Source organism: uncultured Coprobacter sp., assembly GCF_947855755.1.
Taxonomy (GTDB): Bacteria; Bacteroidota; Bacteroidia; order Bacteroidales; family Coprobacteraceae; genus Coprobacter.
This window is the reverse complement of the sequence record NZ_CANUAR010000009.1, coordinates 57672-110087: the sequence shown is the minus strand read 5'-3', so window position 1 is coordinate 110087 and position 52416 is coordinate 57672. Positions and strand designations below refer to the sequence as shown.

The following is a 52416-nucleotide window of genomic DNA, read 5'->3' as shown; positions in this document are numbered from 1 at the left end:
AGGAGGTACAAAAAATGGCGTAAAAAGGCTTAGCAACGATTATCAACGATACTTGTGCAACAAAAAAGGCGCCCGTAAAGAGCGCCATATTAATCGATTATAATCAATTTAACTATTTGATAATCATATATTTACTTGCCGATGCAAAATTTACTAAAAACATTTCCGAGTATTTCATCTGTAGAAATTTGTCCAGTTATTTCCCCAAGATAATGCATACACTCCCGTATGTCTTGTGCCAAGAAATCTCCGGAAATACCTGAATGTAACCCATCTAATACGCGAGATATAGCTTCCTGAGCATGCAGTAATGCTTCATAATGTCGAACATTGGTAACTATTACATCGTCTGTCCCCGTTTCCGGCAATGAAGCTGCTGATACCAACCGGCTTTCCAAATCGGCTATTCCTTGATTTGTTTTGGCTGAAATGAATAGAATCGAATGGTTGAACGGTATTAACGATTCTACTAATTCTTTTTTTTCTTCACATTCTTGTATGGTTAGCTTATCCACTTTGTTCAACAAAACAAATAGTGTTTTTCCTTCACAATGTTGTATAATGCGCCCGGCAGACCGTATAATATTTTCATTCATCCCAGTAGCATCAATCATCCACAATATTATAGCGGCCTGATCAAGTTTTCGGAAAGTACGTTCTATTCCCATACTTTCTATCTTATCCTGAGTGTCCCGTATTCCGGCAGTATCGATAAAACGGAACGTGATACCCTGTAAAACTGTCGTATCTTCAATCACATCCCGTGTCGTTCCATGTACATCCGACACCAATGCCCGGTCTTCATGCAGCAAACAATTAAGCAAGGTAGATTTCCCGGCATTCGTTTCTCCGATGATGGCTGCAGGTATCCCATTCTTTATGGCGTTACCGACCTTAAAAGAATCTGCTAATTTACGGATTACGGTTTCTATATGCAATGCAAGTTCTATCAATCTCGAACGATCAGCAAATTCGACCTCTTCTTCGCTAAAATCAAGTTCCAATTCTATTAATGAAACAAAATCAAGTAACCGGGTACGAAGTTTTGCCAATTCATTGCTAAATCCTCCCCGCATCTGGTTCAATGCCAAACGATGTGCAGATTCTGATGTCGAAGCTATAAGATCTGCTACCGCTTCAGCTTGAGAAAGATCCATTTTTCCATTGGCAAATGCCCGTTGTGTAAACTCTCCGGGAAGAGCGGAACGACATCCGTTCTGAATCAGTAATGTAATAATTTGTTGTTGAATATAGAGTGAGCCATGGCAAGATATTTCGATCGTATCTTCTCCCGTAAAAGAATATGGAGCTACAAATCGAGCTACAATAACCTCATCTACAATCATACCTTTTTCGTCGATAATTTTACCGTAACTCAATGTATAAGGTTCTTGGGCCGTTAACGGATGTTCTTTCCTCGCGGGTTTATATATATGTTCAGTTATCATAACCGCATCTTTCCCGCTTACACGGATTACTGCGATCCCTCCTACTCCGGGTGCAGTAGATACCGCACATATTGTATCATTTGTCATCATAAATCTTTTTATTTTATAATTCCCAATCGGAGATATTGTTTTGCGATTCCAAACGGTTTTCAAGTTCATCCGGAAGTTCCGAAAAAAAGTCCATTCCTGTAAGTACTTCTACACTATCTATCGACACGGCATATACGGATAGAGGGGCATCTTCCTTTTCATTTTTAAATACAAATCCGATTCCTCTCGGTGTAGAGACATAAGGTGAGACAATAACCTTAAAAAAAGCATGAGGAACTTTTACTTCATTTCGTCCGATCGTTGTATTCCGTTCATCGACCAACGGTCCGCAAACTATTGCTATCGCGCTATCTCTCCTCGCCCATTTACGAATATGTTCTTCCAAGTCTTTCCAAGCTCCTCGATTTAATCCTGGATGCTGCGGACACATATTCGAAAAGTAAAAAGATTCTTTCATCGCCATTTCACTCCATGTCATGTCCGCTGCAGGAGCCATGTGCCCCCGATCAAACCCACTTTTACGATAGTCCGTATTCGTCGCACTGACACCGTTTACATACGGATCTACTACGAATTTATCCGTCCTGGTAGCCGTTCCCCGCAATTCGTCACGAGTCAATTCATAAGCAACCCAATTAGGCAAACGCCAATTTTTATTGTACGATACAGTGTAACCTTCATGTTCAATAATTTGTTCTGCCCGATCTTCTAACGGAAGCGGCAATTCCAAACTTTTATATCTAATGCCCGGTCTCCGACTCGCTTCACCTAATCGCTCGATCTTAGTAGAAAAAGCAGATAATGCCGACTTTATTTCTAAACGGAAATAATAAGCAAACAGAAGTAAAATCGTAATCCAAAAAAATATCCAAAGAAACCTACCTGACCAATTTATATTTTTTTTCTTCTTACGTTTTTTTCTAGCCATTCAAAAAATACATATTTAAAAGTTAGCGGACACAAATGTACAAAAATTTGTTTTAGAGCCTGTTTAAATTTTCCGATAAAGAAATCCCACGCAAAATTGAAACAGTTTTTTTAGCCTACAATTATAAAAACATACCTTTTTACAAAGGTAAAATTACCTCGTACACTAATATAATTCATAAAAAACAGCGCATACGGTATAAAAAATAGCCATATACGCTGTACAATCAAAACTATAATTATTGCTATTAATTAATCATTTATTTTTAATTTCTGTTCCATACGAATAGCTTGCGGAAAAACGATATTATTTTCCAAATGTATATGTCGATGCAAAGCTTCATCAAATGTTTTCAAATTTTCATATAAGAGCCGATAACTGCTACATGTATCTTCCGGAGTCGTATAATTATTTGTCAGTTTCTCAATTTTCCTATAACGCTCACCTTCCGCTTCATGCTCACTCATCATAACCGAGATCGGAGTTTCTATACTCCCACAATGAAAATCCGGCAAACGTTTATGCTCCTCTTCCACTTTAACCATTTCATAGATATAGGGGAAAAGAACTATTTCTTCTTTGTCGAGATGGGAATAGAGTTCGTCGAGCGAAATATTAAACAATTCATGTATCTCATACAACTCAGGATGGCGTTCTCCATGAACTCGAGTTACTTTAACTAATAATTTTTGAATTTCAGGTCCATGCAAACGGATATTTCGATGATATATTTTAAGAATATAATCTACCGATAAATCAATAGGCCAATTTTTAAAATCAATATTTTCCATAACCGGAGAATCTATACTTCGAAGGGCATTCAACACCTCGTTATAGTTAGCCCCTGCATTTCTCACAGCTTCGGGAAAAAGTGTAAATCCGTGACAACAATAATCAATTCCATATTTATCGAACACTTTTGCCGTATCAAAATTTTCGGTAACAATTTGACCGACTGTCATCTTCTCATAAGTTTTCATACATCTCTTATTTTTAGTTTTTATCCGATAATTTCATTTCTCAGATAGAATAATATTTACAAAAATATTCTTGAAAAGATTTCTCAAAATAATCTTGAGCAGAATTTAAACGAGCTCTTATATTTACAACCCAATTACCAAGCAGTTTGTTTTAAAAATTTCTATCTTTGCGACATAAAAGTATAAACGTCTCAAAGACGACAAACTTAATTAAGAATTTTATGAATTTAGTCGACCGTTTTCTGCACTATGTAAGTTTCGATACACAATCGGACGAACTGACACACATGACCCCCAGTACTCCGGGACAAATGATTTTTGCACAAGAACTTGAGAAAGAATTAAAAAAAATAGGTATGACCGAAGTATCGCTCGACGAGAACGGATACTTGATGGCGACCCTTCCTTCTAATACGTCTAAAAATATCCCTGTCATCGGATTTATCGCCCATCTCGATACAAGTCCCGATCTTTCTGGGCGGCATGTTACCCCTCGTATCATAAAAAACTATGACGGCAATGACATTCCATTATGCCCTGAGGAAGATATCATTTTACGTACCGAAGATTTTCCGGAAGTAAAAAAATATATAGGACAAGATCTTATCGTCACAAATGGCAAAACGTTATTAGGTGCTGATGATAAGGCCGGAATTGCCGAGATTATTTCTGCTATGGAACATCTGATACAACATCCGGAAATTAAACATGGGAAAATACGTGTAGCATTTACTCCTGACGAAGAGATCGGGCAAGGTCCTCACAAATTTGATGTTAAAAAATTCGGAGCTGAATGGGCTTATACTCTCGACGGAGGAGAAATAGGTGAATTGGAGTATGAAAACTTTAATGCTGCCGTCGCTAAAATTCTGTTCAAAGGACGCAACGTTCATCCGGGATATGCCAAGCATAAAATGATCAATTCATTACGCATCGCCAACCAATATGCTATCATGCTACCTCGCTGGGAAACTCCAGAACATACCGAAGGATATGAAGGTTTTTATCATCTAATTTCTTGTGAAGGGACTGTCGAGCAAACCACATTGACTTATATTATCCGTGATCACGACCGCGACCGTTTCGAACGCCGCAAAAAAGAATTCGAACATCTGGTGCGTAAAATCAATAAAGAATTCCCCAATTGTGCAAGCCTCGAAATTAAAGATCAGTACTACAACATGCGTGAAATGGTAGAGCCGGTTATGCACATTGTTGATTTAGCTTCTCAAGCAATGAAAGAGGTCGGAATCGTACCCATCGTAAAACCGGTGCGAGGAGGAACAGATGGAGCTCAGCTTTCATTTATGGGATTACCGTGCCCCAATATATTTGCAGGTGGACATAATTTTCACGGACGATATGAATTCATACCCATACAATCCATGGAAAAAGCCCGCGATGTCGTTATACAAATCGCTCGATTGGCTGCAGAAAAATAATTGAGTCTTATAGAGCTGTCTAAAATTTTTCAATAAAAAATAATCATCAGGTTATCTTTGTGCTTTCTTCCGGTCTTTTTTCCCGTTTTCCCTCGTCAGATAGTCCACTATCATCCTCGTGAAAACAACAAAACATCCTCGAAAGAAACTCTCAAACCTGACCCAAGTAAAATTTAGACAAGCTCTTAGGGCCTTTAAACAAACTATAAAGTTGTATCAGTATGTAGCAAACGACATTCTCGATACAACTTTTTTATATCTGTGTAATTATTATATGTCTGAAAAAACTTTAATTGTTTTGTTAGGTCCTACCGGAGTCGGGAAAACAGAACTCAGTCTTCGTATCGCCGAACAGCTTCATTGTCCGATATTATCATGTGACAGTCGACAATTGTATAAAGGGCTGGAGATCGGAACAGCAGCTCCCACCGAAGAACAGTTGCAACGGATCAAACATTATTTTGTCGGGACTCTGGAACTGCAAGACTATTATAGTGCCGCATGCTATGAAGAAGATGCTATAAAACTTCTAAACCGTCTTTTCTCCAATCTCGATGTCGTTTTAATGACCGGAGGATCTATGATGTATATCGATGCTGTTTGCAACGGTATAGACGAATTGCCTACTGTATCAGATGAAGTGCGGGAGCTTATGATCGAACGTTATAAGAATGAAGGATTGGAGAGCTTATGCAATGAACTAAAACGCCTCGATCCTGTCCATTATGAACAAGTAGATTTGAAAAACCACAAACGGGTTATCCATGCACTCGAAATTTGTTATATGACCGGAAAACCGTATTCCGAATTGCGTACGCATCCGAATAAGCAACGCCCGTTCCGCATCTTAAAAATAGGATTGACCAGAGATCGGGAAGAATTATACGAACGTATTAACCGAAGAGTAGAACAAATGATTTCAGACGGACTCGAATCCGAAGCCCGGACAGTTTATGCTCACCGAGAGTTCAATTCATTAAATACAGTTGGTTATAAAGAAATGTTCGCATATATTTCCGGTGAATGGAGTCTTGAAAAAGCCATAGAAAAAATTAAACGAAATACAAGAGTTTATTCTCGGAAACAGATGACTTGGTTCAAGCGAGACCCTCAAATTACATGGTTTTCTCCTGAACAGGAAAACGAGATCATGTCTTTCATCAAGAATCAGACTTTCTGATCGGATAAATAAAAAGGCGCTTATAGCGCCTTCCTCATAAATTTATTTTCTACATTATCTTATGCGATCGGCCGAACGCACTAACTGCTCGTCTTGACTGATCTTCCGATACGCCATATATTCTAAAATAATTGCGACTAAAGGGATAACTAATGCCGCAGCTAACGATGATGTTGCAGCCAATGATTTACCGTTCACCCACAAATACAAGAAAAATATAGGATAAAAGGCAACCAGCATTAAACCGTTAAACAAACAGAATTTCATTTGCAATATACGATTCTTATATAAAAATATAGATATACAAGCCAATAGTCCCATCAAAGCAATCAAGATAGCAATAGGCCAAGCCGGCAACACCATTTGTGCTGGATCTGCCATTGTATAAACTCCCATTGCCAAAAATTGCCAATTTCCATCAGCATTAGAATAACCGGCCAACGGCATAAACAACATGGATAGCACCAATGCTGCGACTAAAAAAAGATAAAAAGATTGAATACGTTGTATCATAATTAAAAATATTGGTTTTATCACGGAGCTTCTGCCACTCCCTCACGCCATATAAAATATTTTACTATTACAAAATACGATACCTTAACAGTCCGCACTTTATTTAGTTCAAGATGAAATTTAATATTGTCAACACATAATATTTAATTTCTGCAAAACGACCCGTATTTTTTCATACGTGGTAATACGGGTAGGAACAAGGGGTAACCGCAAACGATTTTGAATATATCCCATAGAGCTTAAAATACTCTTTACTCCGGCCGGATTTCCATCGACAAAAAGAAGTTCGAACAATTCGGTAAATTTATGATGTATCAACAAAGCGTTCGTATAATCTCCTTGCAATGCCAAACGCACCATACGACTGAATTCTCTCGGAAATGCATTTCCTATCACCGATATTACCCCAACAGCACCTAATGTTATTAAAGGGAAAGTAATGCCATCATCTCCGGATATTACCATGAAATCTTTTGGCTTGTTTTTAATTATATCATCCATCTGGGTTATATTCCCTGACGCTTCCTTGATCGCTACGATATTATCAAATTCACGAGCCAAACGCAAGGTTGTTTCCGCCGTCATATTCACACCGGTGCGACCGGGCACATTATAAAGAATAACAGGGAGTTTAGTCGCCGAAGCAATCGCTTTATAATGCTGGTAAATCCCCTCTTGAGAAGGTTTATTATAATAAGGTACGACAGACAATATCGCATCTACGCCATGAAAAGTTTCAGTCTTCAAACGATCTACTATTCCTCTTGTATTGTTTCCGCCTAACCCTAAAACTATAGGTATTCGTCCTTTTACTCTCTCGACAACGAAAGAGAGCACTTCATTTTTTTCTTGTTCGGTCAAAGTAGGTGTTTCGGCCGTAGTACCCAATACTACCAAATAATCTATACCGTTTTGTATCTGATATTCTATTAATTTGGAAAGGGCATCAAAATCGATCGATTCGTCATTCTTGAATGGCGTGATCAAAGCTACCCCCATTCCTTTTAAATTTATTTGTGCCATATATATTCTTGTTCAAAAAATATCATTTTGAGGGCTCAAAGTTATAAATTATTATCTTTTATATCAATATTACGCCAATAAAAGAGTATTTTTTCCAACAAATCCCGAGCTGCTATATCTTCGGCCGAACGAATCATAAAATCATACGGGTTTAACGAAACTTTTTGTAATCCGACCTTCATACGAGCCATTGATATACTCATCAAATATAAAAACGGCAACCGCTCGACAAGACTCAAATCGCATAACACTTCGGTATTAAACCCGATAAATTTTTTAACAGCGTTTTTATCGGGCAGACGTTTACCAAATTTCAAATTTTCCGGAGTCAATTCCAATATATCTATTTCAGGATAAGCAGATATATCAAGGGCATTACCATCTCCCAGTACAACTAAAGAAAGCCTTATCGGTTCTTTCGACAAATCCTTAACAACAGAAAGAATCGAATCGATACTCTCCCGTTCTATCAATAGCGTCAAGATTTCGGTCTTCCGATAATCGACAAATCGCTTTTTCCTTTTTTCTTGAGAACGAGCGAGCTGTCGGGCAATCTCCTTTTTTATCCAGTATGTCCACATATCATCCGATTTTAAATTACTACCCGGGTTATCGTATCATCTGCAAAAAATCTTCTTCAGAAACAATTTTTACTCCCAATTTCCGAGCCTTCTCAAGTTTAGCCGGTCCCATATTTTCTCCGGCCAAAAGATATGTCGTTTTAGCAGAAACCGAACCGGTATTTTTCCCACCGTGCCGTTCTATCATCTGCTTATACTCATCCCGAGAATGATGTGTAAATGTTCCGCTGATTACAATCGTAGCTCCATCGAGTTTATCTGTAAAACCAGAAAGACGATCTTCAGAAATTTTCATTTGAACCCCAGCTTCTTTCAACTGTCTTATCAAATCCCGGTTTTGCTCATTCTCAAAATAAGCCCGGACGCTCTGCGCTATACGAGGACCTATTTCATCGACACCGACCAAGTCTTCTAATGTTGCAGCCTCCAAAGCTTCTATCGAAACAAAAGAATTCGCCAACTTCTTTGCGACTGTTTCTCCTACAAAACGAATCCCTAACGCAAACAAAACCCGTTCAAAAGGTACTTGTAAAGATCTTTCTACAGCATCCATAATATTGCGTGCAGATTTTTCTCCCAGTCTTTCCAAAGAAGCAATTTCCGACTCATTCAAACCATACAAATCCGCAACCGTTTGCACCATCCCCAACCGGTAAAACAAATCTATCGTTTCAGGCCCCAAGCCGTCTATATCCATAGCACGACGACTGATATAATGTTCTATTCGTCCCTTTATCTGAGGGGGACATCCCATCTCATTCGGACAATAATGTGCAGCTTCACCCTCATAACGAACCAAAGGTGTTCCACATTCAGGACACTGTTTTATAAAAGTTACCTTCTCTCCTATCAATAACCCTCTCGCATCAAAATCCACTCCTGTAATTTTCGGAATAATTTCTCCTCCTTTTTCCACAAATACCATGTCTCCGATATGCAAATCAAGAGATTGTATAATATCGTCATTATGCAACGAAGCCCGTTTTACGACAGTTCCCGACAACTGAACCGGATCAAGATTAGCAACCGGAGTAACCGTTCCGGTACGTCCTACTTGATAAGAGACAGAATTTAACCGGGTAAGCGCCTGTTCCGCTTGAAATTTATATGCCATCGCCCAACGAGGAGATTTAGCGGTATATCCTAAATTCTTTTGCTGCCTTAAAGATGCGACTTTAAAAACGATACCATCAGTTGCGACAGGCAGATTCTTTCTGTTTATATCCCAATAGTCAATAAATGCTTTCATTTCTTCTAAAGAATGACACACCCGCATGGCATCTGAGATTTTAAATCCCCAAGAACGTGCTATCTGCAAGTTTTCATAATGGTCATCAGACGGCAAATTATCTCCTAAAAGATAATATAAATAAGCATCTAAATTACGGGATGCTACAATTGCGGAGTTTTGCAATTTCAATGTACCGGATGCGGCATTACGAGGATTGGCAAAAAGAGTTTCCTCTTCTCTTTCCCTCTCTGCATTTAATTGTTCAAAAACCGTCCAAGGCATCAAGATCTCGCCTCGTATCTCAAATTCATCCGGATATCCAGTTCCTCTCAATTGCAAAGGAATACTACGAATCGTTTTCACATTCTCCGTGACATCATCACCTTGCACACCGTCACCTCGCGTTACAGCCCTAAATAATTTCCCATGTTTATATGTAAGCGATATAGACGTGCCGTCATATTTCAATTCTCCTACAATACGAAAATCTTCATTAAGCCCCGAACGCACACGATCATAAAACGACGCCACTTCATCGATCGTGTAAGTGTTTCCTAAAGAAAGCATAGGATATTTATGCTTCACCTGAGTAAAAGCCTTATTAATATCATTGCCTACCCGTTGAGTCGGAGAATTAGGATCGTTATATTGAGGATATTCTTTCTCTAATTGTTGCAGATCTTCCATCATCCGGTCAAATTCCCGGTCAGATATTACAGGAGCATTCAATACATAATAATTATAATTATGTTCATTCAGTTCCTGCCGCAAACGCTCTATTTTTTCTTTTATTTCATTCATCGATTATGCCTGTTACGGTATGCAAATATAGGAAATTTTAAAATGATTCATACGGGCAATTAAGCGAACTTTACAGCTTATATGCAAAAAATAAACAAAATAAAAGGGTTGCATAATCATCCGTAAAGTCCTATTTTTGCAGCCAAATCAGGAAACTATGCACATCGACATTATCACCGTTTTACCGGAATTACTGGAAGGACCGTTAAATCACTCCATACTAAAACGTGCTCAAGACAAGAAACTGGCAGAAATCGTAGTACATAACCTTCGAGATTACTCTACCAACAAACATCGACGCGTTGATGATTATCCTTTCGGTGGTTCAGCCGGAATGGTGATGCAGGTCGAACCGATAGATCGAATTATTTCTAAACTGAAATCGGAAAGAAATTATGACGAAATCATCTATACTTCTCCCGATGGAGAAACATTCGATCAACCGATGGCAAATTCCTTATCATTGTGCCAGAACCTGATTATCCTATGCGGACACTATAAAGGTATCGACTACCGTATTCGAGAGCATTTGATCACCAAAGAAATATCGATAGGAGATTATGTCCTCACCGGCGGAGAATTAGCGGCAGCCATAATATCGGATGCCATAATACGGCTTATACCCGGAGCAATCGGAGACGAACAATCGGCTTTATCGGATTCTTTCCAAGACAATTTATTAGCACCGCCCGTATATACACGACCGGCTGAATATAAAGGATGGAAAGTCCCCGAGATACTCCTATCGGGGCATCAGAAAAAAATCGAAGAATGGCAACATGAACAATCTATTGAACGAACTCGCCGCCTTCGTCCGGATTTACTCGATGATTAAAACTATCCTTTTTCTATATCGGTAAAGACCGATGCCGATACCGCCCGATACATAATGCACGCTGCCGGGAAACTCTCAGTAATCGTACGGGCTTCCAGCAATCGCCCAAAGACAGCTTTTTTATTTTCCCCTATTACCGGAACAAGTAACGGTGTATTATTCAATATTACCGGACCGGTCAACGTTATACGCAACTGTTTCGATTCCGGATGTACTGCCACAGCATACGATCTCGTATCATTCAATAAAAAATTACAAGATGAAAATATTGAAGCAGTATGTCCATCAAGACCGATTCCCAATATAATTGCATCAAAATAAGGAAGCCCATCTTTCTTAGGGAGTTGTTGATTTATAAGTTCCGAATAACGATTAGCTTCCATAGACGGGTCATTTTCTCCGCAAATACGGTAAATATGCGTTCGGGGTATTCCTAACGGCCTGAATAATTGTTGATCGGCATATTTAAAATTACTTTCATCATTTTCAGGAGGTACACACCTCTCATCCACCCAATAAAAACGGATTCGATGCCAATCTATTTGTTGTTTATATTCCTCTTGCCAAAGAGCAAAAATCTGTTGTGCGGTACTTCCCCCTGACAGTGCCAGATTAAAAGGAACAAGACCTTGCTTCGATTGCATGATCTTTATCAGTTTATCCGTCATTTTCCTCAAAGCATCTTCGGGAGATTTAGCATAATAAATTTCCATATATCATTTATTTTATAATATCATTGCAACGATTACATCTTTTATTATGAGGCATTAAACGATCTACTTCTTCAGGAGTACTTCCAGAAGCATAAAAAGCGAGACCATTCTTTCCTCTTTTAACCCAACTTTTTATGATCGGATCTATAAAATCCCAACTCGCTTCTTGTGCATCTGCCCGGGAATAAAGCGTAGAATCTCCCAACATAACGTCCAATAATAAGCGTTCGTAAGCATCCGGCAGCTTTTTATCGGACAACGAACTATATAAGAAGTCCATACTCACCTGACGAACTTCGAATCCCGAACCGGGAATTTTAAGTCCGAAACGCAAAGCAATACTCTCATCAGGCTGTACACGAATAATCAACTGATTGCAAGAACTTCCAGAACACTGTCCTACAAATAACTGCTGCGGAGTCGATTTGAAATGAATAATAATTTCTGTTTTTTTCTCAGACAGTCGCTTTCCCGTATAAATATAAAACGGAGTTCCTGCCCAACGCCAGTTATCCAATTCGATTTTCATAGCCACATACGTTTCTCTAACCGAATCATCACTTACGTTTTTTTCATCTCTATAACCCAATACATTTTCCCCGTCTGTCACTCCTGCCGTATATTGCCCACGTATAATTTGCTTTCGCATTTCCGCAGGAGTATAATGATGCAAAGACTTGAATACTTTAGCGATCTCGTCTCTTATAGATTCCGGATCGAATGCCACAGGAGGTTCCATTGCAATAAAAGCCATTAACTGCAATAGATGATTCTGTACCATATCTCGCAAAGCTCCCGATGATTCATAATAACCGCCTCTATTCCCTATACCCAATGTTTCGGAAGAAACAATCTCTACATGATCTATGTAATTCCTGTTCCACAAAGGTTCGAATATACCGTTCGAAAACCGAAGTACAAGAATATTCTGAACAGTCTCTTTTCCTAAATAATGATCGATCCGGTAAATATCATGCTCATCGAATATCGATTCTAATAATCGAGTGAGATGCTTAGCAGACTTTATATCCGTTCCGAACGGTTTTTCAACGACAATCCGACGGAATCCTCCAGATGTATAAGCCAAACCGCATTTTTGCAATCCGAGAGGTATTACTTCATACATTTCAGGAGGTGTTGCCATATAAAAAACGATATTATCGGGCAAAGAACAAAGTTTTTGCAACTCCTCTACCCGATTTTTCAATATTACATATTTATCCGTATTTTGCGTATCAAAATCTATATAATAAATACATTTCAGAAACAAATTTAAGCGAGCATCTTTAACTGAAAGCTCTTTTTGTGAAGCCAATATACCGTCACGCTGTTTTTTTCGAAACTCATCATCTGTCAGTGCCGTGCGTGCCGTACCTAAAACGACAAAATCTTCAGGCAGTAAATTACGAATATACAGTTCATACAGTGCCGGTATCAGTTTCCGAGTAGTCAAATCACCCGAAGCTCCAAAAATTACCAACATCTGAGCATTTACTCTTTCCATATTTCTAAACCCTTATTCCTAATTATCAAAAATTTTCCCAATCGGTATGAAAAAAGATCCCAGAATCCGCATCCGCTCGCTCATAGGTATGCGCTCCGAAAAAGTCTCTCTGTGCTTGTATCAAATTAGCTGTCGAATTTTCAGTACGCAAACCATCAAAATAAGTAAGTCCAGCTGTCATACAAGGTAAAGGAATCTCCGAAAGCAATCCCCGTGATATCAGAGTTCTCCACCCGTTTTGCAAAGAAATAACCGTATTTCTGAAATAATCATCAAACAAAAGATTGCCGAGAAACGGATCTTTCTTATACGCAGAAACAATCTTTCCTAAAAATGCAGATCGGATTATGCAACCGTTTTGCCAAATATATGCAATAGATGCACAATCTAAATGCCACCCATAATGGGACGAAGCCCGCTGTAATAACGAAAAGCCTTGTGCATAGGAAATCATTTTGGAAACATATAACGCATCCCGTGCCATATTAACGGCGAAGTCCGTATCATGCCATTTTTCTGTTACTCTGTCCGGATAGCAGAATGCCGCTTCTTGTCGAATTTCAGGTAAAGCAGAAAGCATCCGTGCATATACAGCTTCCGTAATCAGTGTCAAAGGTTCTCCTTCGTTCAACGCCACTTCGACACACCAGCGCCCCGTACCTTTTTGCTGGGCAACATCTCTTATTTTGTCAATCAAATACTCTCCGGATTTTTCTTTATAACGCAATATCGATGCTGTTATCTCGATCAGATAACTATTCAAATTTCCATGATTCCATAATTCAAACAAGCGAGATATTTCATCGTTGCCTAAACCCAACGCCCGTTTCAATATCGCATACGTTTCGGCGATGAGTTGCATATCCCCGTACTCGATTCCATTGTGAACCATTTTAACAAAATGTCCTGAGCCACCCGGACCTATCCACCGGCAACAAGGAGATCCGTCTTCCAGTTTCGCTGCAATAGATTGCAACATATCTTTTATAAAAGGCCAAGCTTCTACCGATCCACCCGGCATTATAGAAGGACCGTTTAAAGCTCCTTCAGCCCCTCCGGAAATACCGCATCCGACAAACCAGACACCCCGACTTTCCATAAAACGAACTCTTCTGTCCGTATCCCTGAAATCGGAATTTCCCCCGTCTATTACAATATCACCCAAAGACAAATGCGGCAAAAGCTGATCTATCAGTTCATCTACCGGATCACCGGCAGTTACCATCAACACGATTTTCCGAGGACGAGATACTCTATCTACCAACTCTCCTATCGTATCGGTCGGTATGAAGTTTTTATTTTCCCCATTCTCTTCTATAAAACGAGATACGATATCTTTCCCCTCACCTTCCTTTCGATTATATACAGCCACAATATAGCCGTTACGTTCAAAATTAAGAGCCAAATTCGCCCCCATTACACCCAAACCGATTAGTCCCAAGTCTCCAACTTTCATAATTTATTTTTTTTGATATGTATGTCAATCACCAATTAACCTTCTATAAATAACCCCAAATACTTACAGTTTGTTCATAGAGAAAAATCCGAATAAAATATTTTCCCCCGTATTATTTTTTTTAAAGAATTATACTTATATTTGAAGAAATAAACATATATAAGAATTATTCATCTTTTATTCATTCTAAAGCATATAAAGATGATAATCAACTTTTGATATTATTTGTTATAACTCAATATATTCATTCGGGAGAATTATGATTTTAGACACAGGAAACATTCTTTTAATAGGATCTATTTTACTATTTATCAGTGTTATCGCCGGCAAAGCCGGTTACAAATTCGGAGTTCCGGCATTGCTTCTGTTTTTAGGAGTTGGAATGATTTTCGGCAGCGACGGGTTAGGAATACAATTTCATAATCCGCATGAAGCCCAATTTATCGGAGTAATAGCATTAAGTATCATACTTTTTTCAGGAGGTATGGATACCAAATTCACAGAAATCAAACCGATAGCAGGTCCGGGTGTAATCTTAGCGACAATAGGTGTATTGATCACCACAATCATTACAGGAGGTTTTATTTATTACATCTCCGGATATATACCGAATTGTCCTAATCTGACACTAATGGAATCAATGCTGCTTGCTGCCGTTATGTCTTCTACAGACTCAGCTTCAGTCTTTTCTATTCTACGCTCCAAAGGATTAGGACTCAAACAAAGATTACGACCGGTATTAGAATTAGAGAGCGGAAGTAATGATCCTATGGCATACATGCTCACAATTCTTTTAATACAAATCATACAAATCGGTGAATTCAATACATGGCAATCGATCGGGATGTTACTCATTCAACTAAGTGTAGGAGCATTGTCCGGATATATTCTGGGACAAGTAACAGTCTGGGTTATGAACCGTATAAATATAGACAACCAATCTTTATATCCAGTATTACTATTAGCTTTCTCATTCTTTATATTCTCTTTTACAGACCTGCTGAAAGGAAACGGTTATCTTGCCGTATATATTGCCGGACTGGTCGTAGGGAACAAAAAAATGGTACACAAACGGAGCACAGCGACTTTTTTCGACGGCTTTTCATGGTTATTTCAAATCGTCATGTTCCTTACATTAGGGCTATTGGTCAATCCTTCCGAATTATTACCCGTTATCGGTATCGGTCTATTGATCGGTATTTTCATGATCATATTCGCTCGTCCCATCACTGTTTTTCTGTGCCTGTTACCATTCAAGAATTTTACCACTAAAGCTCGTGTATATATATCATGGGTGGGGCTCAGAGGGGCTGTGCCTATAATTTTTGCTACTTATCCGTTAATCGCAGGGATCGAAAATTCAAAATTCATATTCAATATCGTCTTTTTCATTACGATCATTTCCTTATTGGTACAAGGGACTACTGTCAGCGCCATGGCCAGATGGTTAAAATTGGACTCTGAAGACGAAACGAAAAAAGAGTTCGACGTATCATTGCCGGATGAAATAAAATCGTCTATGTCGGAAATACAGATTACAGAAACCGCTCTTGCAAACGGTAATAAATTAATGAATCTGACACTGCCAGACAACACTCTCGCCGTAATGGTGAAACGGAACAACAAATATTTTGTTCCTAAAGGACACACGACGATTAATCCGGGAGACAAACTCCTCGTAATCAGCGATAACGAAGAAGAATTGAAAAAGGCTTATGAAAGTTTAGGTATCGAACGATATTCTATGGAAAAAAATTAAAGGAAATTATTAGAACCGGTCTAAATTTTCCGATAAGAAAATTCAGGCTTTTAGAAACATATCCCGAGAGATACGAAAATACTCGGGATATATTTTAATAAAAAAGTTCGATAAAAACAAACGGTCGATTCCTTCTTACAAATCATTCCTCGATAAAGCAAGACAACGGCCGACGCAAAGAGTGTGCCGCAGGTAAAGCATAACCGACTCTCAATAATATTACCGGATACCCTGAAAGAGATAAATCTTGTCTCAATTTGACCGATAATTCTGCTATTTCACAAGGCTGATTCATAAAAGCGCATGCAATACCGTATTGTGTAGCTTTTAACAAAAATCGTTGTAAAACACGTCCCAACATAATCCAGTCGACAATATCATTTTCAGACACAGTAAATAAAGCAAAATGAGATGACGATTTTATTTTCTTTCGGTCACTCTCATTTTGTACTCGCGGATTCAAACAAATTTCCATAACCAGTTCCGAAATAAAACGAGGCAAATCAGGTGCTCCAAAAACTGAATAACTCAAACCATCTTTAGTTTCCATAGCATGTTTATAATTATATCTCATCCACTTTTTCAACTCATTTTTAAACACCTTATCCCGTAATTGTATAGTATTCCCGTTTACAATATAGTTTTTCAGCAAATCAAACGAATCCGACCGATTCGGGAACAAATGTACTTTTACACAATCTGTCCAAGATACCGACTCCAACACCCCAATTATATCTGACGAAATTTTTTCTCCTGAATATATTTTTCGATTGGTCTGCCGTACAGAAATCTGATCAAACATCTCTAAAACTGAATCATTTTTTTCTTTTGCATATGTCAGAATTGCAAAAACTTCCCCATCTTTCCGAATATCAAATGTCACATTATATCTCCGCTTTTGAGCAGCCCAAAAAAAATTCTCAACAGCACAACCTAACGATACAAAAAGCTCCCGATTATCAGGATCAACTATCGGTAAACATTTGCTCATATCCGGATATATATGTATACAATTCTCATCAATTCCGAATAACCAAGGCTGAGTATTATGCCCCGAAGGCGCTTTTACAGTTTGTTCTATTATAAACAAGGCATCTTCTTTATTCATAACTCTAAATTTTAATTTCATAATTTTGAAATCCAAAGGGAGATAAGCTCATCTATCCCTTCCTGTAATTGTTCCCATCCCTCGTCTGTCTGAAGAGAAATACCATTATAGAAGTCACAATTTTCCTCAAGTAAAGCAAGATAACTGATCGACGCACTCAACAATGTCGCAATAACGGCAACTTCTCTACAAGGATGACTGGATAACCGAGACACAGCCTCTACGAGCCATACCCCTTTGTTTTCTCTCTGCCTCCTCAAATCTTTGACAAATTTATTACCAGACATCAACTCCCACCGATATAACCGTCGTAATGTATAATTCCCCCTAAGAACAGCGATCTGACAATGAAACATCTCTTTTATAAAATTCTCCAATCCCCTTCTATCCGGCAAATCCGATTCAAAATTTATCCAAAAATCATACTGTTCAATATAAGCCGCCACAAGTCCGTCTAATGATCCGAAATATCTGTATATAAGCATCTTCGATACTCCGGCTTTAGATGCAACAGCATTTATACCTAATTTCTCGAAACCAGATTCTTCAATCAATTCTTGTATAGCTGACAATAAACGTTGTTCTGTCGCTTTTCTGTTTCTTAAAGGTTCTCTCTCCATATAGTTCAAATATAACATTCAGAAACAAATATATGTTACCTATCGGTAACATACAAATGAATATATAAACAAATCCGGATCGAGAAAATTTTATCCTCTTCAAAAATATATAATATAAATATATTAAATTACACATATATTATAATTATTATAGATATATCACTTCTCATAAAAGCCCCATATTATTAACAATATCAAAGATGAATTTAACATAACAAGTCTTTGAGCAAAAAGAAAAAATAAGATTCCACAAAGCTATACGATGAAAATTTTATGTACATTTAGGTGCTTAATCTTACGTACGGATGCACAAACATGCACGAAGAAGATCTTTGGAATCCTCGTCGTGTGTATGTTTGTGCACCGTTAATTAAGATTAAGCAATTGATTAACCGGCGAGGATTCCTTTTTGTTCACGATAAATTCAAAATAAATGGGAACCTTTAATTTCGAATACGATCATCAGTATTTGTTATATCACATAAATATTTGATTACTTCTTTTTCAAATTCAATTAAATGCTCTCATACATCACTTAGTAAACAGAATGAGTAACAAAAAAATTGAGATAAAAAGGTATTGATTACCAATATAAGCAATTTTGATATACTTCAATACTTAGTATTCTATATAAATAGAAAATAAATTCATCCCCTATTTTGACCCCTAAAAACAAAAAGCGTTTATAATTTATTGATTATAAACGCTTTGTAAAAAAATTAAAGTGGAGCATACAGGACTCGAACCTGCCACCTTTTGACTGCCAGTCAAACGCTCTAGCCAGATGAGCTAATGCCCCCTTTTCTTGGTGCAAAGATAGAATCATTTTCGAATAATCACAATATATCACGAAGTTTTTCTATTTTTGCAATATATAAAAACAGAAAATTCAGAGCTGTTCAAATTTTAGGAAAATCCCTTTTGACAGCTCATTCATAGTTAATAAGTTGCATTTCAAATTCTAAAAAATCGAATTTATTTTACCTCGATCGAAACTAATTATACATAAAAACAATGATCATAATCAATACAACATACCACGCATCCGACAATATAAAAGAAATATTCATCAACTGGATAAAGGAAATATATATTCCGACAGCTTTACAACGTGAAGAATTAAGCGAACCTCAGCTTTGTCGTATAATAACGGAAAACGAAAATGAAGGAGAAAATTTATCACTCCAATTTCACGTAAAAGATATGGCTTCTTTGTCTCGCTGGTATCACGAGACCGGAGATGATCTGGCACATGCTTTGACCGAAAAATTCAAAGATCAAGTCGTAGGGTTTACTACTCTTCTCGAAATTATCGAATAATATGCCGAAAGAAAGAATCATTATCGGTATCGATCCCGGAACTACAGTCATGGGATACGGAGTTCTGAAAATAAGCGGTAATAAGCCGGAACTTATTACTTTGGGCATTTTGCAGCTTAATAAATTCGATAATCATTATATGAAATTACGTAGAATATTCGAAAGGGTATTGGGACTGATAGATCAATATCATCCGGATGAGATGGCTATCGAATCGCCTTTTTTCGGGAAAAACGTCCAATCTATGTTAAAGCTCGGAAGAGCACAAGGTGTAGCGATGTCAGCGGCATTATATCGAGATATTCCTATTACAGAATATGCACCTCTGAAAATAAAAATGTCTATTACCGGAAACGGTAATGCCTCTAAAGAACAGGTTGCAGATATGCTAAAACGAATGCTACATATTCCGGAAGAAAACATGCTGCCTCAATTAGATGCCACAGACGGGTTAGCTGCCGCTTTATGCCACTTCTTCCAGACAAATCGCCCGCAAATGGAAAAAGCTTATACAAGCTGGAAAGATTATATTGCAAAAAACCCTTCAAAAATTAAGAAATAAATATTTCCCCGGCTCTTTCCTATTTTTTTATAACTTTGTCTTCACTTAAAAGAATAAAACGTCAGAGAGCAAAAGATCACAAATTCAAAAAATATGACGATACAAGATGCGCTGAAGCAACGAATATTGATTCTCGATGGTGCAATGGGTACTATGATTCAACGTTATAACCTGTCTGAAAGCGACTATCGAGGAGAACTTTTTACTAACCATCCCGAAGAGCTTAAAGGCAATAATGATATTTTATGTCTCACTCAACCCCAAATCATCAGCGAAATACACGAAGCTTATCTACAAGCCGGATCGGATATCATCGAAACAAATACATTTAATGCAACATCCGTGTCGATGAGCGATTACGGTATGCAGAATCATATACGAGAGATAAATATAAAAGCGGCACAATTAGCACGCAAAGCGGCCGATAAATACACGACAGAAGAGAAACCCCGCTTCGTTGCCGGATCTATCGGTCCGACAAACAAAACTACATCGATGTCTCCGGACGTAAACAATCCTGCATTCAGATCCTTAAACTACGATGATCTGGTATTTTCTTATCTGGAACAGATAAAAGCTTTGCTCTCCGGCGGTGTAGATACTCTACTGATCGAAACCGTATTCGACACGTTAAATGCAAAAGCTGCTTTATTTGCCGCCACATCTGCAATGGAAGAGACCGGAATTTACGTTCCGATCATGGTTTCTGTCACAGTCTCCGATTCCGGAGGTCGAACATTGTCCGGACAAACATTAGAAGCTTTCCTCACATCGATACAACACGCCCCGATTCTTACATTAGGATTGAACTGTTCTTTTGGGGCTCGGGACATGAAACCTTTCTTGAAACAACTATCTGAAATCGCACCGTATTATATCAGTGCTTATCCTAATGCCGGACTGCCGAACCGTTTCGGAGAATATGACGAAACTCCCGAAGACATGGCAAATCAAATGAGAGAGTTCGTTGAAGAAAAACTGGTTAACATCATAGGGGGATGTTGCGGTACTACTCCTGCACATATAAAATTGTATAACGATCTAATTAACGGAAAACAACCTCATATTCCTATCGATAGACCGAATGTCTTATGGCTCTCCGGATTAGAACGTCTCGAAATAAAACCGGAAAACAATTTCATTAACGTAGGCGAACGATGCAATGTTGCCGGCTCTCGTAAGTTTCTCCGTCTCATTTCGGAAAAAAATTACGAAGAAGCCTTAGGCATTGCCCGAAAACAAGTAGAAGACGGAGCTCAAATCATCGATATAAACATGGATGATGCCATGCTCGATGCAAAATCGGAAATGATCACATTTTTAAACCTGATCGCTTCCGAGCCGGAAATATCGAAAGTTCCTGTTATGATCGATTCGTCCAAATGGGAAGTAATAGAATCCGGACTAAAATGCGTACAGGGTAAATCCATAGTCAATTCGATCAGTCTGAAAGAGGGTGAAACCATATTTCTCGAGCATGCCCGTATGATCAAGAAACTGGGAGCTGCAATGGTTGTCATGGCATTCGACGAGAATGGACAGGCAGACAGCTTCGACCGCAAGATAGAAGTATGTGAACGGGCATATAAACTATTGACCCAAAAAGCAGGTATAGATCCAAACGATATTATTTTCGATCCGAATGTATTGGCTGTAGCAACAGGTATAGACGAGCACCTGAATTACGGTATCGATTTCATCAAAGCTACGGCATGGATCAAGAAAAATCTGCCCGGAGCAAAAGTCAGCGGAGGAATCAGCAATCTCTCTTTTTCTTTCCGAGGGAACAACTACATACGAGAAGCGATGCATGCAGCATTTCTTTTTCATGCTGTTAAAGCCGGAATGGATATGGGAATCGTCAATCCCGGAACTTCCGTCACATATACAGACATACCGAAAGAGGTTCTTTCTGTCATCGAGGATGTAATACTGAACCGGAAACCGGACGCTACTGAAAAACTGATAATTCTCGCCGAAGAATTAAAAAATCGACAAAACGGTAAGACCGTAGAAAAAAAAGATATAAGAGTCGAAATGACTTTAGACGAGAGATTGGAGTATGCATTAATCAAAGGTATATCCGAAAATCTGGAAACCGATTTGACTGAAGCCATGCGAGTATATGGCAAAGCCGTAAAAGTCATAGACGGTCCGCTTATGAAAGGAATGAACACGGTAGGAGAACTATTCGGTGCGGGGAAAATGTTTTTACCGCAAGTTGTAAAAACAGCTCGTACAATGAAACAGGCGGTAGCCATTCTCAAACCGTTTATCGAAGCGGATAAAACAGACAAAAGTTCTCCGGCAAAAGCAGGCAAGTTCCTGCTGGCAACAGTCAAAGGCGATGTACATGATATCGGGAAAAATATCGTAGGTGTAGTTTTGGCGTGTAATAATTATGAAGTTATCGATTTAGGGGTTATGGTTCCTACCGAAAAAATCATAAAAACCGCTATCGAAGAAAAGGTGGACATCGTCTGCTTAAGCGGTCTTATCACACCATCTCTCGAAGAGATGTGTCATGTAGCTGAAGAGATGGAAAAGGCAGGAATGACTATTCCTCTTATGATCGGCGGAGCAACTACCTCAAAAATACATACTGCCGTAAAAATAGCTCCCCGTTACAAAGGTCCGGTGATTCACGTGAAAGACGCTTCTCAAAATCCTCTGATCGCAGCACAACTGGCAAACAGCGAAACTCGAAAAATCTTTTTGGAACAACTAAAAAAGGAACAAGAAGAGCTCAGAGAATCTATTCAAGAAAAAATACTTCTCACACCGTTAAGCAACGCGAGAAATCATAAAATCAAAATAGAGTGGGAAAAATATAATCCGGTAAAACCGTTATTGACCGGACAAGTTCAAAAACTGCATTTTTCAATCAAAGAAATTCGTCCGTATATCAATTGGATATTCTTTTTCAATGCATGGAAATTAGGAGGAAAATTCGCATCTATCGCATTCATAAACGGATGCGACCACTGCAAGGCATCTTGGCTTACCCAATTTCCGGAGCAGGAAAGAGCAAAGGCTGCCGAAGCGATGCAATTATATAAAGAGGCTTCCCGAATGCTCGACAAACTGATCGAAGATCAAACTGAAACGGATATTTTGGTTGGAATATTCGAGGCAAATTCTCAAAATGAGTCTATATATATTCAGAAAGAAGGCGTATCGCACATCATACCATGCTTGCGACAGCAAGTACAAAAAAAAGAAACCGAAGCCTGCTACTATTCGCTTTCAGATTTCATCATGCCAGCAGACACCCAAAAGACAGACTATATAGGAGTCTTTACAGTAACGGCAGGAAAAGAGATCGAGAACCGGATCGAATATTACAAACAGCAAGACGATAATTATAACGCTCTCTTACTGCAATCTCTCGCCGACCGCATCGCCGAAGCTGCAACCGAACTCTTACATTATCGGGTGAGAAAAGAAATATGGGGATATTCACCGAATGAGACCGCAACGGTAGAAAGCTTGCTGAAAGAACATTATCAAGGAATTCGTCCGGCAATCGGCTATCCATCTCTTCCCGACCAATCGCTTGCTTTCGACATCGACAAACTGCTCGGATTCGACCGAATCGATGTTTCATTAACCGAAAACGGTGCAATGAAGCCGAACTCTACGGTCTCAGGGATTATGATAGCTCATCCGCAATCGACTTATTTCCATATCGGACAAATCGACATGGAACAACGGACTGAATATTGTAAAAAAAGAGATTTTTCGATAGAAGATTCTTATAAATGGCTTTCTGTATAAAAAATGTACATAGAAAATAAAGTATCCGATTCTGAATCGAGACAGCATCATTTCCCTGATATTTATTTTCAAGATATAACGGAGATACATAATAATAAAGATTTTTCCGTTAAGAGAAAATACGCCGGCTTATATACCGTCTTTATCAATATAATCGAAGAAAAGACGCAAAATTGCCGTATCAGTTTCTCCGGTGTATTCCCAAGAATGACCTATATTTGTAAAAATCATAATTTTTCGGATACAGAAATATATCATCTCAATAAATTCCGCATTCACTGTAACCGGACAAGACGAAATCGGGATATTCCTTCATACGAGGATTATTTATATGATCTGAAAAGCTTATCCGGTTTCATTGCAAAAATATACGGGAAACCGATTCCCGAAAACTTAAAAGAATGTCTTCCTCATGTAACCCGGTCAATCATACCGGCCGGCGATATACCCGATACTAACATAAGAATCACCGTTTCGTCTTGGGATAAAGATTTCATTACAGGCTACACCGAAGACGATAACTCGGCTTTTGTAAAAATAGATTATCATAAATATGCTCAAAATGACGATCTCGACTATATCGCCGATTTGTTAGCCGAGAATACACAACTATATCTGTTGAACACGAAAATCGAAAAAAACGGAATTCTTTGTCCGGAACAAATCATCTACGAACCGGACTATTTACTCGATATCTCTACAATAGCCCGTTGCTGGAAAGAATATGGAGATCATCCCTGCAATTACCTGCTGGAAAAAATATCGCCTGCCCGAAATACTTCGGCTATGCTTTTAGGAAATCTGGCCGGACAATTTCTCGATGAAATCATCAATACACAAGATCTGCATGAGAATAGTTACAACAACTCGATCAAACGTTTCTTCATTAAATCCGCTCTAAAAATAATCACGTGCGAGGAAAGTCTGAGAGATTTTCATCATCAGGCAAAAGAACAGATGAAAAATATCCGGAATTTTGTCGAAAAATCTTTTCCCGACATTCATAATATCGAACGAGATAAACTCATTCTCGAACCGTCTTTTATTTGTAAGGAATTGGGTATTCAAGGACGCGTAGATCTTTTACAGGATAACTATAAAATTCTGATGGAACAAAAGTCAGGCAAAAGAGATATTTATACCAACGGACATAAAGAAGAACATTATGTCCAGATGTTACTATACCGTCTGCTACTCTCCTATAATTTCAACATTAAAAGTAAAGATTCGGAACAATATCTGCTATATTCGAAATATCCCGACGGTCTGATGCTCGAAGGGTCTTCCGACCCGAACCTTATGAGAAAAATCCTGAGGTTAAGAAACCGTATAGTCAGATATGAAATGCTCTACGCAGAAGGCGCGGTAAAAAATATTCTCGAAAATCTGACTCCGGAAGAGTTAAACATATATGCGAAAACAAACGTGCTCTGGAAAAAATTCCAGCTTCCTCATATCAGGCAAATATTAAATACATACCAAAATGCATCCGATCTCGAAAAATGCTATTTTGCAAGATTTTTCACTTTTATCTCTAAAGAACATCTTCTTGCAAAAACCGGAAATTCAAGCAAAAGCAGAGGGTTTTCAGGAATATGGAGATGCGAAGTAGCAGAAAAAGAATCTACCGGAGACATTTTAACAGGACTTGATCTTACAAATAAAGAAGAGTCCGGAACATACGGAGGATACGATACAATCACATTTTCCGTCCCATCACAAGGAGATGATTTATTACCGAACTTCAGAGCAGGCGATATAGTATTGCTCTATTCATATTCGGAGGGAGATATACCTAATGCTTGTAAAGCGAAAATATTACGCGGAACGATCAAGAATATATCTTATACAGAGGTAACTGTCAGATTGCAGTCTCCTCAAAAAAATACCTGTATTTTCCCGGAGAATCAAAAATGGGCGATAGAACACGACTTTTGGGAATCTTCTTATGCCTCGATATACCAAGCCCTATTCGCATTCTTATCGACAGATAAAAAACGAAAAGAGTTATTATTGAACTTACGTTTGCCGACAAAAGATTCTACCAAAAAACTAAACGGAAACTACAATACCGAAAATGTATCTCTCAATGAAGTAATACTGAAAGCTAAACAAGCCAATGATTACTTTCTGCTAATAGGACCTCCCGGCACGGGGAAAACTTCTTATGCCTTAGTTTCAATGGTTAAAGAAGCTCTCTCCGAATCGGCTTCGATACTATTGTCGGCTTATACCAATCGGGCAGTAGATGAAATCTGCGACAAGATGGATAAGCACAAAATACAATATATCAGAATCGGTTCGGAGTTATCTTGTGACGAACGTTTTAGAAAAAATCTGTTGGATGAGAAAATACGATTAAATCCGAATGCGGATATTCTTCGCAAAGTAATTCAAGAGACCCGGGTGTTCGTAGGAACGATAACCAGCATATCGGGAAAACTCAACTTATTCGACATCAAACATTTCGATTTGGCTATTATCGATGAAGCATCTCAAATTATAGAACCGAATCTTCTCGGAATGTTATGTGCCAAACACAAAAAACAAACAGCCATAGACAAGTTTATTTTTATCGGAGACCATAAACAACTGCCCGCTGTGGTTCAACAATCCGAAAAAGAGTCTGTCGTAATAGAACCCGAACTGATAAAGATAGGAATGAGCGATTGCCGTAATTCTCTATTCGAGCGGCTGATCGATATACAAAAGAAAAACGGTTCGGAAGATTTCATACACATGTTGTTCAAACAAGGACGCATGCATCCGGAAATTTCATCTTTCTCGAACGATATTTTCTATGAGAAGAAACTGAAACCTATTCCTTTAAAGCATCAATCGGAAATACTTCATTGCCCTCCTTACGACAAATCTGACGGTTTACAAAATCTTATCGCCTCTCATCGATTGGCATTTATCGTATCAAAAGGTGACAACTCCCCCATATCCGATAAAACGAACAAAGATGAAGCTATACGCATATCGGCTTTATTAAAAACGTTTTATATAATAAACAAAAATAATTTCAATCCTCAAACTGTAGGGATAATCGTACCTTATCGCAATCAGATCGCTCTGATACGAAAAGAGATAAAGCAACTAAATATCCCGGCATTATCGGATGTTACGATCGACACAGTAGAACGGTATCAGGGTAGTGAACGGGATTTTATTATTTACGGGTTTACCGTACAAAAAATTTACCAGCTCGACTTTCTCACCGGAAATGTATTTAAAGATAACGGCCAGATTATAGACAGGAAATTGAATGTCGTACTGACTCGCGCCCGTAAACAGTTGTTTCTGATAGGTAACCCGAAAATACTTTCCTACAATGCCATTTTTCAGAAACTCATTAAGTTTATCGACAACAGACAAGGGTTATTCGACATACCTACCGAATATTTCATACAAGGCAAATTCTCTTGCTCTTCAGCAGATAAAACATCTGTGCCCGATTCAAAATAAAAACATTTCTTTTCATATTTTGTTATAACTGTATCATCATTAACAATAACACATAATATGATAAAGAAAATAATTTGCCTTATTGTTAGCAGTTTCTATTTCATAACCGTTTTTTCTGAAACAAATCAAGTTTCACAAATCATTTCCCGTTTAAATCAAATAGAACATTATCGGGGAGAAGCCTTGTTCCGAGTTACATTACCGATGACCGATGAGGAAGTCGAATACAGGTTGTCTCTTCGATGTCAGAGAAATCCGACAGATACCTTATATGGATATTCATATTTCATCGATCTTACATCAGAAAGCAATCCGGCAATAAACGGAAACTTCATCTATTACGACTCCGGAAACTATTACAATTTCAGTAATCAAAGACTACGGGAATATCATGCGGAAGAAGATACAGCTCCCTTCCATGACAAAATGAACAATCAAAACGAGTTACCGGGAATACATCGTTCGGGATTATTTATAGAAGAACTTCCTATGGAAATCGCATCTCGCTTGCAAAGATATCTCAGCAACCCGGAAAACCGCATTCGGACATACTCTGATACATTGATAAATAACCGTAAATGCAATGCTTTGTATATAGATGAATATATCAACGGGGAGATAATTCGATCGTCCGTTTACATATTCGATTCAGAATCCGGCACTCCGATATTTAAAGAAGTAGAAAATAATCCCGGACATTTAGGATCTCAAACGGTTACCGTCAAATACATATCATCAGATATAAAAACACCTTTTCCGAATAATTTTTTCTCGGAAGAGAATTTCATAGAACAGAAAGGCAATATTATCGCAACGTTCCGAAGTAACTATTTTAAAGCCAATAACCTAACAGGCAAAACAGCTCCCAACTTTTCACTTCCGCTGCTGAATGATGAGAAAAGATTCGATCTGTCGGAATATGAAGACCGGCCTCTGATACTTGCATTTGTCGATACGACAAGTAGTTTCTGCAAAAATACACTGGATTGTGCAAAATATTTCTCAGACAATAAAAATCTCCTATGGATTACTTTATTATCTGAAAAAAACTCAGATGACCTGATAAAATATCAAGAACAAAACGAATTGCCCGGAATCGTTACTTGTAATGCTCAAAGTATAGCAGCCAAATACGGTATAGCAAACTATCCTACGTTGTTCGTTATATCTCCCGAAAGAAAAATTATTTCGGTGCAAATAGGATATGATCCCGATTTGATCGAAAATTTACAACAAATATTAGAAACATTAAAAGATTAAACAGAAAATTTCTTTTATTTGTTATTTCAAAATAAACAATAGTATAATCACAATTTCAAATTAAAAATTATGGCTCAAATAAAATTTAAAGGGAATCCCGTTTCTACCAACGGAGAATTACCCAAAGTAGGAAGTAAAGCACCTTGCTTCAGTTTAGTAAAAGCAGATTTAAGTGAATTAAGTTGTTGTGACCTGAAAGGGAAACGACTGGTTCTTAATATTTTCCCAAGTCTGGATACAAGTGTCTGTGCAACATCGGTTCGTAAATTCAATAAACTTGCAGCCGATATGGATAACACGCTTGTAATAGCAATATCTAAAGACCTGCCTTTTGCTCAAAGCCGGTTCTGCACGACAGAAGGGATAGAAAATGTGATCCCGGCTTCAGCATTCAGAGCTTCAGATTTTTCCCAACAATATGGTATAGAAATGGTGGACGGACCGTTAGCCGGATTATTAGCCCGGGCTGTAGTAGTAATAGACGAGAACTTTAATGTCATATATGAAGAACTCGTCCCGGAAATTACTCAAGAACCGAATTATGACGCAGTCATAGCAGCTCTGAAGAAATAAAAAAATAACGCCTTCTAAGCGCTAAAATAACGAAAATAATAAAATCTCCTTATTGAGTTTCTGTTGAAAAACAGCAATAAGGAGATTTTATTTTTCAATCCAATTTTCTTATCTAAGAACCTGTCTAAATCTTCCAAGGAAAAAACAATTCAGGATCACGCCGAGATGAAAAATTTTTAAACAGATAATCGGTAAATGGTGTTTCAAACACTCTTGCCTGATTGGGACATTCCTTAACACAAGCACAACATTTGATACACGATTCCGGATCACTTACAATTTCATCTTGCAGTTCAATAGCCTGTGTTGGACATATCTCAATACAATATCCGCATTGTGTGCAAAGTTCTGAAATCGTAACCGGAGTTTGAGGTGTTTTGTTTCCTTTTACCTTATATGGGAAATTTCCTTTTACTTGTAAATCAAAAGCCTCTCCCGACCAATCACTTAAAAAAGCTGCCGTTTTCGAACCGAATGCAAAAGCCTTATCTATATCCTCCTTATCCGGGCGTCCTTCAGCAACCGGACGATCCGGACGACTGTATGAATGTTCTCCGATAAACGCTCCTCCCGACACCGGAATAAAGCCTTGCTCTTTTGCAATATTCCGTAACTCTATCAATGCATCTTCATAATCTCTATTTCCGTAAACAACTGCAACCACAGCCGGAATATTATTCCCCCGTATCGAACGCAAACGTTCTACTGCTGTTTCGGCAACCCGCCCTCCGTATACAGGAACAGAAATAACAGCAATCCCCTCCTCTATCAAAATATTCTTTGCAGGCTTCTCATACGTAATATCCAACTCTTTATGCTCACAAGAACCTATTCCATTTGCAATAGCATCAGCAATTTTCAAAGATGTATGTGTCGGAGAGAAAAAAATAGTATGTACGACCGATATATTCATAAGTTATATATTTCTTTTATTTTTCGATTAATACCAGATTGTGGCGACCAATTTACGAGGGCCTCCATAATCTCTGAACTCACACAGATATATTCCTTGCCATGTTCCCAAAGCCAACTTTTTATTACGAATGGGAACGGTCAACGATACCCCTATCACAGAAGATTTCAAATGAGCAGGCATATCGTCGCTTCCCTCCAATACATGCGTATAATAGGACTGATTCTCCGGAATTAAATGATTGAACGATCGCTCAAAATCTGTACGAACCGAAGGATCGGCATTCTCATTTATAGTTAATCCTGCAGAAGTATGTTGTATGAACAAATTCAACAACCCTTCTTCCGGTAATTCAGGAAGTTCCTTTTCCACGAATGAAGTAATCAGATGAAAACCTCGTCTGAAAGCAGGAAGACAAAAAGAATTTTGCTTTACCATAATTATAATACATTAATTATTCCGTTCCAGTTCACGCAAGTTATCTATTCTTTTCTTTTCCAAGAAATCGTATATTCCTCCTAAATGTTCTACAACTCGCTTATTTCCGAACTCATATACTTTATCTACCAAACCATTTAAAAAGTCGCGATCATGAGAAACTACGATCAATGTGCCGTCAAATTCTTTAAGAGCTGTTTTAAGAATATCTTTTGTTTTTAAATCCAAATGATTCGTCGGTTCGTCTAAAATCAACAGATTTACAGGCTCCAATAATAATTTGATCATTGCCAAACGGGTACGCTCACCGCCGGAAAGCACTTTTACCTTTTTGGCTGAATTCTCACCGCCGAACATAAATGCTCCCAATATATCTTTTATCTTTGTTCGTATATCCCCTTTGGCAACATCATCTATCGTTTGGAAAACCGTAAGTTCTTCATCCAATAGAGAAGCTTGATTCTGAGCAAAATAACCGATCATTACATTATGTCCGAGAGTTAGTGTTCCATCAAACGTCGTTTCTCCCATTATACATTTGACCAATGTCGATTTCCCTTCACCGTTTTTCCCGACAAACGCAACTTTTTCTCCCCTTTCGATAGTCAATGTAGCCTTCGAAAATACGGTATGGTTACCGTACGACTTCGAAACATCCTCTATAATTACCGGATAATTACCCGAACGGGGAGAAGGCGGGAAACGTAATTTCAGAGCAGAAGTATCCTCCTCATCGACTTCGACCAGCTCAAGTTTTTCCAACATCTTCACACGAGATTGTACTTGCAAAGTTTTGGAATAAGTTCCTTTGAAACGTTCGATAAACTCTTTTGTTTCAGCAATCATTTTTTGCTGATCTTCATAAGCTTTCTGCTGTTGTTCACGCCGTTCTTTCCGCAACTCGAGATATTTCGAATAATTTACCTTATAATCATAAATACGCCCCATAGTTACTTCTATCGTCCGAGTAGTAATGTTATCTACAAAAGCCCGGTCGTGAGATATTACGATTACTGCTTTTGCATTCGAAACAAGGAAATTTTCCAACCATTGTATAGACTCGATATCCAAATGATTGGTAGGCTCGTCGAGCAACAGAATGTCCGGACGCTTCAGCAACAGTTTAGCCAATTCAATACGCATGCGCCATCCTCCGCTGAACTCAGAGGTGGATCTGGAAAAATCAGATCGCTTAAAACCTAATCCCAACAATACTTTTTCGACATCTTCTTCATAATTGGTCGCATCTACCGAATAAAATTTTTCACTCAATAAAGAAACGTCTTCTATCAGCTTATAATACTCCTCAGATTCATAATCGGTACGGGTAGCCAATTCATTGTTAAGTCGTTCTATCTCTTTCTCCATCTCAAAAAGATGAGAAAAAGCCTGCGATGTTTCCTCAAATACAGTTCGCTTGTTATCAGTCATCAAATGCTGGGGAAGGTATGCAATTACCGTATCCTTAGGTACGGAAATACTTCCACGAGAAGGAGTCCTCACCCCTGCCAAAATTTTCAACAAAGTGGACTTTCCCGCCCCATTTTTCCCCATTAAAGCAATGCGATCTTTTTCATTAACTACAAACGAGACATCTTGAAAAAGTGTCGTGCCTCCAAGTTCCACGGTCAGCCCGTCAACAGAAATCATATATTTATTGTTATATTAAAACGCAAAGATACGATATAACTCTTTAAATAAAAAGATCGAAAATTCCTTGCTTTCGGATTAAAATACAAAAAAACGGATGTCGATATTTAACCTCACGAAATAAAAAATTAATTAAAACCAATACAGTAAAGCCCAAATTATTTCGTATTATAAAGAAAATATCTATCTTTGCCAGTGTTTTAGTAGCATATTTCAAGATAAATATATAAACAGATAACAAAATGAAAAAAATAAGAGCAGCCATCGTAGGATACGGTAATATCGGTAAATATGTTCTGGAAGCTTTACAAGCTGCACCGGACTTTGAAATAGCAGGTGTCGTTCGCCGAGATGCAAACAACGTTCCGGACGAATTAAAAGAATACCCTGTTGTCGAAGGCATAGAAAACCTTCAAGATGTTGCAGTCGCAATTCTGTGTACCCCAACCCGTAAAGTCGAAGATTTTGCAATTAAAGCTCTATCTTTAGGTATCAATACCGTAGACAGCTTCGACATTCATACACAAATCGCTGATTTACGCAGCCGACTCGACGCTATCGCCAAAAAACATAATTCCGTATCGATTACAGCAGCAGGATGGGATCCGGGTAGTGACTCGATCGTCCGTGCTTTAATGGAAGCCTGTGCTCCCAAAGGCATCACTTATACAAATTTCGGTCCCGGAATGAGTATGGGACACACTGTTGCCGTAAAAGCCGTAGAAGGCGTAAAAGCCGCATTATCGATGACAATTCCTCTCGGAACAGGAATCCACCGACGAATGGTATATATCGAACTAAAAGACGGTTACAAATTTGAAGCAGTCGCTAAAGCTATCAAAAACGATGCCTATTTTATAAATGACGAAACGCACGTCATGCAAGTAGAAGACGTCAATGCCCTTCTCGATATGGGGCATGGAGTACATATGACCCGCAAAGGCGTATCGGGAACTACCCAAAATCAGCTTTTCGAATTCAATATGAAAATCAATAATCCGGCCTTGACCGCACAAAATCTGGTCGGTGTAGCCCGAGCCTCATTACTTCAACAACCGGGATGTTATACTATGATCGAAATACCTGTTATCGATATGCTTTACGGTGACAGAGAAACTCTGATCAAACATCTGGTATAAGAAATAAGGAAATATTATCGGGTCATCATTACGTTTTCTTTCGATCTGTTTTTACCGTTAACACTCGTCAGATAGCCCGCTATCATCCTTGTAAAATAGAAATACATTTTCGAAAGGAACTCTCAAATGCGACCTGTACAAATTTATACAGAGTCTAAGATATAAATTCTTCCGAAAAATATTCTTACCTTTGTGCCTTGTCAATAAAATAGATATTGACAAGGCTTTTTTATAAAATCAAACACAAACGATCAGATGTTAGATGTTGTCACTTGGACTGTCGATCCGGCAATCTTTACTATTTTTACAAGAGAAATACGTTGGTACGGGTTATTTTTTGCTATCGGTTTTCTGTTAGGATACCAGATCGAAGATAAAATATTCAAGCATGACAATGCCCCAGCCGGATGGTGCGATAAAATCTTTATTTATGTAGTCATCGCGACAGTCATAGGTTCACGGCTCGGACATTGCCTTTTCTACGGATGGGAGTATTACTCTGCTCATCCATTGGATATATTCAAGATTTGGGAAGGCGGACTTGCCAGTCATGGCGGTGCAATCGGTATCATTATAGCCTTACTGATCTACTCCAAGCGTGTAACTCATCGCAATCCTTTATGGGCATTCGATCGTCTCGTAATCCCGGTTGCTCTCGTCGGTGCACTTATACGTACGGGAAATCTAATGAATCATGAAATTTTCGGTCATCCTACCGATCTGCCTTGGGGATTCCGATTCATTGAAAATCTCCATCAATGGCATTATTTAGGTGCAGAGCCGATCTTCACCGCACCGTCCCATCCTACTCAAATATATGAAGCGATATGCTATATAATCGTCTTTATTTTATTGATGTATATGTATTGGAAACGGAATGCGGGAGACCGTCCGGGACTCATCTTCGGGGTATTCCTAATCGGGATTTTCTTGTCCCGTTTCTGTATCGAGTTTCTGAAAAACAACCAAGAAGATTTTGAAGAAAATATGATTCTCAACATGGGACAATTATTGAGTATTCCATTTGTTTTAGCCGGTATATATTTGGTTATCAGAGCTATGAAACAACCGATTGTTCCCGGCCGTATCGAAAATATTAAGCCTAAACAGAAATAGAATATGAACAGTTTTTTTAAGAAATACGATAAGCCTTTGTTTATCGTATTATTTTTAGTATGTCTCTTACCACAGGTCACTCCTGCAATCGCATTATTTATAGGATTAGCGTTCGCCTTGACATTAGGACAACCTTATCCCAAATTCAGCAAAAAAACATCTAAATATTTATTACAGTTTTCGGTTGTCGGGTTAGGTTTCGGAATGAACCTTCATGAATCATTACAAGCTGGGAAAGAAGGCATGATTTTTACCATCGTTTCGGTAACATCGGTTATGATCATCGGATTTCTGATCGGAAAATGGTTGCACGTAAACCGGAAAACTTCTTATCTGATTTCTTCCGGAACTGCGATATGCGGAGGCAGTGCTATTGCCGCAGTAGCTCCGGTACTCCGTGCAGACGACAATCAAATGTCCGTATCTTTAGGAACAATATTTATCCTCAATGCCATCGCCCTTTTTATTTTCCCTCCGATAGGACACTTGTTGGATATGACTCAAGAACAATTCGGACTTTGGGCGGCAATAGCCATACATGATACGAGCTCCGTCGTCGGTGCGGGAGCGGCATACGGACAAAAAGCCCTTGAAGTCGCTACTATGGTAAAACTTACTCGGGCTCTCTGGATAATACCGTTGGCATTTATTACGACTTTTATTTTCAAAGAAAAATCGAATAAGGTATCTATTCCTTGGTTTATTCTCTTTTTCGTATTAGCCATGATCGCCAACACTTATCTGTCTATTCCCGAGAATATCAGCGGCAGTATCGTATGGGCAGCCAAGAAAGGTCTGACTGTCACCCTCTTTCTTATCGGGGCAGGTTTATCTCGTCAAGTATTAAAACATGTGGGAATAAAACCGCTTGTACAGGGGGTTATGTTATGGATATTTATAGGACTGATGAGTCTTGCCGTCGTACTATATATGTAGATATAATTTCCAGACCTTGTTTGAATTTTTCAATAAAGAAATTCTCAAATCAGACTCGGACAAAATTCAGGCAGATCGCTAATTCAACATCAAAGACATGCATGGAACAGGGCAAGACTTATTAGAAAATATTCTCTCAATAAGTTCTGCCGGTGAAAATATAAAACCGACATTGTCGGATCGAAAGGGCTTTTTCTTACAAAAGCCCTTTTCTAATATATAGGTTGCCGTATTTGAAGGGATATGTTCATCTATAAGAGAAATAGTCATATCAATTTCCGGATATGCTGCGGCATAGTACTGCAAAATCATAGAAGCGTCGATAATTCTCATCATACCGAAAGGTGTTCCTTCTTCATGCGAAACCGGGATGATCGAGACAATTTCATGTCGAGGATAAAGAGATTCAATTTCAAAAAGCAACGTTTTTTTTATTTCATCATTATCATACATCCATTCTTTTATCCAAACCTTTCCGGAATCCTGAACAACTAATGCCAATCCTCCTATATGCCCTTTATCTCCGGAAACCGCAAATACTTTCCCACCCGCAAGATATAAATCTGCAAGAATAATCTGAAAATCTTGAAAAGAATGTTGAATACAACATGGTCTTTTTTCCATAGAAATCATAAAATAAGCATATAGTTCTTCTTCAGAATAACTATGTGACAAAGAGTATTTTTTGATAGGGACAACTTCATAACTCTTTATACGAGAATAGAAAACCGTACCATAACCGAGTTTTCTATAAAAATCGAAAAGCCATGATTCTGCCGGAATCAGTGTAGAGAAATGAACATCTCTCGATCTCATTACTCTAAAAGCTTCTGTCAACAAACCTTTCATCAATCCCCGACCTCTTGCTTCCGGCCAAGTCGAAGCTCCGGAAATATAAGAGATACGAAGTTCTCTTCCCCAACAAGTCATCGAATAGGGCAACATCTGTAACGCCGACAACACTTTTCCGTTTTCAACATGCACAAGAGTATTCTCTTCTGCGTACTTCGTAGAAAAATAGAGTCGGACGAATGCTTCGGAATCATTGAAACATTCTTGCCATAAATCGATAACTTGCTGTTTATCAATCATAAGAATTATTTTTATACATGATGAAGAATCGCAACATTTTTCTCTAATAAGATAGCCGGATGATAAGATAACTTGGCTTTTCTTAATCCGGGAATACCTAAATCTTCTTCTCGGTTAATATAAATATATTGTTCCGGAATATGCTGAGCAAATTCCTGATTAATCACGGCATAAGCTCCCTCAATATCTGTATCGGCTTTTTCAACATGTACACCGAAAGTATCATGGGTTATAGGTGCACCGAAAGTGAATGCCACGATCTCACCTCCTACCCAAATAGCCCCTCCCATAATACCTAATTCTTCGAAATGTTGCAGTGCATAAGTCATTGAACGGCGTTCATTCAACAAATCTTCATTATCTGAACAATTATTCTCTTTACACCATTTTGTTTCCAATTCGAGGCATTGCGGAATTATATCTAATGTAAGAGGGGTATAACGATAATCATCGTATTCTTGCCGGAAACGATTGATATGATTTCTTTTCGGTTGATATTTCTTACCGACTAAATATGCTAAATCGGAACGTAAATAGATATAATCGAAATAATCTCGTTCAGGAATAAAACGAAACTTGCCGGGAAGAATTTTTTCAAGCTGATTCTTAGCTTCCGGAGTTATTCCCAACAAACAAAGTGTATGTCCCATAGAACGGGCGTCATCTTCTAATAGATTTATCATCTTTTCCAAAGACCCGTTCCCTAACGGCATCATATATGCAGGACGGCGATCTTCTATATAAAAGCGTATCAACAACGAGTCTTCAATAATGGCATACTCGCTATCATACAAAAAACGCCAACTGCACATATTAGCAAAAGAAAAATCACAATTCCGGGAATTACTGGATAACGTATATGCTGTTATTTTTTTCTTATCGGACAAAGTAATCGGCTTAAAAGGTATCATCTGTTTCTCTTTACTGTTATTTATACGTTTTTTTAAATAACACGAATTTACGATGAATTGTTGAATTGCGACGAAAGCCCGTTTAAATTTTACAGAAAATTATTAACGCGCTTGTCCGATTACAATTAAATAATACATGATATTCTTTTATCGACCCGTCTATTACTTAAAAACCTGTTCAAATAATCAAAAATCACCTAAAAATCAATTTTATTCCATCCCGAATAAAATATTCTGAATTTAGAGCCCATCTAAATTTTCTGATAATAAATTTATTATCAGGTTATTTTTACGTTTTCATTCGTCAGATAACCAACTATTATTCTCACAAAAACAGAAAAATATTCTCGAAAGAAACTCTTAAACCCGACCCGAGTAAAATTCGGACAGACTCTTAATCAACATAAAAAAGATCAGACATAATCGTATCGGAAATAAAGAGACCTTTTCGGGTAAGGCGCAAATGTTTTCCCGACATACTCAAATTGCCGGATTGGATATGAATCAATGCTTGTTGCAAACAATACATATAACGATCATTCCCATATAAAAACTTAACTTTGTCCAAATCAAGTCCCCACATTGTCCGTAAAGAAGTCAAAACAAAATCATTATACAGATCATCAAAAGACAACTGTTCTAAAGTATATGCCGTCCCGCCCGATTCTATCTTATCGCAATACAATCGCAAATCGGCGATATTCCATGAACGGGAATAGCCGTTATAACTATGAGCTGAAGCTCCGAGACCTAAATAAGGTACATTTTGCCAATAAGCAGTATTATGACGAGAATAACGTCCGGGTAAGGCAAAATTAGAAATCTCATAATGTTCGAAACCCTCTTGTTCCAACATATCAATTAATAATCCGAACATCTGTAAAGCAAGCTCTTCGTCACACTCCCGAACTTTTCCCTTTCTCAATAATTCTGAAAGCCCCGTCCCTTCCTCATAAATCAGATTATATGCCGATATATGAGGGACTTTCAAGGCTATAGCCTTTTTTACATTTTGCTCCCAAGACTCCAATGTCTGTCCCGGCAAACCATATATTAAGTCAATACTCAAATTTTCGAATCCTGCAGCTTGGCACAATTTTACAGCGTTAACAGCTTGCAAAGAGGTATGCCTCCTATTCAAAAAAAGGAGATCGGAATCCTTAAAACTCTGAATTCCCATACTTATCCGGTTCACTGGCAACGACACAAGCCCTTCGACATAATCTTCCGTAAGATCATCCGGATTAACTTCAATAGTAACTTCTTTACATTGTTCCCAATTAATGCCGGTTAGGTTATCGAATAAAAACTCTAATTCCGAAATAGTCAGTTGTGACGGTGTTCCACCACCTAAATAAACCGTATCGATATTTACATTTCCCAATTCCGTACACCGTTCGTCCCATTCTCTACTTAATGCCCGAATATACCTCTCTTTCTGAGACATATCGATACCGGAATAAAAATCGCAGTAAATACAACGTTTTTTACAAAAAGGAATATGTATATAGAGTCCTGCCATAACTGTAAACAAAGATAGTATTTTTCGGAAGTTAAAAAACAGAAACGGTTCGTGTTCAAAAACACTGTTTTCTAACACAGTGCGACAGATTGCTTTTTTCATTTTAATTATATAATTTGCGAACGCTCTGTGAAAAATTCACAGGGAAATCATTGATTGTCTCACCTTAAATCATGACCGTTATGAAAGTATATCAGTCTCATGAGATTAAAAACATCGCCCTATTGGGTAGTAAAGGATCTGGGAAAACCACACTTGCAGAAGCTATGCTTTTCGAGTGTGGGGTTATAAAACGTAGGGGAACCGTAGATGCACAAAACACGGTTTCAGACTATTTCCCGGTGGAACGAGAGTATGGTTATTCTGTGTTTTCCACCGTTTTTTATGCCGAATTTTTAGGGAAAAAACTCAACGTCATCGACTGTCCGGGGTCTGATGATTTCGTTGGAAGCGCTATTACTGCTCTCAACGTTACCGATACCGGTGTAATTGTTATTGACTCTCAATACGGTGTCGAAGTCGGTACTCAGAATATATTCCGATATACCGAAACTTTGCATAAACCGGTAATCTTCGCAATGAATCAATTGGACGGAGAAAAAGCCGATTACGACAACACGATAGAACAACTCCGAGAATCTTTCGGAAATAAAATAGTACAAATACAATATCCGATTTCCTGCGGTGCGTCATTCAACGCAATGATAGACGTCTTGAAAATGAAAATGTATAAATGGAAACCGGAAGGTGGAACTCCTGAAGTACTGGAGATTCCTGCCGAAGAAAAAGAAAAAGCAGCAGATCTGCACCAGAAATTAATAGAAGCTGCAGCTGAAAATGATGAGGGACTCATGGAAAAATTCTTTGATCAAGGAGTATTGACCGAAGACGAAATGCGTGAGGGTATCCGAAAAGGACTGATCACCCGCAGTATGTTCCCGGTATTTTGCGTCAGTGCATTACGAGATATGGGAGTACGCCGGATGATGGAATTCCTCGGAAATGTAGTTCCGTTTGTAAGCGAAATGCCAAAACCGGTTACAACCGACGGAACTGAAGTAGCTCCCGATGCGAAAGGCCCTACAAGCTTATATTTTTTCAAGACAACAGTAGAACCTCATATCGGTGAAGTTTCCTATTTTAAAGTAATGTCCGGTACTATAAAAGAAGGAGACGATCTGCAAAACATAAATCGCGGAACAAAAGAACGTATAGCCCAAATGTTCTGCGTATGCGGACAAATAAGGACAAAAATAGAAGAGTTGGTTGCCGGAGATATCGGTGCGACAGTCAAACTAAAAGATGTACGTACAGGAAATACACTTGATGATAAAAATTGCGAATATGTCTTCGACTTCGTAAAATACCCAGATCCGAAATTTCAAAGAGCTATAAAGCCTGTTAATGAAGCTGATGCCGAAAAACTAAGTGAAATTCTTACCCGAATGCACGAAGAAGATCCGACATGGATCATAGAACAATCTAAAGAATTGAAACAAACTATAGTTTCGGGACAGGGAGAATTTCATTTAAGAACTTTAAAATGGCGCATTGAAAATAACGACAAAATAGCTGTCGAATATAGAGAGCCGAAAATCCCTTATCGTGAAACGATTACTAAAGCCGCCCGAGCGGATTATCGTCATAAAAAACAATCGGGCGGAGCTGGACAATTCGGAGAAGTACATTTAATTATAGAGCCTTATTACGAAGGAATGCCTGCTCCTGAAAGTTACCGCTTCAATAATCAAGAATATAAGATGAATGTACGAGATACTCAGGTAATCGATCTTGAATGGGGAGGTAAACTCGTATTTGTAAATTGTATTGTAGGCGGTGCTATCGATGCACGTTTTTTACCAGCTATATTAAAAGGACTAATGGACCGTATGGAACAAGGGCCTCTAACCGGTTCTTATGCCCGCGATGTCAGAGTATGTGTTTATGATGGGAAAATGCACCCGGTAGATTCTAATGAAATTTCATTCCGCTTAGCCGGAAGAAATGCATTTAGCGAAGCGTTCAAGAATGCAGGGCCTAAAATTCTAGAACCTATATATGATGTTGAAGTTTTAGTTCCATCGGATAAAATGGGTGACGTCATGAGTGATTTGCAAGGACGTCGGGCAATCATTATGGGAATGTCAAGTGAAAAAGGTTTTGAAAAAATCAGTGCCAAAGTACCTTTAAAAGAAATGGCATCTTACTCTACTTCATTGAGTTCCATTACCGGAGGTCGTTCATCTTTCACAATGAAATATTCATCATACGAATTAGTACCGTCCGACATTCAAGAAAAATTGCTGAAAGCTTATGAAGCCTCACAAGATACAGAATAATGATATTGAAAATTCAAACAGTGATATTGTTAAATATTAATAAAAAGTCGTCAATAGCTTGACGACTTTTTGTTTGTAAACATTTATATGTTAAATTCGCACTGAAATGTTAAACAGAGAATTCCTAAAAAAATTCATTATTCTGTTAAACAAAAAGCGAACAAAGTTGTTTATCTAATAAAAATGTTGAAAATATTGGGGAATGAAGGGCAAAATTCAAAAAAAATTACTGAATCGGGCTCTAAAAAATGATTTACCGGATAAACGATTATGAAGAAATCGACAATATGGTTATTGGCAGCAATTATGGCACTTACCTTTATCGGGTTGCTCTACATGCAGATCAGCTATATGGAAAATATGGTGAGGATGAGGAACGAGCAATTTTCCGAAGCGGTAAAACGCAGCTTATACGATGTGTCGACAACTTTAGAACAAGATGAAACGAAACGTTATTTAGCAGAAGATATCGAAGAAACGCAGAAGCGTCTGCTCTCATTCGAACGGGGTACTAGTAAAACTTTAGGTAAAGATGTAATCTCAACGCACCATCAGTTTTCTATCGTTTCTCCTGACGGTACAGTATCAAACTTCAGTTTTAAAGAGCTTACAAGCACGATAATGATGCAACCCAAAGTTTCGGTTACTCCTAAAGAGGATAATAATTCGATAACTAAAACATACAAAGGGATGCAAGAGATGCTGAAAGGACAGTATCTTTATCAAAAAGGATTATTGGATGAGGTAATACTTAACATTTTAAGTACAGCCAGCAATAAACCGATTATGGAGCGGGTCGATGCAAGAAAGATCGAAAATTATCTGAAATCGGAATTGCAAAATAACGGATTGAACATCCCGTTTCAATATGCAATTATCAATAAAAACGGGAAAACGGTTTACAATACTCCAGAGTATGCACCTCAAAAAGAATCGGCATTATTCACTCAGATTCTTTTTCCGAACGATCCGCCGAATCGACTTAATTATTTGAAAGTTTATTTTCCGACAAAAAGTGATTATATTTTCAGTTCGATACGGTTCATGATCCCCTCTTTTGCTTTTACGATGGTAATGTTGATTACTTTTATTTTTACTATCGTAACAGCATTCCGGCAAAAAAAACTGACTGAGATGAAGAATGATTTCATCAATAATATGACTCATGAATTTAAAACTCCGATATCTACGATTTCTTTGGCTGCGCAAATGCTGAAAGATCCGGCAGTAGCTAAAAGTCCTCAGATGTTTCAACATATATCGGGTGTTATAAACGATGAAACGAAAAGGCTTCGCTTCCAGGTAGAAAAAGTTTTACAAATGTCTATGTTCGAAAGACAAAAGACCATGATGAAGCTCAATACGGTAGATGTCAATGGTATTATTACCAGCGTAATGAGTACATTCAAACTGAAAGTTGAAAAATACGGAGGGACGATAGAAGCCGATCTCGAAGCTGAAGATGCATGGGTAAAAGTAGATGAAATGCATTTTACGAATGTAATCTTCAACTTATTGGACAATGCGGTAAAATATGCGCGGGAAGACGTTCCGTTATCTTTATTCATACGAACCCGCATTTTAGAGAACGATAAGGTAGAAATATCGATTCAAGACAACGGAATAGGCATTAAGAAAGAGGACTTGAAAAAAATATTCGAAAAATTCTACCGTGTCTCGACCGGAAATGTACATAATGTCAAAGGGTTCGGTTTGGGGTTGGCATACGTACATAAAATCATACACGATCTGAACGGGACGATCCGTGCAGAAAGTGAACTGAATGTAGGAACAAAATTTATAATTATATTACCTCTAATAAAAAACAAATAATTATGGAAGAAAGATTGCGTATATTACTATGCGAAGATGATGAAAATCTTGGCATGTTGTTAAGAGAATATTTGCAAGCAAAAGGTTATGCAGCGGATCTTTTCTCAGATGGAGAAAGCGGATATAAAGCCTTTTTAAAAGGTAAATACGATTTATGTGTACTGGACGTGATGATGCCTAAAAAAGACGGTTTCACACTTGCTCAGGAGATTCGTACCATAAACAGCGAAGTACCTATTATTTTCTTGACGGCTAAATCGTTAAAAGAAGATATTCTCGAAGGATTCAAAATCGGTGCTGACGACTATATTACCAAACCTTTCAGTATGGAAGAGCTGGTATTCAGAATTGAAGCTATCTTGCGCCGGGTAAAAGGGAAAAAAGGGAAAGAAGTTACTATGTACAAAATCGGAAACTTTACATTCGACACTCAGAAACAGGTTTTGTCTATCGGTGATAAAGTAACCAAACTGACGACAAAAGAATCGGAATTACTAAGTCTTTTGTGTGCTCATGTAAATGAGATTTTGGAACGTAATTTTGCATTGAAAACAATCTGGATCGATGACAATTATTTCAATGCCCGCAGTATGGATGTTTACATCACTAAATTACGTAAACACCTGAAGGATGATCCTTCAATCGAGATTATCAATATCCACGGTAAAGGATATAAACTCATTGCTCCGGAAATTGAAGTTAAGACTAAATAAAAAAAGTTTTATATCAACAGTTTAACTAAACAGGTTGCTTTAAAGCAACCTGTTTTTTCATAATCATAATAAAAAAGAAATGGAAATTATTCACGATCCTAACCGAAAAATATTCAGTACGATAATTAACGGTTATACCGGATATGTTTCTTATCAAATCAAAAACGGAAAGCTTGATATACTCCATACTATAGTTCCCCCTCAAATCGGAGGACAAGGAGTTGCTTCTCAACTGGTAAAAGCGACATACGACTATGCCATAGACAATCATCTCAAACCGATAGCAACTTGCAGTTATGCCGCAATTTGGTTACAGAGACATCCGGAATACAGAGATCAATAAAAAAAGGATATACAGCACGTACACCCTTATTCTTACCAGCCAATACAGCGGACTATATTTTCTCAAAACCAATTTTTCTTCCTTTTTTTATTTCTCTGATTCTCATCGCTACTACTTCCGCCATAACCATAAGCCGAACTATAACTATACTTAGAGCCATACCCGTAACCGTAGCCATAACCATATTTTCTATAACTATAAGACTGGGTCTGCATATCGACCGCATTAACGATCAAATAGGTAGAAGTCAGTCTTTTATCTGCTACATAACTATTCAGTAACGCTAAATATTTCTTCGAAGAATAATTAGCTCTCGTAACATATAAATTAACATCAGCCAAACGATTCAACAAAAAAGTGTCTGAAACCATTCCGACCGGAGCTGTATCGACAATAATATAATCATATTTTTCACGTAATATCTCAAATACTTGATCTAAACGAGAATTTGTAAGCAATTCATTCGGATTAGGAGGAATAGGACCGGCGGGTAATAAGTCGAGATATTCAGACATACCGGAAGGAACTATCAATCCGTCTAAATCGGTTTCCTGACCTGACAAATATGAGGTGATCCCTTTATTCGTCATAATAGAAAAATGCTTTTTTAACTGAGGCCTACGAATATCTAACCCTACCAATATTACTTTTTTGTTTGTCAAAGCAAAACTCAAAGCCAAATTCATTGAAAAGAATGTCTTACCTTCTTGCGTAACGGTAGATGTTACATTTATTACCTTTTTATCCGGTTCATTCAACATAAACTGCAAACTATTCCTGACCAACCGAAACAATTCGACAATGGGAGCTGTCGATTTCGCTTTTACAACAAACTGATCGCCACTATCGTTCTTCGCTATTTCTCCTAAAACAGGGACTGAAGTCAAACGCTCTACATCCATACGATCTTTAAATTTCACATTGAACATATCTCTTAAAAAGATAAACAATGCAGGTATCGAAAGGCCAAAAACAAATGCAATCAAAAAAGTCTTAGGTTTATTAGGCTCGACAGGTCCTCCTGTAACATCGGGAGTATCGACAATGCTGGCAACAGGGACTGTTAACGTCTTGTTCAAGGAGTTCTCTTCTCTTTTCTCCAATAAGAAAACATACAATTTATCCTTAATGGATTGCTGACGCATAATTTCCGTCAATTCCCTTTCAACTTCAGGAACTGAAGCTACCATATTATTAAGTTGACGATTTTTAGCTTGTAAATCTTTTTTTTCTATATTCAAACCTTTCCGAGCAGAAATTATACCGCTTAAAACGCCCTTCCTTAAATCGGATATATCATGGTTTATATCTGCAATCAAAGGATTGTCCTCCGAAGAAGATCGTAACAAACGTTCTCGCACAAGCAGCATTTGATTATATTTATTGATTAATTCAGAAAATCTGGCATCGGCAATACCCAAATAAGGAATAGGAGTGTACATGTGTTGTTTATTAGCAACAAACTGGTCTACATAATCGACCAAATTCAGTTGAGTTTCCAACTCGAACAGCTTCTTCTCTGTTTCTGATAATTCCGTTGTAAACTTCTCTCCTTCATTCTTCACATCTGTCAATCTATGTGCTTTTCGGAAATTTTCCGCCTGTTTCTCAACATTTCCTAATTCTTTAGATATGGCAACAATACGTTCGTCGATAAACCGTTCAGTATTCAACGCTACCCGATTTTTTTCTGCCATGCTTAATTCATTATAATAAAATACGACACGGTTAAGCACATCTTTGGCTTTCGCAATATTAAAAGTATTCAACGAAAGAGTCAGTATTGTAGAACCCTTGCTCAAAGCGTCTGCAACAATGGCTTTCGAAAGATAATTTGCCATATTCCTCGGATTTGAAACAGTAATTATAATATCTCCTTCAGGTACTTGTACAGTAAAATTACGAACCAAAGTGAACGAAATATCTCCGATATTTATCGGTAAAGGATTAGCGGTCAATACCAATGATTTATTTTCTCCATTATACGAAACTTTTACATTGTAATCTCCATCTGGTTTCGGAACGGCATTTACAGTTATCGGAAATACTAAATTCCTCACCGTTGCACTATCAATAGACAGCTCTATCGGAGTATCCTTATATAAGTCTATCTTACGCATTCCTTTTTTCATTACGTAATTTGTATATAACTTCAGATCCATGACAACCTGAAGCATTACATTTTTAGAACGCATAATCTCAACTTCATTTTCAAGATTATTTTTAACAGACGCCATTCCCAAACTCTCCATCATCAACATATCGGGAGTTGCACTGCTTTTATCGTTCTTCATCAAAACAGAAGCAGTTACCGTGTAAACGTTATTTTTACGCGCCAATATGAAAAATGCAATACTCATTGCCACTATAATACTGGCAACGAACCATTTCCAATGAACCAAATAATTAAAAAGTATTTCTCTAAAATCGACAGCTTTATCTTGCTCTTCTTCTTGCGAAAGAATATCCTTTGAATCCATTAAAAACTGTATTAACGAGTTAAAGTGACTATAATATTAGTAATTCCCAACAATGTGGAAAGAATGCTCAAACTTAAGGTCAGCATCGGAGGTACAGTATAAGCCGTACGAGCTTTTGATTTATTCGGCTCAACATACAATATATCATTTTGCTGCAAATAAAAATACGGAGAAAACAATAGATTCGGATCATTCAAATTGATTCGAGCTACTTCTTTAGAACCATCTCCTTTAAAACGAATCAACAATACGTTATCCCGGCGTCCGGTAAGCTGCAAATCTCCAGCCATAGCAACAGCCTCTAATACAGAAACCCTCTCATTCGGGACATTATAAATACTCGGCGTTTTCACTTCTCCTAATACGGCAATTTTAAAATTCTCGACACGGATAGTTACCGTCGGTTCTTTTTTTACATATTGAGGATATATTTTAGATTTTATAAATTCTTCGGCTTCTGTACGGGTCATGCCTCCTATATTTAATTTACCGATAATCGGAAAATCAATTATTCCCTTATTATCGACAAGATAGGTCGAATTATTATTAGAAACAGAAGAGGTTGTCGCATTTTCTGTAATGCCTGAAGTAGAAGAAGATATTTTATTAAAAATCGATACGGACTCCGGACTATCCGATCCCACAGAGATAGACAATAAATCTCCCGGAACAATACGTGGATCTGCTAACAAAGACTTTTGCTTTAAAACTTCTACAGGAAGGCTTTCGACCTCTTGCAAATAAGTAACTCGTTTCGTTTCACTACAAGACATAAAAAATATTGCCAGAACGGCAAATAGAGCCAATTTTCTCATTCCAATACAATATATAGGACAGATATAACAACACCTATTATCAGATCAGATATTAGCAAAACAATCCCTAAGAAATGCTAAACGACCTGTAATTAAAAAACAAAATAATAATCCCTTTGCGGCAAAGATAATAAATAGAGTCTTATTAACCAATAATATCCATAAAAAACAGCTTTGGAGAGTTTTTTCCAAAGCTGTTTTTTATGGATATTAATATATCTGAAGAATCATGAAAGATAAACATTATCAAAAATTGTATTGCACCATTGCCTGAATACGGTTTGCATGGCCGCTACTTTTATCCATACTCATACGACGGCCATACAAATATTCTATTCCCAACTGGCAATTGGGTGTCACATTCCAAAATACGTTTCCGACAGCATATTGACCATATTTATAACCTTCTGCATCATAATAACCATGCCGGGAATATAAACGCACCTGACTATAAGATGCCGAAGCAAAACATTTGGATGTAAAAGCATATTTCACTCCGCCTAAAAAAGCAAAAACCGGTAAAGTTTGCAAACGCCCTTCAGAACACGGATCAGGAACAAGATCTGAATTGTTGCTATCTAAATCATCGATATACTGGGAAATACCTTTTCCGTACGTTCCCTGATAATAGAACGTAAAACCCGGAAACAAGGTTGCCAAGCCACTCAATTGAGCACCCCATCCCACCAACGTCCGATTCTTTTCCGTAACCATGTTTCGATAACTCAATCCCCGAAATAATCCGGTTGCACGAATATGGCTCGAGGCTCCCCAATTATATTGTATATAAGCTGGAATGTCCGGCATACGCTGCTTGATACTTCGGGAATAAGCCCCATAAGTAATATCCGGATTCGGATTTTCCGCTGCAATAGCCACCTGCCAATGTTTATTTATATCATAGGTATATCTTACTTGAACATTTCTCAAAGTTGTATTGGCATTAGGCCCTTCAAAATCAATCGTCGGAGGAATAGATGCCAGATCGGAAAAAGTACTCCAAGACTGTCCCAACAAAAATCCTCGCATCGACACGTATGCCTGACGCAATCTTAAAGTATGATGATCGCCTCGAAAATCAGTTTCGATATAAGCGGAAAATTTTCCTAAAGCTTTATTGTTTCCCACCAATTTCAAAAAGATACGTGATGTCGAAGCATCCATTTGATATTGGCTCTTCTCGGCAGGATTTGCCGGCGTAGGAATATCATAAGGTACAAAATCTACATTGTCCGAAATCCCTCGAAAATCATACGATGTAGTAAGTCTAACATATCCTCCGATACCTAAAGCCATCTGATGCTTTTGATCTACTAAAAGGAAACGCGGAGCATCCGGATCTTGAAAATGTAAAGACCTTGTTTCTCTAAATATATTAACAATGTCTTTATAACTCGGTCCGTTTTTCCCTGTAAGTATAATAAAATCATCATTAAACAATGGGGACATCTTTTTTTTCTGTGCATGAACAGGCATAAACAGCCCCAATAAAACCGTAATAAAACAGATTCTAAATATTTTCTCCATAATTGTAATTTTTACCAGATCTTTTTTGAACGATCCGATAAAAACAACAATATAAAACACAGAAATGTTTATCTCAATATTCGATATAACATTGCTATTAAATATTATATAAAAAACAATGTATCCTCTATTAAACAATAAAGGATACATTGTTTTTAAAAGCCTATTTAAATTTTCTGATAAAGAAATATTATCAAGCCACCTTTATATTCTTCCAGTCAGTTTTCATTCGTCAGATAGCCTGTTATCATCTTTACTCCCACTCGATCGTGGCAGGCGGTTTAGAACTAATGTCATAAACGACACGGTTCACTCCTTTTACTTTATTGATAATCTCATTCGATATTTTAGCAAGGAAATCATACGGAAGTTTTGCCCAATCGGCAGTCATTGCATCTGTAGATGTCACGGCTCGTAAAGCGACAGCTCGCTCATAGGTTCGTTCATCTCCCATCACACCAACCGACTGCACCGGAAGCAATACAACTCCTGCTTGCCAAACTTTATCATATAATCCCCACTCACGAAGTCCGCGAATAAAAATATCATCGGCATTTTGTAAAATCGAAACTTTTTCGGGTGTAATATCTCCCAAAATACGAACGGCCAAACCGGGTCCCGGGAAAGGATGTCGTGTAATCAAATGTTCCATCATTCCCAATTCTCTACCAACCCGACGAACTTCATCTTTAAACAATAAACGTAGAGGTTCACACAATTTCAGATTCATTTTCTCGGGAAGCCCACCGACATTGTGATGACTCTTTATCACTGTTCCCGTTATCGAAAGAGATTCGATACAATCCGGATAAATCGTGCCTTGAGCCAACCACTTCACATCTTTTATTTTATGAGCTTCTTCATCGAAAACATCGATAAATCCTTTTCCGATGATTTTTCTTTTACGTTCGGGTTCTGTCACGCCTGCCAATTCTCCGAAAAACTTATCATGTGCATTCACTCCTATCACATTTAATCCGAGATGCTCATAATCACGCATCACATTTTCGAATTCATTTTTCCGAAGCATACCGTGATCCACAAAAATACAAGTAAGATTCTTGCCAATCGCTTTATTTAATAAAACTGCAGCAACAGAAGAATCTACTCCCCCAGAAAGAGCGAGAATTACTTTATCATCTTTCAACTGTTCTCTTAACTGTGCCACTGTAGTTTCAATAAAAGACGAGGGAGACCAGTCTTGTTTACAACCGCAAATTTCTACGACAAAATTACGAAGCAATTGTGTCCCTTCTTCGGTATGATAGACTTCCGGATGAAATTGTACGCCCCATATATTTTCGTTCTCTACCTGATAAGCCGCAATTTTTACCTCGTCGGTAGAAGCTATTATTTTAAAATTTGAAGGAATCGAGGTTATCGTATCGCCATGAGACATCCAAACCTGCGTATTTTCTTTTATTCCTTTGAATAACTTATTTTCCTTAGAAAAAGAGGATAAATGTGCCCGTCCGTATTCCCGGCTTCCTGCCGGTTCTACTTTTCCACCATTGTTATATGCCATAAACTGAGCACCATAACAAATTCCTAAAATAGGACACTTCCCCCATATTCGGCTCAGATCGACCTTAAAGGCATTCTTATCATAAACAGAAAACGGACTGCCCGAAAGAATCACCCCTTTTATATTCTGATCGTCTTCGGGGAATTTATTATACGGAAGAATCTCGCAGTAAGTATCCAGTTCTCGCACACGCCGTCCTATAAGCTGAGTCGTTTGTGAACCGAAATCAAGAATTATAATTTTTTCCTGCATAAAGTGAGTATATAAATTATTATATTTTTCGTGATACAAATGTAATCATAAAGAGGTAAATACGCAACTACTATTATTTCAGCAATGCTCCAATCCGGGTTTTTGTCCCCACAATCCACAACATATCCGTCTCTTTCAAAACGATATTTCCGGTCGGGGCTAAAAATGTACCATCCACACGTTCTACTCCGACAACAAGGCAAGAATCTTTTTCTCTGATTCCCGATTGAGCAATCGTTTTTCCAATTAACGGAGAATTTTTCGGAATAATTATCCGTTCGAGTTCAAAATGTTCTTCGTTTTCTGTTTCATCTGCAGAAATCTCTTCCGGTTCTACAGCATCGAGAAATTTCTGTATCTGTTCATCTGTTCCAATCACACTCACAATATCTCCCGGGAAAAGGCGGCTATCTCCTTTCGGAATATTTATTCGCTTTAATCCTCTTTTTATACTTACGATATTTACACCAAATTCTTTACGGATGTTTGCGTCCTCCAAACGTTTTCCAATAAACGCACATTCCCCATTCACCTCCATGTGGGCTAAATGCATGTTACGTACCAAATTATTTTTCTTACCTGTACGACGCAATTCCCGCTCATTTAGATTATCCATAAATTTTCCTTCAAGAGAAACGATTTGCCGTTGTAATCTTTTAGACATCAATAGCATAACCACTACAAACAAAACCACTCCCAGCAAAACTCCGGTACGTTGTGAATAAGCGATAGACAAAAAATAAACCACAAAACCCAAACCTATAAAAAATCGGAATATAACCATAAAGAAAAGAGGAACTTGATTTGCCCGTTTATTTTCTTCTAAAGTAAGTAATTTCCGGCTATTTATTCGTTTCATAGTCAACGCCCAAAGAAAAGGCAGCATCACCAAGAGCGTAACCCCTACTCCGATATAATTTCCCCATACGGAGGGAATCAGTTCTTTCATTAAAGGTAAAAACCAAGTAAGTGAAAGCAAAATAATTCCGACAAGAATAGTCGAGTAAAGAGCTATCTTCCCTAAGTAAACTCCCAATACTCGCTTCCATGTGTTCTCAGGTTGTACTGCCGAAGCATTGGCACTATATCTCTCAAGGATAAAATTCAATTTTTCCGGTAAATGTTTCTCTACCCAATTCGCTGCCGGATCAGAAAGTTTTATAAAATAAGGAGTTGTAAAAGTCGTTATAACCGATACGGCAACGACGATCGGATATAAGAATCCATCGATCACTTTCAGAGACATTCCCAAAGTCGCGATAATGAAAGCGAACTCTCCGATCTGGGAAAGACTGAATCCCGATTTTACGGCAATTTTCAACGGTTGACCAGAGATCAACATTCCGCTTGTACCGAAAAATATTTGTCCGGCAATTACCACCAATGAAAGAATAATAATAGGAATAGCATACTGTACCAAAGCTTCTGGACTGACAAGCATCCCGACAGAAATAAAAAACACAGCACCAAACAGATCTTTAACCGGCTGCACTACTTTTTCAATTCGTTCAGCCTCATTTGTACCGGCTAAAATAGACCCCATGACAAAAGCTCCTAAAGCAGAAGAAAAACCCACATAGGACGCTAATACTACCATTCCCAAACACAATCCCATAGAAACGACTAATAAAGTTTCGGAGTTAAGAAAACGTCTCGCTTTTTTCAAGAAAGTAGGTAAAACAAAAATACCTATCAAGAACCATGTTATCAGGAAAAATGCCAACTTCAATATACTATAA

General features: G+C 38.0%; 40 protein-coding genes and 1 tRNA gene (1 of these 41 cut by a window edge). 17 read left to right on the top strand and 24 right to left on the bottom strand.

Annotated features, from left to right (window positions below; translation table 11 throughout):
- Positions 1-131: 131 nt before the first annotated feature.
- The 3 genes from mnmE to ric form a co-directional block, all read right to left on the bottom strand.
- Complete coding sequence (gene mnmE, locus Q0093_RS07125; protein WP_297929308.1) at positions 132-1535, bottom strand: tRNA uridine-5-carboxymethylaminomethyl(34) synthesis GTPase MnmE; 1404 nt, start codon at positions 1533-1535, stop codon at positions 132-134.
- 16 nt (positions 1536-1551) lie between these two features.
- On the bottom strand, positions 1552-2427 hold the full coding sequence (locus tag Q0093_RS07120) for a DNA/RNA non-specific endonuclease (RefSeq protein ID WP_297929296.1): 876 nt from the start codon (positions 2425-2427) through the stop codon (positions 1552-1554).
- A 251-nt stretch (positions 2428-2678) separates the two neighbouring features.
- Positions 2679-3407: an iron-sulfur cluster repair di-iron protein gene (ric, locus tag Q0093_RS07115; protein ID WP_297929293.1), complete on the bottom strand. Its 729-nt coding sequence runs from the start codon at positions 3405-3407 to the stop codon at positions 2679-2681.
- Between the two features lie 221 nt (positions 3408-3628).
- On the opposite strand from ric, the gene pepT reads away from it, so the two are divergent.
- Together pepT and miaA are read left to right on the top strand one after the other, a co-directional pair.
- Complete coding sequence (gene pepT, locus Q0093_RS07110) at positions 3629-4849, top strand: peptidase T (RefSeq protein WP_297929291.1); 1221 nt, start codon at positions 3629-3631, stop codon at positions 4847-4849.
- A gap of 274 nt (positions 4850-5123) precedes the next feature.
- Positions 5124-6029: a tRNA (adenosine(37)-N6)-dimethylallyltransferase MiaA gene (miaA, locus tag Q0093_RS07105; protein ID WP_297929289.1), complete on the top strand. Its 906-nt coding sequence runs from the start codon at positions 5124-5126 to the stop codon at positions 6027-6029.
- Between the two features lie 54 nt (positions 6030-6083).
- Here the strand turns inward: miaA and Q0093_RS07100 are convergent, their stop codons facing one another.
- From Q0093_RS07100 to ligA, 4 genes are all read right to left on the bottom strand, one after another.
- Positions 6084-6542 carry a DUF4293 domain-containing protein gene (locus tag Q0093_RS07100; RefSeq protein ID WP_294179390.1) on the bottom strand — a complete coding sequence of 153 codons (459 nt, stop codon included), beginning with the start codon at positions 6540-6542 and terminating at the stop codon, positions 6084-6086.
- A gap of 129 nt (positions 6543-6671) precedes the next feature.
- Entirely contained in the window at positions 6672-7565 is an 894-nt protein-coding gene (gene dapA, locus Q0093_RS07095; RefSeq protein ID WP_297929287.1) for a 4-hydroxy-tetrahydrodipicolinate synthase, read from the bottom strand.
- A gap of 41 nt (positions 7566-7606) precedes the next feature.
- A complete protein-coding gene (locus tag Q0093_RS07090; RefSeq protein ID WP_297929285.1) occupies positions 7607-8146 on the bottom strand; it encodes a hypothetical protein in 540 nt (179 codons plus the stop codon).
- Between the two features lie 28 nt (positions 8147-8174).
- Positions 8175-10178, bottom strand: coding sequence for an NAD-dependent DNA ligase LigA (ligA, locus tag Q0093_RS07085; protein WP_297929283.1), 2004 nt, complete (start codon positions 10176-10178; stop codon positions 8175-8177).
- A 157-nt stretch (positions 10179-10335) separates the two neighbouring features.
- Here ligA and trmD point away from each other — a divergent pair, with 157 nt between their 5' ends.
- Entirely contained in the window at positions 10336-11013 is a 678-nt protein-coding gene (gene trmD / locus Q0093_RS07080; RefSeq protein ID WP_297305395.1) for a tRNA (guanosine(37)-N1)-methyltransferase TrmD, read from the top strand.
- A gap of 2 nt (positions 11014-11015) precedes the next feature.
- Here the strand turns inward: trmD and pgl are convergent, their stop codons facing one another.
- Genes pgl through gnd form a run of 3 tightly spaced genes read right to left on the bottom strand, consistent with a single transcriptional unit; the run spans position 11016 to position 14686 of the window.
- Positions 11016-11726, bottom strand: coding sequence for a 6-phosphogluconolactonase (pgl, locus tag Q0093_RS07075; RefSeq protein ID WP_297929281.1), 711 nt, complete (start codon positions 11724-11726; stop codon positions 11016-11018).
- Positions 11727-11733: 7 nt separating this feature from the next.
- Entirely contained in the window at positions 11734-13230 is a 1497-nt protein-coding gene (gene zwf / locus Q0093_RS07070; RefSeq protein WP_297929279.1) for a glucose-6-phosphate dehydrogenase, read from the bottom strand.
- 25 nt (positions 13231-13255) lie between these two features.
- A complete protein-coding gene (gene gnd / locus Q0093_RS07065; protein ID WP_297929277.1) occupies positions 13256-14686 on the bottom strand; it encodes a decarboxylating NADP(+)-dependent phosphogluconate dehydrogenase in 1431 nt (476 codons plus the stop codon).
- Positions 14687-14945: 259 nt separating this feature from the next.
- Here gnd and Q0093_RS07060 point away from each other — a divergent pair, with 259 nt between their 5' ends.
- A complete protein-coding gene (locus Q0093_RS07060) occupies positions 14946-16445 on the top strand; it encodes a potassium/proton antiporter (RefSeq protein ID WP_297929275.1) in 1500 nt (499 codons plus the stop codon).
- Between the two features lie 142 nt (positions 16446-16587).
- Here the strand turns inward: Q0093_RS07060 and Q0093_RS07055 are convergent, their stop codons facing one another.
- The 3 genes from Q0093_RS07055 to Q0093_RS07045 all read right to left on the bottom strand — a co-directional run bounded on the left by Q0093_RS07055 (position 16588) and on the right by Q0093_RS07045 (position 18972).
- Positions 16588-17553, bottom strand: a complete 966-nt coding sequence (locus Q0093_RS07055) for a nitroreductase (protein WP_297929273.1) — start codon at positions 17551-17553, stop codon at positions 16588-16590.
- 17 nt (positions 17554-17570) lie between these two features.
- Positions 17571-18173: a TetR/AcrR family transcriptional regulator gene (locus Q0093_RS07050; RefSeq protein ID WP_297929271.1), complete on the bottom strand. Its 603-nt coding sequence runs from the start codon at positions 18171-18173 to the stop codon at positions 17571-17573.
- A 725-nt stretch (positions 18174-18898) separates the two neighbouring features.
- Positions 18899-18972 (bottom strand) — tRNA-Ala (locus Q0093_RS07045).
- 215 nt (positions 18973-19187) lie between these two features.
- Between Q0093_RS07045 and Q0093_RS07040 the strand changes: the two genes are divergently transcribed.
- The 6 genes from Q0093_RS07040 (at position 19188) to tpx (ending at position 29133) form a co-directional block, all read left to right on the top strand.
- Entirely contained in the window at positions 19188-19493 is a 306-nt protein-coding gene (locus Q0093_RS07040) for a DUF4286 family protein (RefSeq protein ID WP_297929269.1), read from the top strand.
- A 1-nt stretch (position 19494) separates the two neighbouring features.
- Positions 19495-20055 carry a crossover junction endodeoxyribonuclease RuvC gene (gene ruvC, locus Q0093_RS07035; RefSeq protein WP_294179411.1) on the top strand — a complete coding sequence of 187 codons (561 nt, stop codon included), beginning with the start codon at positions 19495-19497 and terminating at the stop codon, positions 20053-20055.
- 75 nt (positions 20056-20130) lie between these two features.
- A complete protein-coding gene (metH, locus tag Q0093_RS07030) occupies positions 20131-23832 on the top strand; it encodes a methionine synthase (RefSeq protein WP_297929306.1) in 3702 nt (1233 codons plus the stop codon).
- 3 nt (positions 23833-23835) lie between these two features.
- The gene (locus tag Q0093_RS07025) at positions 23836-27300 is read left to right on the top strand and encodes an AAA domain-containing protein (protein WP_297929267.1); all 3465 of its coding nucleotides are present in this window, start codon (positions 23836-23838) and stop codon (positions 27298-27300) included.
- A 57-nt stretch (positions 27301-27357) separates the two neighbouring features.
- Positions 27358-28560, top strand: coding sequence for a peroxiredoxin (locus Q0093_RS07020; RefSeq protein WP_297929265.1), 1203 nt, complete (start codon positions 27358-27360; stop codon positions 28558-28560).
- Positions 28561-28629: 69 nt separating this feature from the next.
- A complete protein-coding gene (tpx, locus tag Q0093_RS07015; RefSeq protein WP_297929263.1) occupies positions 28630-29133 on the top strand; it encodes a thiol peroxidase in 504 nt (167 codons plus the stop codon).
- Positions 29134-29257: 124 nt separating this feature from the next.
- Here tpx and Q0093_RS07010 read toward each other — a convergent pair whose 3' ends face one another.
- From Q0093_RS07010 to Q0093_RS07000, 3 genes are read right to left on the bottom strand one after another with little or no spacing between them, the layout of a single operon-like run.
- On the bottom strand, positions 29258-30046 hold the full coding sequence (locus Q0093_RS07010; RefSeq protein ID WP_297929261.1) for a 4Fe-4S binding protein: 789 nt from the start codon (positions 30044-30046) through the stop codon (positions 29258-29260).
- A 27-nt stretch (positions 30047-30073) separates the two neighbouring features.
- The gene (locus Q0093_RS07005) at positions 30074-30484 is read right to left on the bottom strand and encodes a secondary thiamine-phosphate synthase enzyme YjbQ (protein ID WP_294179418.1); all 411 of its coding nucleotides are present in this window, start codon (positions 30482-30484) and stop codon (positions 30074-30076) included.
- A 12-nt stretch (positions 30485-30496) separates the two neighbouring features.
- On the bottom strand, positions 30497-32134 hold the full coding sequence (locus Q0093_RS07000; protein ID WP_297929259.1) for an ABC-F family ATP-binding cassette domain-containing protein: 1638 nt from the start codon (positions 32132-32134) through the stop codon (positions 30497-30499).
- 242 nt (positions 32135-32376) lie between these two features.
- Between Q0093_RS07000 and Q0093_RS06995 the strand changes: the two genes are divergently transcribed.
- The 3 genes from Q0093_RS06995 to Q0093_RS06985 all read left to right on the top strand — a co-directional run bounded on the left by Q0093_RS06995 (position 32377) and on the right by Q0093_RS06985 (position 35325).
- Positions 32377-33273 carry a diaminopimelate dehydrogenase gene (locus tag Q0093_RS06995; protein ID WP_297929258.1) on the top strand — a complete coding sequence of 299 codons (897 nt, stop codon included), beginning with the start codon at positions 32377-32379 and terminating at the stop codon, positions 33271-33273.
- Positions 33274-33528: 255 nt separating this feature from the next.
- The gene (gene lgt / locus Q0093_RS06990; protein ID WP_297929256.1) at positions 33529-34389 is read left to right on the top strand and encodes a prolipoprotein diacylglyceryl transferase; all 861 of its coding nucleotides are present in this window, start codon (positions 33529-33531) and stop codon (positions 34387-34389) included.
- Between the two features lie 3 nt (positions 34390-34392).
- On the top strand, positions 34393-35325 hold the full coding sequence (locus Q0093_RS06985; RefSeq protein ID WP_294179426.1) for a putative sulfate exporter family transporter: 933 nt from the start codon (positions 34393-34395) through the stop codon (positions 35323-35325).
- A 78-nt stretch (positions 35326-35403) separates the two neighbouring features.
- Here Q0093_RS06985 and eis read toward each other — a convergent pair whose 3' ends face one another.
- The 3 genes from eis to hemW all read right to left on the bottom strand — a co-directional run bounded on the left by eis (position 35404) and on the right by hemW (position 38850).
- Positions 35404-36417, bottom strand: a complete 1014-nt coding sequence (gene eis / locus Q0093_RS06980) for a GNAT family N-acetyltransferase (RefSeq protein ID WP_297929254.1) — start codon at positions 36415-36417, stop codon at positions 35404-35406.
- A gap of 11 nt (positions 36418-36428) precedes the next feature.
- On the bottom strand, positions 36429-37328 hold the full coding sequence (locus Q0093_RS06975; protein WP_297929252.1) for a phosphatidylglycerol lysyltransferase domain-containing protein: 900 nt from the start codon (positions 37326-37328) through the stop codon (positions 36429-36431).
- Between the two features lie 394 nt (positions 37329-37722).
- The gene (hemW, locus tag Q0093_RS06970; RefSeq protein WP_297929304.1) at positions 37723-38850 is read right to left on the bottom strand and encodes a radical SAM family heme chaperone HemW; all 1128 of its coding nucleotides are present in this window, start codon (positions 38848-38850) and stop codon (positions 37723-37725) included.
- Between the two features lie 182 nt (positions 38851-39032).
- On the opposite strand from hemW, the gene Q0093_RS06965 reads away from it, so the two are divergent.
- From Q0093_RS06965 to Q0093_RS06950, 4 genes are all read left to right on the top strand, one after another.
- A complete protein-coding gene (locus Q0093_RS06965; RefSeq protein ID WP_297929251.1) occupies positions 39033-41189 on the top strand; it encodes a translation factor GTPase family protein in 2157 nt (718 codons plus the stop codon).
- 270 nt (positions 41190-41459) lie between these two features.
- Positions 41460-43022, top strand: coding sequence for a HAMP domain-containing sensor histidine kinase (locus Q0093_RS06960; RefSeq protein WP_294179435.1), 1563 nt, complete (start codon positions 41460-41462; stop codon positions 43020-43022).
- Between the two features lie 2 nt (positions 43023-43024).
- On the top strand, positions 43025-43735 hold the full coding sequence (locus tag Q0093_RS06955; protein ID WP_009317155.1) for a response regulator transcription factor: 711 nt from the start codon (positions 43025-43027) through the stop codon (positions 43733-43735).
- A 79-nt stretch (positions 43736-43814) separates the two neighbouring features.
- Positions 43815-44078 carry a GNAT family N-acetyltransferase gene (locus Q0093_RS06950; RefSeq protein WP_297929249.1) on the top strand — a complete coding sequence of 88 codons (264 nt, stop codon included), beginning with the start codon at positions 43815-43817 and terminating at the stop codon, positions 44076-44078.
- Between the two features lie 62 nt (positions 44079-44140).
- Here the strand turns inward: Q0093_RS06950 and Q0093_RS06945 are convergent, their stop codons facing one another.
- The 5 genes from Q0093_RS06945 to Q0093_RS06925 form a co-directional block, all read right to left on the bottom strand.
- On the bottom strand, positions 44141-46558 hold the full coding sequence (locus Q0093_RS06945; protein WP_297929247.1) for a polysaccharide biosynthesis tyrosine autokinase: 2418 nt from the start codon (positions 46556-46558) through the stop codon (positions 44141-44143).
- A gap of 11 nt (positions 46559-46569) precedes the next feature.
- Complete coding sequence (locus Q0093_RS06940; protein ID WP_297929245.1) at positions 46570-47373, bottom strand: polysaccharide biosynthesis/export family protein; 804 nt, start codon at positions 47371-47373, stop codon at positions 46570-46572.
- A gap of 246 nt (positions 47374-47619) precedes the next feature.
- Entirely contained in the window at positions 47620-48900 is a 1281-nt protein-coding gene (locus tag Q0093_RS06935) for a DcaP family trimeric outer membrane transporter (RefSeq protein ID WP_297929243.1), read from the bottom strand.
- Between the two features lie 253 nt (positions 48901-49153).
- Positions 49154-50677 (bottom strand): glutamine-hydrolyzing GMP synthase, encoded by a 1524-nt coding sequence (gene guaA / locus Q0093_RS06930; RefSeq protein WP_297929241.1) that lies wholly within the window; start codon positions 50675-50677, stop codon positions 49154-49156.
- 73 nt (positions 50678-50750) lie between these two features.
- Positions 50751-52416, bottom strand: partial view of a cation:proton antiporter gene (locus tag Q0093_RS06925; RefSeq protein ID WP_297929239.1) — the 3' portion only. It continues 554 nt past the right edge of the window; 1666 of the gene's 2220 nt are visible here — the last part of the coding sequence; its start codon lies off the right edge, out of view; it ends in the stop codon at positions 50751-50753.

Coding starts and splice junctions, on each gene's coding strand:
- mnmE (WP_297929308.1), bottom strand. CDS start 1,535: ATGACAAATGATACAATATGTGCGGTATCTACTGCACCCGGAGTAGGA.
- Q0093_RS07120 (WP_297929296.1), bottom strand. CDS start 2,427: ATGGCTAGAAAAAAACGTAAGAAGAAAAAAAATATAAATTGGTCAGGT.
- ric (WP_297929293.1), bottom strand. CDS start 3,407: ATGAAAACTTATGAGAAGATGACAGTCGGTCAAATTGTTACCGAAAAT.
- pepT (WP_297929291.1), top strand. CDS start 3,629: ATGAATTTAGTCGACCGTTTTCTGCACTATGTAAGTTTCGATACACAA.
- miaA (WP_297929289.1), top strand. CDS start 5,124: ATGTCTGAAAAAACTTTAATTGTTTTGTTAGGTCCTACCGGAGTCGGG.
- Q0093_RS07100 (WP_294179390.1), bottom strand. CDS start 6,542: ATGATACAACGTATTCAATCTTTTTATCTTTTTTTAGTCGCAGCATTG.
- dapA (WP_297929287.1), bottom strand. CDS start 7,565: ATGGCACAAATAAATTTAAAAGGAATGGGGGTAGCTTTGATCACGCCA.
- Q0093_RS07090 (WP_297929285.1), bottom strand. CDS start 8,146: ATGTGGACATACTGGATAAAAAAGGAGATTGCCCGACAGCTCGCTCGT.
- ligA (WP_297929283.1), bottom strand. CDS start 10,178: ATGAATGAAATAAAAGAAAAAATAGAGCGTTTGCGGCAGGAACTGAAT.
- trmD (WP_297305395.1), top strand. CDS start 10,336: ATGCACATCGACATTATCACCGTTTTACCGGAATTACTGGAAGGACCG.
- pgl (WP_297929281.1), bottom strand. CDS start 11,726: ATGGAAATTTATTATGCTAAATCTCCCGAAGATGCTTTGAGGAAAATG.
- zwf (WP_297929279.1), bottom strand. CDS start 13,230: ATGGAAAGAGTAAATGCTCAGATGTTGGTAATTTTTGGAGCTTCGGGT.
- gnd (WP_297929277.1), bottom strand. CDS start 14,686: ATGAAAGTTGGAGACTTGGGACTAATCGGTTTGGGTGTAATGGGGGCG.
- Q0093_RS07060 (WP_297929275.1), top strand. CDS start 14,946: ATGATTTTAGACACAGGAAACATTCTTTTAATAGGATCTATTTTACTA.
- Q0093_RS07055 (WP_297929273.1), bottom strand. CDS start 17,553: ATGAATAAAGAAGATGCCTTGTTTATAATAGAACAAACTGTAAAAGCG.
- Q0093_RS07050 (WP_297929271.1), bottom strand. CDS start 18,173: ATGGAGAGAGAACCTTTAAGAAACAGAAAAGCGACAGAACAACGTTTA.
- Q0093_RS07040 (WP_297929269.1), top strand. CDS start 19,188: ATGATCATAATCAATACAACATACCACGCATCCGACAATATAAAAGAA.
- ruvC (WP_294179411.1), top strand. CDS start 19,495: ATGCCGAAAGAAAGAATCATTATCGGTATCGATCCCGGAACTACAGTC.
- Q0093_RS07025 (WP_297929267.1), top strand. CDS start 23,836: ATGTACATAGAAAATAAAGTATCCGATTCTGAATCGAGACAGCATCAT.
- Q0093_RS07020 (WP_297929265.1), top strand. CDS start 27,358: ATGATAAAGAAAATAATTTGCCTTATTGTTAGCAGTTTCTATTTCATA.
- tpx (WP_297929263.1), top strand. CDS start 28,630: ATGGCTCAAATAAAATTTAAAGGGAATCCCGTTTCTACCAACGGAGAA.
- Q0093_RS07010 (WP_297929261.1), bottom strand. CDS start 30,046: ATGAATATATCGGTCGTACATACTATTTTTTTCTCTCCGACACATACA.
- Q0093_RS07005 (WP_294179418.1), bottom strand. CDS start 30,484: ATGGTAAAGCAAAATTCTTTTTGTCTTCCTGCTTTCAGACGAGGTTTT.
- Q0093_RS07000 (WP_297929259.1), bottom strand. CDS start 32,134: ATGATTTCTGTTGACGGGCTGACCGTGGAACTTGGAGGCACGACACTT.
- Q0093_RS06995 (WP_297929258.1), top strand. CDS start 32,377: ATGAAAAAAATAAGAGCAGCCATCGTAGGATACGGTAATATCGGTAAA.
- lgt (WP_297929256.1), top strand. CDS start 33,529: ATGTTAGATGTTGTCACTTGGACTGTCGATCCGGCAATCTTTACTATT.
- Q0093_RS06985 (WP_294179426.1), top strand. CDS start 34,393: ATGAACAGTTTTTTTAAGAAATACGATAAGCCTTTGTTTATCGTATTA.
- eis (WP_297929254.1), bottom strand. CDS start 36,417: ATGATTGATAAACAGCAAGTTATCGATTTATGGCAAGAATGTTTCAAT.
- Q0093_RS06975 (WP_297929252.1), bottom strand. CDS start 37,328: ATGATACCTTTTAAGCCGATTACTTTGTCCGATAAGAAAAAAATAACA.
- hemW (WP_297929304.1), bottom strand. CDS start 38,850: ATGGCAGGACTCTATATACATATTCCTTTTTGTAAAAAACGTTGTATT.
- Q0093_RS06965 (WP_297929251.1), top strand. CDS start 39,033: ATGAAAGTATATCAGTCTCATGAGATTAAAAACATCGCCCTATTGGGT.
- Q0093_RS06960 (WP_294179435.1), top strand. CDS start 41,460: ATGAAGAAATCGACAATATGGTTATTGGCAGCAATTATGGCACTTACC.
- Q0093_RS06955 (WP_009317155.1), top strand. CDS start 43,025: ATGGAAGAAAGATTGCGTATATTACTATGCGAAGATGATGAAAATCTT.
- Q0093_RS06950 (WP_297929249.1), top strand. CDS start 43,815: ATGGAAATTATTCACGATCCTAACCGAAAAATATTCAGTACGATAATT.
- Q0093_RS06945 (WP_297929247.1), bottom strand. CDS start 46,558: ATGGATTCAAAGGATATTCTTTCGCAAGAAGAAGAGCAAGATAAAGCT.
- Q0093_RS06940 (WP_297929245.1), bottom strand. CDS start 47,373: ATGAGAAAATTGGCTCTATTTGCCGTTCTGGCAATATTTTTTATGTCT.
- Q0093_RS06935 (WP_297929243.1), bottom strand. CDS start 48,900: ATGGAGAAAATATTTAGAATCTGTTTTATTACGGTTTTATTGGGGCTG.
- guaA (WP_297929241.1), bottom strand. CDS start 50,677: ATGCAGGAAAAAATTATAATTCTTGATTTCGGTTCACAAACGACTCAG.